Annotated in this window: 32 protein-coding genes and 2 pseudogenes; 12 read left to right on the top strand and 22 right to left on the bottom strand. The window is 65.4% G+C overall.

Annotated elements, in window-relative coordinates; all coding sequences use genetic code 11:
* On the bottom strand, nucleotides 1-2,476 hold a 2,476-nt coding region (glnE, locus tag JZZ72_RS21580), incomplete at its 3' end, for a bifunctional [glutamate--ammonia ligase]-adenylyl-L-tyrosine phosphorylase/[glutamate--ammonia-ligase] adenylyltransferase (RefSeq protein WP_210015120.1).
* A gap of 383 nt (nucleotides 2,477-2,859) precedes the next feature.
* Between glnE and aceE the strand changes: the two genes are divergently transcribed.
* The 5 genes from aceE (at nucleotide 2,860) to JZZ72_RS21555 (ending at nucleotide 11,544) form a co-directional block, all read left to right on the top strand.
* Nucleotides 2,860-5,505: a pyruvate dehydrogenase (acetyl-transferring), homodimeric type gene (aceE, locus tag JZZ72_RS21575; RefSeq protein ID WP_043863655.1), complete on the top strand. Its 2,646-nt coding sequence runs from the start codon at nucleotides 2,860-2,862 to the stop codon at nucleotides 5,503-5,505.
* A gap of 13 nt (nucleotides 5,506-5,518) precedes the next feature.
* Nucleotides 5,519-7,156: a dihydrolipoyllysine-residue acetyltransferase gene (gene aceF / locus JZZ72_RS21570; RefSeq protein WP_058541811.1), complete on the top strand. Its 1,638-nt coding sequence runs from the start codon at nucleotides 5,519-5,521 to the stop codon at nucleotides 7,154-7,156.
* A 317-nt stretch (nucleotides 7,157-7,473) separates the two neighbouring features.
* A complete protein-coding gene (locus JZZ72_RS21565; RefSeq protein WP_043863653.1) occupies nucleotides 7,474-10,167 on the top strand; it encodes a sensor domain-containing phosphodiesterase in 2,694 nt (897 codons plus the stop codon).
* 69 nt (nucleotides 10,168-10,236) lie between these two features.
* Nucleotides 10,237-10,902, top strand: coding sequence for a peptide-methionine (S)-S-oxide reductase MsrA (gene msrA, locus JZZ72_RS21560; RefSeq protein WP_043863652.1), 666 nt, complete (start codon nucleotides 10,237-10,239; stop codon nucleotides 10,900-10,902).
* Nucleotides 10,903-10,911: 9 nt separating this feature from the next.
* Nucleotides 10,912-11,544 (top strand): glutathione S-transferase, encoded by a 633-nt coding sequence (locus JZZ72_RS21555; RefSeq protein ID WP_210015119.1) that lies wholly within the window; start codon nucleotides 10,912-10,914, stop codon nucleotides 11,542-11,544.
* Nucleotides 11,545-11,723: 179 nt separating this feature from the next.
* Here the strand turns inward: JZZ72_RS21555 and creD are convergent, their stop codons facing one another.
* The 4 genes from creD to rloA2 form a co-directional block, all read right to left on the bottom strand.
* The gene (gene creD / locus JZZ72_RS21550; RefSeq protein ID WP_043863650.1) at nucleotides 11,724-13,058 is read right to left on the bottom strand and encodes a cell envelope integrity protein CreD; all 1,335 of its coding nucleotides are present in this window, start codon (nucleotides 13,056-13,058) and stop codon (nucleotides 11,724-11,726) included.
* A 94-nt stretch (nucleotides 13,059-13,152) separates the two neighbouring features.
* Nucleotides 13,153-14,586 (bottom strand): two-component system sensor histidine kinase CreC, encoded by a 1,434-nt coding sequence (gene creC / locus JZZ72_RS21545; RefSeq protein WP_043863649.1) that lies wholly within the window; start codon nucleotides 14,584-14,586, stop codon nucleotides 13,153-13,155.
* On the bottom strand, nucleotides 14,586-15,266 hold the full coding sequence (creB, locus tag JZZ72_RS21540; protein WP_043863648.1) for a two-component system response regulator CreB: 681 nt from the start codon (nucleotides 15,264-15,266) through the stop codon (nucleotides 14,586-14,588). Before creB ends, creC begins: the two co-directional genes overlap by 1 nt.
* 141 nt (nucleotides 15,267-15,407) lie before the next feature.
* Nucleotides 15,408-15,908, bottom strand: coding sequence for a retropepsin-like aspartic peptidase RloA2 (gene rloA2 / locus JZZ72_RS21535; RefSeq protein WP_043863647.1), 501 nt, complete (start codon nucleotides 15,906-15,908; stop codon nucleotides 15,408-15,410).
* Between the two features lie 180 nt (nucleotides 15,909-16,088).
* Between rloA2 and JZZ72_RS21530 the strand changes: the two genes are divergently transcribed.
* Nucleotides 16,089-16,979 (top strand): acyltransferase, encoded by an 891-nt coding sequence (locus JZZ72_RS21530; protein WP_043863646.1) that lies wholly within the window; start codon nucleotides 16,089-16,091, stop codon nucleotides 16,977-16,979.
* On the opposite strand, the gene JZZ72_RS21525 is transcribed toward JZZ72_RS21530, so the two are convergent.
* From JZZ72_RS21525 to glyA, 12 genes are all read right to left on the bottom strand, one after another.
* On the bottom strand, nucleotides 16,976-18,133 hold the full coding sequence (locus tag JZZ72_RS21525; protein ID WP_043863645.1) for a glutathionylspermidine synthase family protein: 1,158 nt from the start codon (nucleotides 18,131-18,133) through the stop codon (nucleotides 16,976-16,978). The genes JZZ72_RS21530 and JZZ72_RS21525 overlap by 4 nt on opposite strands.
* Before the next feature lie 9 nt (nucleotides 18,134-18,142).
* Nucleotides 18,143-18,838, bottom strand: coding sequence for a DUF1190 domain-containing protein (locus JZZ72_RS21520; RefSeq protein ID WP_210015118.1), 696 nt, complete (start codon nucleotides 18,836-18,838; stop codon nucleotides 18,143-18,145).
* Nucleotides 18,839-18,853: 15 nt separating this feature from the next.
* Nucleotides 18,854-19,282: a DUF350 domain-containing protein gene (locus JZZ72_RS21515; protein WP_043863643.1), complete on the bottom strand. Its 429-nt coding sequence runs from the start codon at nucleotides 19,280-19,282 to the stop codon at nucleotides 18,854-18,856.
* Between the two features lie 71 nt (nucleotides 19,283-19,353).
* Nucleotides 19,354-19,920, bottom strand: a complete 567-nt coding sequence (locus tag JZZ72_RS21510) for a DUF2780 domain-containing protein (protein ID WP_043863642.1) — start codon at nucleotides 19,918-19,920, stop codon at nucleotides 19,354-19,356.
* Nucleotides 19,921-20,093: 173 nt separating this feature from the next.
* Nucleotides 20,094-22,448 (bottom strand): glucose/quinate/shikimate family membrane-bound PQQ-dependent dehydrogenase, encoded by a 2,355-nt coding sequence (locus tag JZZ72_RS21505; RefSeq protein ID WP_210015117.1) that lies wholly within the window; start codon nucleotides 22,446-22,448, stop codon nucleotides 20,094-20,096.
* A 195-nt stretch (nucleotides 22,449-22,643) separates the two neighbouring features.
* Nucleotides 22,644-23,843, bottom strand: a complete 1,200-nt coding sequence (gene fdhA / locus JZZ72_RS21500) for a formaldehyde dehydrogenase, glutathione-independent (RefSeq protein ID WP_043863640.1) — start codon at nucleotides 23,841-23,843, stop codon at nucleotides 22,644-22,646.
* Between the two features lie 124 nt (nucleotides 23,844-23,967).
* Nucleotides 23,968-24,825, bottom strand: a complete 858-nt coding sequence (gene purU / locus JZZ72_RS21495; RefSeq protein ID WP_043863639.1) for a formyltetrahydrofolate deformylase — start codon at nucleotides 24,823-24,825, stop codon at nucleotides 23,968-23,970.
* The gene (locus JZZ72_RS21490) at nucleotides 24,822-25,454 is read right to left on the bottom strand and encodes a sarcosine oxidase subunit gamma (protein WP_043863638.1); all 633 of its coding nucleotides are present in this window, start codon (nucleotides 25,452-25,454) and stop codon (nucleotides 24,822-24,824) included. The genes purU and JZZ72_RS21490 overlap by 4 nt, the downstream gene beginning before the upstream one ends.
* 130 nt (nucleotides 25,455-25,584) lie before the next feature.
* On the bottom strand, nucleotides 25,585-28,602 hold the full coding sequence (locus tag JZZ72_RS21485) for a sarcosine oxidase subunit alpha (RefSeq protein WP_058541807.1): 3,018 nt from the start codon (nucleotides 28,600-28,602) through the stop codon (nucleotides 25,585-25,587).
* Entirely contained in the window at nucleotides 28,599-28,928 is a 330-nt protein-coding gene (locus JZZ72_RS21480) for a sarcosine oxidase subunit delta (protein ID WP_058541806.1), read from the bottom strand. The genes JZZ72_RS21485 and JZZ72_RS21480 overlap by 4 nt, the downstream gene beginning before the upstream one ends.
* Before the next feature lie 13 nt (nucleotides 28,929-28,941).
* Entirely contained in the window at nucleotides 28,942-30,192 is a 1,251-nt protein-coding gene (locus tag JZZ72_RS21475) for a sarcosine oxidase subunit beta family protein (RefSeq protein WP_043863635.1), read from the bottom strand.
* 15 nt (nucleotides 30,193-30,207) lie between these two features.
* The gene (gene glyA, locus JZZ72_RS21470; protein WP_054916001.1) at nucleotides 30,208-31,461 is read right to left on the bottom strand and encodes a serine hydroxymethyltransferase; all 1,254 of its coding nucleotides are present in this window, start codon (nucleotides 31,459-31,461) and stop codon (nucleotides 30,208-30,210) included.
* 177 nt (nucleotides 31,462-31,638) lie between these two features.
* On the opposite strand from glyA, the gene JZZ72_RS21465 reads away from it, so the two are divergent.
* Nucleotides 31,639-32,682, top strand: a complete 1,044-nt coding sequence (locus JZZ72_RS21465) for a threonine aldolase family protein (RefSeq protein ID WP_043863633.1) — start codon at nucleotides 31,639-31,641, stop codon at nucleotides 32,680-32,682.
* A gap of 84 nt (nucleotides 32,683-32,766) precedes the next feature.
* Here JZZ72_RS21465 and JZZ72_RS28345 read toward each other — a convergent pair whose 3' ends face one another.
* The 4 genes and pseudogenes from JZZ72_RS28345 to JZZ72_RS21450 form a co-directional block, all read right to left on the bottom strand.
* A complete protein-coding gene (locus JZZ72_RS28345) occupies nucleotides 32,767-33,471 on the bottom strand; it encodes a methyl-accepting chemotaxis protein (RefSeq protein ID WP_408004350.1) in 705 nt (234 codons plus the stop codon).
* A 156-nt stretch (nucleotides 33,472-33,627) separates the two neighbouring features.
* Nucleotides 33,628-34,659, bottom strand: a pseudogene (locus JZZ72_RS28340) (HAMP domain-containing protein); the annotation flags it as partial.
* Nucleotides 34,660-34,863: 204 nt separating this feature from the next.
* Entirely contained in the window at nucleotides 34,864-35,166 is a 303-nt protein-coding gene (locus JZZ72_RS21455) for a cell division protein ZapA (protein ID WP_043863631.1), read from the bottom strand.
* Nucleotides 35,163-35,393: a hypothetical protein gene (locus tag JZZ72_RS21450; protein WP_043863630.1), complete on the bottom strand. Its 231-nt coding sequence runs from the start codon at nucleotides 35,391-35,393 to the stop codon at nucleotides 35,163-35,165. The genes JZZ72_RS21455 and JZZ72_RS21450 overlap by 4 nt, the downstream gene beginning before the upstream one ends.
* Nucleotides 35,394-35,632: 239 nt before the next feature.
* Between JZZ72_RS21450 and JZZ72_RS28335 the strand changes: the two are divergent.
* From JZZ72_RS28335 to JZZ72_RS21435, 4 genes and pseudogenes are all read left to right on the top strand, one after another.
* Nucleotides 35,633-36,442 (top strand): annotated as a pseudogene (locus JZZ72_RS28335) (MCP four helix bundle domain-containing protein); the annotation flags it as partial.
* On the top strand, nucleotides 36,425-37,297 hold the full coding sequence (locus tag JZZ72_RS28330) for a methyl-accepting chemotaxis protein (RefSeq protein ID WP_404940729.1): 873 nt from the start codon (nucleotides 36,425-36,427) through the stop codon (nucleotides 37,295-37,297). The pseudogene JZZ72_RS28335 and the gene JZZ72_RS28330, both read left to right, overlap by 18 nt.
* Nucleotides 37,298-37,678: 381 nt before the next feature.
* Complete coding sequence (locus tag JZZ72_RS21440; RefSeq protein ID WP_236066311.1) at nucleotides 37,679-39,100, top strand: purine-cytosine permease family protein; 1,422 nt, start codon at nucleotides 37,679-37,681, stop codon at nucleotides 39,098-39,100.
* Nucleotides 39,097-39,942 carry a nitrilase-related carbon-nitrogen hydrolase gene (locus JZZ72_RS21435; RefSeq protein ID WP_078480831.1) on the top strand — a complete coding sequence of 282 codons (846 nt, stop codon included), beginning with the start codon at nucleotides 39,097-39,099 and terminating at the stop codon, nucleotides 39,940-39,942. Before JZZ72_RS21440 ends, JZZ72_RS21435 begins: the two co-directional genes overlap by 4 nt.
* On the opposite strand, the gene gbcB is transcribed toward JZZ72_RS21435, so the two are convergent.
* Nucleotides 39,939-41,039: a hybrid-cluster NAD(P)-dependent oxidoreductase gene (gene gbcB, locus JZZ72_RS21430; RefSeq protein WP_210015114.1), complete on the bottom strand. Its 1,101-nt coding sequence runs from the start codon at nucleotides 41,037-41,039 to the stop codon at nucleotides 39,939-39,941. The genes JZZ72_RS21435 and gbcB overlap by 4 nt on opposite strands.
* Before the next feature lie 282 nt (nucleotides 41,040-41,321).
* On the opposite strand from gbcB, the gene gbcA reads away from it, so the two are divergent.
* A complete protein-coding gene (gene gbcA / locus JZZ72_RS21425; protein WP_210015113.1) occupies nucleotides 41,322-42,614 on the top strand; it encodes an aromatic ring-hydroxylating oxygenase subunit alpha in 1,293 nt (430 codons plus the stop codon).
* Nucleotides 42,615-42,760: the final 146 nt, after the last annotated feature.

Raw genomic sequence — 42,760 nt, 5'->3', positions numbered from 1 at the left:
GCTGGTGGGCCGCCCCCACCTGCGGGCAGCCCACCAGCACCCGCGCACGCACCAGTGCCTGGTGTTCCCAGGTCCAGGCCTCGTTGCGCTGGTAGCGCTCGAAGGCGCCCAGCGAACTCACCAGCAAACCCGAAGCGCCGGACGGGCGCAGGCGCATGTCCACGTCATACAGCTGGCCGGAGTTGGTCTGGGTGGTCAGCAGGTGAATGATGCGCTGACCCAGGCGGGTGAAGAACTGCGCACTGTCGATGGGCTTGGCGCCATCGGTCTCGGCCTGGGGGTCACCGTCGTGGATGAACACCAGGTCCAGGTCCGAGCCGTGGCCCAGCTCGATGCCGCCGACCTTGCCGTAGCCGACGATGATGAAGCCGGGGTCGCACAGGCTGCCATCGCTGCGCCTTGGCTGGCCATGACGCGCCACGGTCTGGCGCCAGGCCAGGGCCAGCACCTGGTTGAGAATGGCTTCGGCCAGCCAGGTCAGGTAGTCGCTGACCTTCATCAGCGGCAGGTTGCCGGCGATTTCCGAGGCGGCCACGCGCAGGCTGTGGGCCAGCTTGAAGTGACGCAGCGCTTCCATCTGCTGTTCAAGGTCATCCTCGGGGATGCGCGTGAGACGCTCGCGCAGCTCGGCGGCCAGCTCCGGTGCTTGGGGCGGGCTGAACAGGCGGCCTTCGTTGAGCAGTTCATCGAGCAGCAGCGGGAAGCGCGTGATCTGCTCGGCGATCCACGGGCTGGCGGCGCACAGGGTCAGCAGGCGGCGCAACGCACCGGGGTTTTCGGTCAGCAGCACCAGGTAGGCCGAGCGCCGCGCCACGGCCTCCACCAGCGGTAGCACGCGTTCGAGCACCAGGTCCGGGTCGGCATGCTCCACCGCCTGCGCCAGCAGGCGCGGTATAAAGGCATCGAGGCGTTCGCGGCCCAGGCGCTGCATGGCACGCAACTGCGGGCTGGCGCGCAGGCTGGCCAGTTGCTTGAGCGCCCTGGCCGCATCGGCGAAGCCGGCGTCGGTCAACTGACGGCAGGCGGCCTCTTCGTCCTGGGCTTCTTCCCACAGCGGCAGCCACTCGCCACCGACCACCACTTCGCCCTCTTCGCCTTCCTCTTCATCGGGGTCGGCGATCACCTGGCGGAAGTGCCAGTCGATGCGCCCGCGCCAGTGCATCAGTTGCGCGTGGAAGCTCGCCCAGTCGGCAAAACCGAGCATGAAGGCGATACGTGCGCGGTCCAGTTCGTCGTCGGGCAGCATCTGGGTCTGGCGGTCGGCGATGGCCTGGATGGCGTGTTCGGTATAACGCAGGAACTCATAGCCCTCGCGCAGCTCGCTCACCACCGCCGGCGGCAGGTAGCCCTGGCCTTCGAGCGTCGCCAGCACCTTGAGCAACGGTCGCTGCTGCAGGCTCAGGTCGCGCCCGCCGTGGATCAGCTGGAACGCCTGGGCGATGAACTCCACCTCGCGGATGCCACCGGCGCCCAGCTTGATGTTCTCGGCCATGCCCTTGCGCCGCACCTCCTGCTGGATCAGCTGCTTCATGGTGCGCAGCGCCTCGATCGCCGAGAAGTCCAGGTAGCGCCGGTACACGAACGGGCGCAGCAGGTCCTGCAGCTGCGCGCCGGCCTGCTGGTCGCCGGCCACTACGCGGGCCTTGATCATGGCGTAGCGTTCCCAGTCGCGGCCCTGGTCCTGGTAGTACTGCTCCAGTGCATTGAAGCTGAGCACCAGCGCGCCGGACGAGCCGTAGGGGCGCAGGCGCATGTCGACGCGGAACACGAAGCCGTCGACGGTGATCGGGTCCAGTGCCTTGATCAGGCGCTGGCCCAGACGGGTGAAGAACTCCTGGTTGTCCAGCGGGCGCTTCACGCCCACGGTTTCGCCGCCCTCGGGGTAGGCGAAGATCAGGTCGATGTCCGACGACAGGTTCAGTTCCACCGCCCCCAGCTTGCCCATGCCCAGCACCACCATCTGCTGGGGCAGGCCGCTGCGATTGCCGGTAGGGGTACCGAACTGCGCGCACAGGCGCGGGTACAGCCATTGATACGCCTGGTCGATGGCGGCATCGGCCAGGTCGGACAGGTCGCGGCAGGTCTGCACCAGGTCGGCCTGGCGGGTCAGGTCGCGCCAGATGATGCGCACCTGCTGGCGGGTGCGCTGGCGGCGCAGGTTGCGCGCCAGTTCGTCTTCGCTGCCGGCGGCCTGCGCCGCACCGGCCACCTGGGCACACAACTCGCCGGCGGCGAAGGCGCGGTCGAGCTCGCCGCTGGCGGCCAGGGCCAGCAGCATCGCCGGGTCGCGCACGCTCTGTTCAAGCACGAAATCGCTGGCCGCCGCCACGCGGGCGAACTCGGTCCAGCGCTGCTCGTTCCAGTCGTCCAGGCTCAACCCGTCGACGGCCGCGACGGCGTTGCGCAAAGAGGTGGCATTACGGCTGACCAGCGGTTGCAGGGCAGCGGGCAGTTCGGCCAGCAGGGGCAGGCTCATGGTCTATCCTTGATCGGCGTGAAAGGGTTGGTGGCACTTGGGCAAGGGAACTCGGCGTACGGTTCGACTGTCGTACAAAGGTCATAAATAGCTGAAAAACGTAATTCTTTGATAGAAATCATCGCAAACAACCGCATGCCGACCAGTTTTTAACCACCGGTATCGTTTTATCCCACAACCCGAACAGGGGCCACGAGCCTTATCCGTGTAGTTTTACTACTGCTTTTTTACTGTCAACGCATGTAATGAGGATCGATTTGTAGTAAAACTACACGCCGCCGGTACAACGCCCGGTAATCCAAGAATTTCATGTCGTCTGCCCAAAAGGCCAGTCGCAAACTCAGGCAACCGATTCTGGAAGCCTTTCCGCCCTGGAGCAAGCCATGCAAGACCTCGATCCCGTCGAAACCCAGGAATGGCTGGACGCCCTGGAGTCGGTTCTCGACAAAGAAGGCGAAGACCGCGCTCACTATCTGATGACCCGTATGGGCGAGCTGGCCACCCGTAGTGGCTCCCAGCTGCCGTATGCCATCACCACGCCATACCGCAACACGATTCCCGTCACCCACGAAGCACGCATGCCTGGCGACCTGTTCATGGAACGCCGCATTCGCTCGTTGGTCCGCTGGAACGCGCTGGCCATGGTAATGCGCACCAACCTGAAAGACTCGGACCTGGGCGGCCACATCTCCAGCTTCGCCTCCAGCGCCACGCTGTACGACATCGGCTTCAACTACTTCTTCCAGGCCCCGACCGACGAGCACGGCGGCGACCTGATCTACTTCCAGGGCCATGCCTCGCCGGGCGTCTACGCCCGTGCCTTCATGGAAGGCCGCATCAGCGAAGACCAGATGAACAACTTCCGTCAGGAAGTCGATGGTCAAGGCCTGTCGTCCTACCCGCACCCGTGGCTGATGCCTGACTTCTGGCAGTTCCCGACCGTGTCGATGGGTCTGGGCCCGATCCAGGCGATCTACCAGGCACGTTTCATGAAGTACATGGAAAGCCGCGGCTACATCCCTGCCGGCAAGCAGAAGATCTGGTGCTTCATGGGCGACGGCGAGTGCGACGAGCCGGAATCCCTGGGCGCGATCTCCCTGGCAGGCCGCGAGAAGCTGGACAACCTGATCTTCGTCATCAACTGCAACCTGCAGCGCCTCGACGGCCCGGTTCGCGGCAACGGCAAGATCATCCAGGAACTCGAAGGCGTGTTCCGTGGTGGTGGCTGGAACGTCAACAAGGTGGTCTGGGGCCGTTTCTGGGACCCACTGCTGGCCAAGGACGTCGACGGCATCCTGCAGCGGCGCATGGACGAAGTCATCGACGGCGAGTACCAGAACTACAAGGCCAAGGACGGCGCGTTCGTCCGTGAGCACTTCTTCAACACCCCGGAACTCAAGGCCATGGTCGCCGACCTGTCCGACGACGAGATCTGGAAGCTCAACCGTGGTGGCCACGACCCGTACAAGGTCTATGCAGCCTACCATCAGGCGGTCAACCACAAGGACCAGCCTACGGTCATCCTGGCCAAGACCATCAAGGGTTACGGCACCGGTGCTGGCGAAGCCAAGAACACCGCGCACAACACCAAGAAGGTCGACGTCGACAGCCTGCGTCACTTCCGCGATCGTTTCGACATCCCGGTCAAGGACGAAGACCTGGAGAACCTGCCGTTCTTCAAGCCTGAAGAAGGCAGCGCCGAAGCCCGTTACCTGAGCGAGCGCCGTTCTGCCCTGGGCGGTTTCGTGCCACAGCGCCGGGCCAAGAGCTTCAGCATCCCGACCCCGCCACTGGAAACCCTCAAGGCGATCCTGGACGGCTCGGGCGACCGTGAAATCTCCACCACCATGGCCTTCGTGCGCATCCTCGCGCAGCTGGTCAAGGACAAGGAAATCGGCCAGCGCATCGTCCCGATCATCCCGGACGAAGCGCGTACCTTCGGTATGGAAGGCATGTTCCGCCAGCTGGGCATCTACTCGTCCGTCGGTCAGCTCTACGAGCCCGTCGACAAGGACCAGGTGATGTTCTACCGCGAGGACAAGAAGGGCCAGATCCTCGAGGAAGGCATCAACGAAGCCGGCGCCATGTCGTCGTTCATCGCCGCCGGTACCTCGTACTCGAACCACAACCAGCCGATGCTGCCGTTCTACATCTTCTACTCGATGTTCGGTTTCCAGCGTATCGGCGACCTGGCATGGGCCGCTGGCGACAGCCGCACCCGTGGCTTCCTGATCGGCGGTACTGCCGGGCGTACCACCCTCAACGGTGAAGGCCTGCAGCACGAAGACGGTCACAGCCACATGCTGGCCGCGACCATCCCGAACTGCCGCACCTATGATCCGACCTACGGCTACGAGCTGGCGGTGATCATCCAGGACGGCATGAAGAAGATGACCGAAGAGCAACAGGACGTCTTCTACTACATCACCGTGATGAACGAGTCCTACCAGCAGCCTGCCATTCCGGCCGGTGTCGAGGAAGGCATCATCAAGGGCATGTACCTGCTCGAGGAAGATACCAAGGACGCAGCGCACCACGTCCAGCTGATGGGCTCCGGCACCATCCTGCGCGAAGTGCGTGAAGCGGCGAAGATCCTGCGTGAAGAGTTCAACGTCGGTGCCGACGTGTGGAGCGTCACCAGCTTCAACGAACTGCGTCGCGACGGCCTGGCCGTGGAGCGCAGCAACCGCCTGCACCCTGGCCAGAAGCCCAAGCAGACCTACATCGAGGAGTGCCTGGGCGGCCGCAAGGGCCCGGTCATCGCCTCTACCGACTACATGAAGCTGTTCGCCGAGCAGATTCGTCAGTGGGTACCGAGCAAGGAATTCAAGGTCCTGGGTACCGATGGCTTCGGTCGCAGCGACAGCCGCAAGAAGCTGCGTCACTTCTTCGAAGTCGACCGTCACTTCGTGGTGCTGGCTGCCCTGGAAGCCCTGGCTGACCGTGGCGAGATCGAACCGAAGGTCGTGGCCGATGCCATCACCAAGTTCGGCATCGACCCGGACAAGCGCAACCCACTGGACTGCTGAGGAGTATTTTTAAGTGAGCGAACTCATTCGCGTACCTGACATCGGCAGCGGTGAAGGTGAAATCATCGAGCTGTTCGTCAAAGTCGGCGACCGTATCGAAGCCGACCAGAGCCTGCTGACCCTGGAGTCGGACAAGGCCTCCATGGAGATCCCGGCCCCCAAGGCCGGTGTGATCAAGGCCCTGAAGGTCAAGCTGGGCGACCGCCTGAAAGAAGGCGACGAACTGCTGGAACTGGAAGTCGAGGGCGCCGCTGCGGCGCCCGAGGCACCGGCTGACGCTGCGCCTGCCGCCGAACAAAAGCCTGCTGCCGCCCCGGCTGCAGAGGCTGCCCCGGCACCGGCCGCTGCACCTGCGGCTGCCACTGTGCAGGACATCCACGTGCCGGACATCGGCTCGTCGGGCAAGGCCAAGATCATCGAGCTGCTGGTCAAGGTCGGCGACAGCGTCGAAGCCGACCAGTCGCTGATTACCCTGGAGTCCGACAAGGCCTCGATGGAAATCCCGTCGCCGGCTGCCGGCGTGGTGGAAAGCATCGGCGTCAAGCTCGAAGACGAAGTCGGCACTGGCGACTTCATCCTCAAGCTCAAGGTCCAGGGCGCCGCCGCGCCAGCAGCGCCTGCCGCTGCTGCACCGGCTGCCAAGGCTGAAGCGGCCCCGGCTGCTGCGCCTGCCGCCGCACCGGCTGCCAAGGCCGAAGCCGCACCGGCCCCGGCCGCTGCGCCAGCGCCAAGCGGTGCCAAGGTTCACGCCGGCCCTGCCGTGCGTCAGCTGGCCCGCGAGTTCGGCGTCGAGCTGAGCGCCGTGGCTGCCAGCGGCCCGCACGGCCGCGTGCTCAAGGAAGACGTGCAGGTGTACGTCAAGGCCATGATGCAGAAGGCCAAGGAAGCACCGGCTGCCGGCGCGACCGGTGGTGCGGGCATCCCGCCGATTCCGGCCGTCGACTTCAGCCGCTTCGGTGAAACCGAAGAAGTGCCGATGACCCGCCTGATGCAGGCTGGCGCCACCAACCTGCACCGCAGCTGGCTGAACGTGCCGCACGTGACCCAGTTCGACAGCGCCGACATCACCGAGCTGGAAGCCTTCCGCGTTGCGCAGAAGGCCGTGGCCGAGAAAGCCGGCGTCAAGCTGACCGTGCTGCCCTTGCTGCTCAAGGCCTGTGCGCACCTGCTCAAGGAACTGCCGGACTTCAACGCGTCGCTGGCCCCTAGCGGCAAGGCGATCATTCGCAAGAAGTACGTCAACGTCGGTTTCGCCGTGGATACGCCAGACGGCCTGCTGGTCCCCGTGATCAAGAACGTCGACCAGAAGAGCCTGCTGCAGCTGGCTGCAGAAGCGGCGGCCCTGGCTGAAAAGGCCCGCACCAAGAAGCTTTCTGCCGACGACATGCAGGGCGCCTGCTTCACCATCTCCAGCCTCGGTCACATTGGCGGCACCGGCTTCACGCCGATCGTCAACGCGCCGGAAGTGGCGATACTGGGTGTGTCCAAGGCCACCATCCAGCCGGTGTGGGATGGCAAGGCGTTCCAGCCCAAGCTGATGCTGCCGCTGTCGCTGTCGTACGATCACCGCGTGATCAACGGTGCCGCTGCCGCGCGCTTCACCAAGCGCCTGGGCGAGCTGCTGACCGACATCCGCACCATGCTGCTGTAACTGCTGCCCGCCGTGCTCCCCTGCCGGGGAGCACGGACACTGTTTTCGAGCTGCCACGCTCGTACCTCAACCCCGCCATCTGGCGGGGCTTTTTTTGCCTGCGATTCATGCCATGCCGCTCAACGTCCCACCTTGAGCGGCACCGCCAGACGCAATCCGTCGCGGCATTACTGAAGAATTTGTACCTGTCAGCCGATACAGATCAAGCCAGGCCACTCTATTGCTTGTCAGCCTCAAGCACATGATGCAACCTTGCTCAAACGCGTAGCAGCACTTCGCCCAGCCCGCGCCAACAGCCTTCTTGAAGCGAGCTTCCCATGAAAAGCCAACCTGATGCCGCCAGCCGTACGGTGGCCGAGGTAGTGACGCAGTTGCCGGTGCCTTCGCGGCTCGGCATGCTGCGTTTCGAGCGGCTGAATGAGGCCAGCTGGGCCATGCTGTTCCTCGACCCGGGCTGCGAGCGTCAGTTCGGCCAGGCGGCCGTCGACCTGTGTGCGCTGATCGGCTCGCCCTATGCCAGCCTGATGGAGCCCGAGGCACGCTACAAGCTGCACGACACCATCGAGCTGCAACTGGCGCAGCGTCCGTACTACCTGGTGCGTTATACCCTGCACACCAGCCTGGGCCCGCTCAATATGCTGGAGCTGGGCGAAGCCTACCGGCAGCACAACCGCCAGTTGCTGCGCGGCTATCTGCTGGTGCTCGATGCCCAGCCCAACGACACACCCGACCTTTCGGCGGCAGAACTCGAAACCCGCAACAACCGCCTGCAGATCGCCCTGCAGCTCAACCAGCAGGCGCAGCAGGAACAGCTCGAGCACCTGGAGCGTGTACGCGCCCAGCAGGACCTGATCCTGCGCCTGGCGCGCCAGCGCTACAGCGCCGACAACTCGCTGCAGGAAGCCGCCGAGCTGATCACCCGCAGTGCCTGCGAAATCTACAGCATCGACTGCGCCAGCATCTGGTACCTGGAAGGCCAGCAACTGGAACCGATCTCGGCGTTCTACCGCGCCACCCAGGAGTACCGCCTGCCCGAGGCGATCGATGCCGGGCGATTTCCCGACTACCTCGAGGCGCTGCACACCAGCCGCGCCATCGATGCGCACAACGCGGCGCGCGACCCACGCACCCGCGAAATCTCCGAGAGCCTGCGCCAGCGCGGTATCCACGCCATGCTCGATGCCAGCATCCGCATCGACGGCCAGGTGGTCGGCGTGCTCTGCCTGGAACACAGCGGCTCGACCCGGGCCTGGCAATCGGATGAAATCGCTTTTGCCGGCGAGCTGGCCGACCAGTTCGCCCAGGTCATCAACAACCACAACCGGCGCACCGCCACCAGCGCCCTGCACCTGTTCCAGCGCGCGGTGGAACAAAGCGCCAACGCCTTTCTGCTGGTCAACCGCGATGGCGTGGTGGAATACGTCAACCCCAGCTTCACCGAGATCACCCAGTACACACCCGAAGAGGTGCATGGCCACCGCCTGTCCGAGCTCACCGCACTGGAGAACCTCAGCGAGCTGCTGTTCGACTCGCCGTCGAGCCTGGCCATGGGCAACAGCTGGCAGGGCGAATTCAAGAGCCGGCGCAAGAACCTCGAGCCCTACTGGGGGCAACTGTCGATCTCCAAGGTGTATGGCGACAACCGCGAGTTGACCCACTACATCGGCATCTACGAAGACATCACCCAGAGCAAGCTGGCCCAGCAGCGCATCGAGCGCCTGGCCTACACCGACAACCTCACCAGCCTGGGCAACCGCCCGGCGTTCATCCGCAGCCTCGACGAGCGCTTCGAGCGCGACAGCGACAGCCCCATCTGCCTGCTGCTGGTGGACATCGACAACTTCAAGCGCATCAACGACAGCCTCGGGCATCAGACCGGCGACAAGCTGCTGATCAGCCTGGCCCGGCGCCTGCGCAACAGCCTGAGCCCCGGTGGCAGCCTGGCGCGCTTTGCCAGCAACGAGTTCGCCGTGCTGCTGGAGGACAGCAGCCTGGATGCCGGCCAGCAGGTGGCCCAGCAGTTGCTCAACACCCTCGACAAGCCGATGTTCGTCGACAACCAGCTGATCAGCGTGACCGGCTCGGTGGGCCTGGCGTGTGCGCCGCTGCACGGGCGCGACCCGCAGACCCTGATGAAGAACGCCGGCCTGGCCCTGCACAAGGCCAAGGCCAACGGCAAGCACCAGGTGCAGGTGTTCACCGAGGCGCTCAACGCCGAGGCCAGCTACAAGCTGTTCGTGGAAAACAACCTGCGCCGCGCCCTGACCCAGAACGAACTGGACGTGTTCTACCAGCCCAAGCTGTGCCTGCGCAGCGGTCGCCTGCTCGGCCTGGAGGCCCTGCTACGCTGGAACCACCCGGAGCGGGGCATGATCCGCCCCGACCAGTTCATCAGCGTGGCCGAGGAAACCGGGCTGATCATCCCCATCGGCAAGTGGATCGCGCGCCAGGCCTGCCGCATGAGCCAGCTGCTGAGCACCGAGGGCATGGGCAACCTGCAGGTGGCGATCAACCTGTCGCCCAAGCAGTTCTCCGACCCGGAGCTGGTCAGCTCGATCGCCAACATCCTCAAGGAAGAAGCCCTGCCGCCACACCTGCTGGAACTGGAACTGACCGAGGGCCTGCTGCTCGAAGCCACCGAGGATACCCACCGCCAGCTCGACGAGCTCAAGCAACTGGGCCTGACCCTGGCCATGGACGACTTCGGCACCGGCTACTCCTCGCTCAGCTACCTGAAGAAATTCCCGATCGACATCATCAAGATCGACCGCAGCTTCATCCACGAGATCCCGGACAACCAGGACGATATGGAAATCACCTCGGCAGTGGTGGCCATGGCTCACAACCTCAAGCTCAAGGTGGTGGCAGAAGGCATCGAGACCGCCGAACAGCTGGCGTTCCTGCGCCGCCACCGCTGCGACGTCGGCCAGGGCTACCTGTTCGACCGGCCGATCCCCGGCAGCGAGCTGATCGAAAAACTCAAGCGCTATCCGCGTGGCCCAATCGCCTGACAGCGGCGAAACACTCGGGCACACTACGGGTCTACCCCCTACACATCCTGCCTTGAAGAGGAACCGCCCATGGTCCTGCGCTCGGAGATTCTGGTGAACAAAAACGTACTGCCTGCCGCCGAACAGGCGCTGCCGGGTCGCGAGACCCCGATGACGCTGCCCGAGAAGCATTTCGTGTTCGAAGACACCCCGCTGCTGGGCCCGTTCTTCGAAGACGTCGATTTCGCGATCTTCGGCCTGGGCTGCTTCTGGGGCGCCGAGCGGCGCTTCTGGCAGCGTGAAGGTGTGGTCAGCACCGTGGTCGGCTACGCCGGCGGTTTCACCCCCAACCCCACCTACGAAGAAGTCTGCTCGGGCCTGACCGGCCACACCGAAGTGGTGCTGGTGGTGTTCGACAAGGCCAAGGTCAGCTACCAGGACCTGCTGACCATGTTCTGGGAGCTGCACAACCCCACCCAGGGCATGCGCCAGGGCAACGACGTCGGCACCCAGTACCGTTCGGCCATCTACTGCACCAGCCCCGAACAGCTGGAACTGGCCGAGGCCAGCAGGCAGGCTTACCAGGCCGAGCTGAACAAGGCCGGTTTCGGCCAGATCACCACCGAGATCGCCCAGGCACCGACCGTGTACTTCGCCGAGGCCTATCACCAGCAGTACCTGGCCAAGAACCCGAATGGCTACTGCGGCATCGGCGGCACTGGCGTGTGCCTGCCACCCAGCCTGCAAGGCAACTGAGGCCACGCCATGAGCACACCGAGCATGACCCTGTTCCATGCCGCCGCCTCGCCGTTCGTGCGCAAGGTTCGCGTGCTGCTGCACGAAACCGGGCAGGCCGAGCGGGTAGCCCTGCATCCCGTCGACCTGAGCCCGATCAAGACCGATGCCGAGCTGAACCTGGGCAACCCGGCGGGCAAGATCCCGGCGTTGCGCCTGGAGGACGGCACGGTGCTGCATGACAGCCGCGTGATCGTCGAGTTTCTCGACCATCAGCATGTGGGCAACCCGCTGATCCCTCGCGAGGGCCCGGCGCGCTGGCGGCGCCTGACCCTGGCGTCGCTGGCCGATGCGATCATGGACGCGGCGGTGGTGGCGCGCTACGAGACCTTCCTGCGCCCTGAAGAGAAGCGCTGGGCGCCGTGGGTCGACGCCCAGCAGGACAAGATCCGGCGCGCGCTGGCGCACCTGGAAGACGAGCACCTGGCCGAACTGGCCTCGGTGTTCGACGTGGCGGCAATCGGGGTGGCCTGCGCGCTGGGCTACATCGACCTGCGCCTGCCGGACCTTGGCTGGCGCGAGCGCCAGCCGAACCTGGCAGCCTGGTATGCCGAGGTGAGTCAGCGCGAATCGATGCTAAAGACCGCCCCTTCTGTGGCCTGATCGGGCCTCATCACGGGTCAAGCTCACCCCCACAGATCTGCTGCTGCCCTTGAGGCTTGTACCGGACCTGTGGGAGCGGGCTTGACCCGCGAAGAAGTCGACGCTGATCTCGGCAGCCCAGATCAACCTGATTTCCCCCACCATCACAGCCCCCAGCGTGCGTTCCTCTCTCAACCCGCTCATTTCAAGATCCCCTGCCCAACCTGATACCAGTCCAGGCGGCGCGTCAGCACCATGAACACCCCAAGCAGGCCGAACAGCAGCAACGAGCCCATCAGCAGCGCGTAGTCCTCGGCGCCCAGCAGCCCGTAGAGCATCGCGTACAGCACCAGCAAGCCCGCCGCAAACCCCAGCCCGCGCGCCAGGCTGCGCAGCACGTGGCACAGGTAGAAGCCGATCAGCAGCACGCAGCCGCCTGCCGACAGCGCATATGCCAACCCGAACCCCAGATGCTCCGACAACGACAGCAACAGCAGGTAGAAGAACGCCAGGGCCACACCCACCAGCGCGTACTGGATCGGGTGCACGCTGAGGTTCTTGAGAATCTCGAACAGGAAGAACCCGGCAAAGGTCAGCGCAATGAACAGCAGCGCATACTTGATCGCCCGCTCGCTCTTGAGGTACTGGTCCACCGGGTCGACGAAGCTCACGCCGAAACTGCGCCCGTGAAAGTCGTCGCAGGCGTTGTTGACCACGCACTGGGTCAGCGCATCCTCCAGGTTGGTGGAGAAGAACGAGGTCTGCCAGCGCGCGCTGAAGCCGTGGGCGTCAATCTCGCGGCTGATGGGCAGGTAGTTGCCGATGAAGCTTGGATGCGGCCAGTTCGCCGCCATGTTCACCGTGGTGCTGCGCCCTACCGGCAGCACATGCAGGCGCCCGGTGCCCTGCAGGCTCAGGTCGAAGGCGTAGTCCAGGCGGGTCTCGGCGCGGCCGTCGAGGTCTGGCAGCGTCACGTGCACACCGCCGCCCAGCCAGCCCAGCCCCGTGCCCGCGGCGAAGGCCAGCGACTGGCCATTCACGTTCAGTTCCAGGCTCTTCTCGATACCGCGGATATCGCTGATGCCCACGGCCAGAAACGCCGGGTCGAAGCGGTAATCGTCGAAGTCTTCGGTGATGCCCCACTGCGCTGGCACCTTGAATTGCCCGCTGATGCGGTTGTCGGCGTGGAACAGGCGCGCCTGGTAGATGCCCCGCGAACGCAGCTCGGTGTCGACCTTGGCGTCGACCTCCAGGGTTTCGGGCAGAAAGTACAGATGCCCGGCCACCGTGCTGGTCTGCTGCTGGGTGCTGCCATCCACGGTTTTCCAGGTGCGCTGGATCTTGCGGTACGGCACCACCAGCAGCGGCCCGCTGATCTGCTGGCTGTAGCTGGAGCTCTGGGCGATGTCCTCGACCACACTGTCGCGCTGCTGCTGGCGGTCCTGGATCAGGCCGCCGATCATCAGCAGGGGTATCAGCAGCAACACGATCAGAAAGGCGATGGCGCCCAGTTTGATGCTCAGGGTTCGGTTCATGGGCAATGGCTCCGGTTTCGATGGAGCCAGTCTGCCCGCCGTGCATGGAGCGGGTTGGGCGCTTGTGTGGAGTTATGTGGAGAGTGCGTGGAGCTCAGCCCAGCCGCTCGTTGGGCAGCCAAAGGCGCACCCGCACGCCGTCCTCGACGTTGGCCACCTCCAGCGAGCCGCCATGCAGCTGCATCACTTCCTCGACGAAGTTCAGCCCAAGGCCTGTGCTCTTGCGCCCCGTGCCCGGGCGCGGCAGCGAGTAGAAGCGCTCGCTGAGCCGGCCCAGGGCATAGTCAGGTATCGCCGCCCCCTGGTTGTACAGGCTCAGCGCCAGCCGTGGGCCCCGTGTCTCCAGGTCGACCACCAGCAGGCCGCCCGGCGGGGTGAAGTCCAGGGCGTTCTCCAGCAGGTTGCCGATGGCCTGGCGCAGCAGAAACGGCTCGCACAGCAGCCGCACGCTGGCCGGTACCCGCTGGCGCACCTGCAGGCCGGCGCTTTCGATGCGCGCGCTCTGGGCCAGCAGCACCTCGTCCACCAGCGCCGCCAGTGGCACCTGCTGCTGGTCTTCCAGGCCCTGGCGCTGCTCGACCTGGGCCAGGTCCAGCAGCCGCTCGATCAACTGCTGCATGCGCGCGCTCTCGCTTTCGATATTGCTGGCAAAGCGTTGGCGCTGCTCGTCGCTCATCGGCCCCTGCAGCAGCTCGCTGGCCCCGCGAATCGCCGCCAGCGGGCTTTTCAGCTCGTGGGTCAGGGTATGCACGTAGCGCTCCACATACGCCCTGCCCTCCAGCTGCGTGCGCATGCGCTCCACCGCACCGGCCAGTTGCGCCAGCTCGCCGCCGCGGTAATGCGGCAAGGCCACGCGTTCACCCTCGCTGACCGCCTGTGCATAGCGCGTCAGCCGACGTAGCGAGCGCGCCAGCCACCACGACAGCCCGGCGCCCACCAGCAGGCCCAGCACGATCAGGCCAAGCCCCAGGTTGAACAGGCGCCGCTCGGAGCGATCGATGTACGGCTGCAACGACTTGTTCGGCTTGGCCACGGTGACCACGCCGATGATCTTGCCGGCATCGATGATCGGCGCCGCCACGTGCATCACCGACGATTCCGGGTCGTCCGGATCGCTGCGGGTGGAGCGGGCGCCATACTCGCCGCGCAGGGTCAGGTACACGTCGTTCCAGCGCGAGTAGTCCTGGCCCAGTGCTTCGCCGCTGGAGTCGAGCAACACCTTGCCGTTGGCGTCGGTGACGTAGATGCGGTGGTTGACCTCGTTCTTGGCCAGGCCCCAGATATCGGCCCTGGGCTGGCGCTTGCCGTAAGCCTTGAGCAGCTCGGGCAGCCGGCCCTGGCCGAGGGTGCCGGCCTTGACCTCGTCGCGCAGAATCTCGGCCAGCAGGTTGGCGGTGTCCACCAGGGTTTCCTCGGTGGACTGGCGCACACCCGGGCGCACCTGTTCACGCACGGTGTTGAGGATGAAGTAGCCGGTCAGCCCGACGAACAGGAAGTACACCAGGAAGATGCGGATGCCCAGGCGCATCAGCTGTGCCCGGGGCTGTAGCTGTAGCCCAGGCCGCGGTGGGTCTGGATAGGTTCGGCGTCGGCCTGCACGGTGCGCAGCTTGGCGCGCAGGCTCTTGATGTGGCTGTCGACGTTGCGCTCGTAGCCGGCCTCGGCCGGCACGCCGGTGGCATCCAGCAGTTGCTCGCGGCTGAACACCCGTTCGGGTTGTTCGAGCAGGCATTGCAGCAGGCGAAATTCGTGCCGGGTGAGGGTGAGCGATTGACCGCGATAGCTGATCTGCAGGCGCTGGGAGTCGATGCTGAAGGGCGTCTCGGGGGCCTCGGGTTCGCTGCGCGGGGTCATGCGCTTGAGGATGGCGCGTACCCGCGCCGCCACTTCACGCGGGCTGAAGGGTTTGACCACATAGTCGTCGGCACCGATCTCCAGGCCCACCACGCGGTCGATCTCCCCATCGCGGGCGCTGAGGAACATCACCGGCACCTCGCTGAAGCGGCGCAGCTGGCGGCAGGTTTCGAAGCCGTTGATATCCGGCAGGCCGATATCGAGAATGATCAGGTCAGCCGGGCGCTGACGCTGCTGTTCCAGCGCGGCGCTGCCCAGGGTCACCCATTCGGTGCTGTGACCGTCGCCTTGCAGGGCAAAGATTAGGGTGTCGGCGATGGCCGCTTCGTCTTCGACAATCAGTATGTGGGGCATGGGCGGTGCAGGCCTGGCAGGTTTGGGTGCACTTGTAGGGGATTATCCCTCGACTGACAAGGCCCTGTCGCGGGTCAAGCCCGCTCCCACGGGAGAACGACGGCCCTTGTGGGAGCGGGCTTGAGCCGCGATGGATTCAACTCAGCATTCAGGCTTGCCCGCCGTAAACCGGCGCGCCGGGTTCACCGCCGCGCCGAACTCGCGCAGCGCCTTGGCCCCGATCAGCAGCGGGTAGTTGAAGCTGCTGCGGTCGGTCAGGTTGACCTCCACCGTGCGCTTGACGTCGCCCAGGCACAACTCCAGCTCCACCACCGGACGCTTGGCCGGGTCGGGTGCTTCGCCGTCCTCGTCTTCATCGGCGCGGCTCTTGATCTTGCTGATGCGCGCCACCTTGTGTTCATACACCTTGCCGTCGGCATCCTTGGTCGCCAGGCGGAACCGCACCCAGTCCTCACCATCGCGCTTGAAGCGCTCGATGTCCTTGGCCGACAGCGACGCGGTCAGCGCGCCGGTGTCCATCTTGGCCTTGAACGTCTGGTCGAGGTCCGCCACGCCAATGTATTCATAACGGCCATACAGGGTCGGCTCGGCGGCCATCACCGGCAAGGCCAGCAGGGAAAGCAGTGCAAGTACGGATTTCACCGGGTCAGCTTCCTTGAGAAAAGTCTGTGTTTAGACTGCCGCAGCAGCATAGGTTCGTCGCCACAGGGTATTCAACACAATGTGAAACATTTGTCCGCGCCGTGGGCTGCCCAGAATTTGGCCTGAACCGAATCCCTGCTTATCATGGCCGACCGCCTAACCGAAAATCAGAGTTTTCTTATGCGCCGCCTGCTTACCGGCAGTCTTGTGACCCTGCTGCTCTTGCTCAACACCCTGGTGCTGATCGGCCCGTTGCTGGTCTTCGCCCTGCTCAAGCTGGTACTGCCCGGCCGCTACCGCGACTACGCCTCGTGGGCGGTGATGTGGATCGCCGAGACCTGGGCCGAGATCGACAAGCTGATCTTCGCCCTGTGCATCCCCACCCGCTGGGACGTGCGCGGCGCCGCCGACCTGCGCCTGGACACCTCCTACCTGATGGTCAGCAACCACCAGAGCTGGGTGGATATTCCCGCGCTGATCCAGGTGTTCAACCGGCGCATTCCGTTCTTCAAGTTCTTCCTGAAAAAGGAACTGATCTGGGTGCCGTTCCTGGGCCTGGCCTGGTGGGCGCTGGACTACCCGTTCATGAAGCGCTACAGCAAGGCCTTCCTCGAACGCCACCCGCACCTAAAGGGCCAGGACCTGGAGATCACCAAGGCCGCCTGCGAGCTGTTCAAGCGCCAGCCGGTGACCGTGGTCAACTACCTCGAAGGCACCCGCTTCACCCCGGCCAAGCGCGATGCCCAGGGCTCGCCGTTCCGCCACCTGCTCAAGCCCAAGGCCGGCGGCGTGGCGTTCGTGCTCGCCGCGCTGGGCGAACAGCTCGACGCCCTGCTCGACGTGACCCTGGTGTACCCCGGCGACACCGCGCCGGGGTTCTGGGACCTGGTCAGCGGTGCAGTGCCGCGGGTGATCGTGGACATCCAGGTACGCGCACTGGACCCGGCCCTGTGGCGCGGCGACTACGAGAACGACCCGCAATTCCGGCGCAGCGTACAGGACTGGGTCAACCAGCTGTGGCACGACAAGGACGCGCGCATCGAGCAACTGCGCCAGGAGCTGCGCCGCTAGCCGATGATCGCGTGGGGCACGAAGCGGCTGCTGTCCTTGGTGATCAGCGAGTTGTCCTCGCGAATGCCGATGCCTGCCGGCTGATCGCCAACCACCCAGCTGCCGATCACCGTGTGGCTGCCGGCAAACCGTGGCAAGGCATGAAACTGCTGGATCACGTGGGGGCCACTGCCATACGGCCCCTCCTCCTTCACCCGCTGCCCGTCAGGGGTATGAATCTCCACATTCGCCCCCTCCCGCGAGAAGAACGGCTTGCGCACCCACCCCGGCGCCAGCGGCCGTTCGGGCGTGGCGTCGATGAATGCGGGCAGCAGGTTCGGGTGCCCTTCGTGCTGCTCCCACAGCAGCGCCAGCATGCCCTTGTTCGACAGCAGCGCCTTCCAGGGCGGCTCGACGAACAGCGTGCCGCTGCCGGCAATCGCCGGGCCGTAGCGGTCGTGGAACATGTCTTCCCACGGGTAGAGCTTGAACAGGCTGGGGATCGGCGCCCCACTGCGGTCGATGAAACGCCCGGCCGGGTTCAGGCCGATGTCTTCCACATCGATCAGGCGTGTATCGAGCCCGGCAGCGGTGGCAATGTCGCACAGGTACTGCACCGTGCCACGATCCTCCAGCGAGTCCCTGACCGAGGCAAAGTAGAACGGCGTGGCAAAGGTGTTGGCGCCGAACACCTGGCCGAGTTTCTCTTCAAGGCTGTTGAACTGGTCGGCATCGGCCGGCAGTACACCGCGCTGCATCTGCTGCTCAAGCCACAGGTACTGGAAGAAGCCGGCCTCGTACAGCGAGGTGGGTGTGTCGTAGTTGGCTTCCAGCAGCTTGGCCGGGCCATGGCCGTCGTAGCTCAGGTCCATGCGCCCGTAGAAATGCGGGTGCCCGTCGCGCCATGAGCGGCGGATCAGGTCGCGGTAGTCACGCGGGATGGCCAAGCGGTCGAGCAGCTCTTCGCTGTCCACTGCCCGCGCCACCAGGTCCATGCACAGCTCGTGCAACTGGCGGGTGGGTTCTTCGAGGTCGTCCTCGATCTGGCGCAGGGTGAACTGGTAGCACGCCGACTCGTCCCAGTACGGCTCGTCGCCGAAGGTGTGGAACCTGAAGCCGTAGTGTTCGGCGGTGGCTTTCCAGTCCGCGCGCGGGGTGCAGGCAATACGTTTCATCGCCCGCCCTCAGGAACCGAAACCGAAGCCGCCACGGCCTGGTACATGGGCCGCGAAGCCGGGGTGGCTGCCCACCGTCCAGGGCCGTGCCGAGGCCATGAAGCGCGCCGGCAGCACCGACGCATGGGCATCGGCACCAGCCCCGCCGTTGAAACGGCTGGACGGCGTGTGGTCCTCGACCAGCCCGGCATACTGGTTGCCGCTGTTGACCTGGTCGGTCAGCGAGCTGGCCCTGAACCCTTCGCGCCCTTCACGCTCGTGGTAGATCGCCTCCGACAGGTAGCGCGGCTCGACATTGACGTAGTCGTAGCGGCCACCGCCGCCGCCATACGCGGCCGACGAGGTGGTGCTGGAGGTCTGGTTCAGCCCGTCGTCATACACCTGGCGCTCGGTGGTCAGGGCGAAGCCTTGCATGCGCGGCATGTGAAAGCTCGCGCCCTGACCTGGCTCGCACTGCTCGAAGCTGGCCAGGCAGTCTTCCAGGCGGGTGAAGCGTGGGGCGTTGGCATCGTGGTGCTGGCGGGCGACGTTCCAGGCGTTGTCGCACACCGAACGGCTTACCCCGGCCAGGGCGCAGCTGTCGACGTCCTGGTAACGCTTGACCTCGCTGACCACGCGGGTGGCGCTGCGATCACTGTCACAGGCGGCCAGCGCCAGCGGCAGGCTGCCCAGGGCAATCAGCCGAATGCTCGTGCTGCGTTTCATGGCTGTGCTCCGCTGTCAGGCCGCTGGGGTCATGCACGCGGCATTGAGCATGCCGATGCCGATGGCCACGGCGGCCAGCAAGATGGCGGCCGCGTTTTCCTGACGGCGGATACGCTCGTCCATGCCCTTGACCACCACGCTGACCACCACGAACGCGAGCAACTGCACGGCGCCGGCGATCACCGACCACAGCAGGAAGTCGAGCAGCGAGATCGAATGGGAGATGGCCCCGGACACGGGGATGGCGAAACCCAGCAGCGCACCGCCCAGGGCGATGGCGGCAGCGCTGTTGCCTTCGCGGATCAGGGCAAATTCGTTGTAGGGGGTCAGGCGGGTATAGATGAACGCATAGAGTGCGAACAGCACGGCGGCGCCGGCCATGTAGAACAGAAAACCCAGCACGGCATCGGCCGGCAGGGACATCTTCAGGGCATCCATGAACATCGGGGTCGCACTTCCTTGCTTGAACGGGGCGGGACGTATACCACACCGCCCCGCCTCGGCAAACCGCCGGCTTACACCGAAGGCACGGCGGCCGGGGTGCCCCAGATGCCGCCCAGGCTCTGCAGCAGCGAACCGGCCACGCCCTGCTGGCCCAGGTACTGCAGGATCAGCGGGGCGAACTGGGCGATCATGCCGGTGTTCATGCCCAGGGCGCCGAAGGCGTTGTTCAGGTCGTCGGTGTCCTTGACGTTGCCCAGTGCGTTGCTCAGGGCCGAGGAATTGCCGCTCTTGCCGAGCAGCTCGCCCAGGCCGCTGAGGCCGCCCAGGGCATTGTCGCCGGACAGCAGGTCAAGGCCGGGCACGGCCTTGCTCAGTTGCGAGTAGTCGCTGCTGCTGAGCTGATGCCTGGCCAGGCCCAGCAGCGCGCCGGTGCCGCCGATGGCCTGTTCGGGGGTGATATCGAGTTGGTCGCCCAGGGTATTGAGCAGGTTGGCCGAGGGGGCCGGGGCTTGAACGGCAGCGTCCTGCTGTTTGTTGCCTTGCATGGCAGATACGGCGTTGGCGGCATCGTTGAGATTGAAGGCCAGGGCCGAGGTGGTGGCGAGTGCCAGCAGGGAGAGCAGTGCGAAACGTTTCATGGGGCGGACCTCGTAGGAAAGCGAGGTTTCGACCCGTATCTGCGGCGAATGTTCCGCCGTCATCGCCTGTAGGAGCCGGCCTTGCCGGCGAAAGCAGCACCGCGATATCCAGGGGTACGCGGTGGCCGCTTTCGCCAGCAAGGCTGGCTCCTGCAACAGAATGGCAACCCGCCCTAGGGCAAGGCGTACGCAATCACGTAATCACCCCGATCCGGCGACTGACGCGCACCGCCAGCACTGATCAGGATGTATTGCTTGCCGGTCTTGGGCGACACGTAGGTCATCGGCCCCGACTGGCTGCCCACCGGCAGACGCGCCTTCCAGATCTCGTTGCCGTTGCCCGAGTCGAACGCACGCAGGTAGAAGTCCTGGGTGCCGGCAAAGAACAGCAGGCCCGACTGGGTCGACAGCGAAGCGCCCAGGGTCGGCATGCCGATCGGGATCGGCAGGTGCATGCGGATGCCCAGCGGCCCGGTGTCCTGCACGGTACCGACCGGCACCTGCCACATCAGTTTTCTGGTCTTCAGGTCGATGGCCGACATGGTGCCGAACGGCGGCCTCTGGCACGGAATACCGGCCGCGGACAGGAAGCGCTGGCGCATCGCGCCATACGGCGTACCGTCCTGCGGCACCACACCCATCTCGATGCCGCTGGCACCTTTGGGAATGTCTGCACGCGGGATCATGTAGTTGGCCAGGCCCAGACGCATGTCGTTGACGAACATGTAGTTGCTGGTCGGGTCGACCGACACGCTACCCCAGTTCATGCCACCCAGCGACCCGGGGAACTGCAACGCCGGGTCCAGCCCTGGCGGGGTGTACACACCCTCGTGGCGCATGCCCTTGAACGAGATGCGGCACAGCAGTTGGTCGAACGGGGTCGCGCCCCACATGTCCGACTCTTTCAGGGTCTGGTTGCCGATCGACGGCATCTCTACCGAGAACGGCTGGGTCGGCGAATAACGCTCGCCCGGCACGTTGCCCTGGGGCACCGGCTTCTCTTCAACCTTGGCAATCGGCACGCCGGTTTCACGGTTGATCACGAAGATCTCGCCCTGCTTGGTCACCTGGGCCAGCGCCGGTTGCACGCCACCCTTGTCATCCGGGATGTCGTACAGCAGCGGCTGGGCCGGCAGGTCGAAGTCCCACAGGTCGTGGTGGGTGGTCTGGAAGTGCCAGCGCACCTGGCCGTTCTTCACGTCCAGCGCCACGATCGAGGAGCTGTACTTGTCGTCCAGTTCGGTACGGGTACCGGCGAAGAAGTCCGGGGTGGCGTTGCCGGTCGGCAGGTACACCAGGCCCAGCTTGGCGTCATAGGACATCGCCGACCACACGTTGGGCGTGCCACGGGTGTAGGTCTGGCCTTCGGGCGGACGCTTGGTGATGTTCGGGTTGCCCGGGTCCCAGGCCCAGGCCAGCTCGCCGGTACGCACGTCATAGGCACGCACCACGCCCGGCGGTTCGCCGGTGGAGAAGTTGTCGGCCACGCGGCCACCGACGATCACCACATCGCCGGCCACCAGCGGGGTGGAGGTCTGCTGGTAATAGCCCGGCTTGATCTCGCCCATGTCGACGCTCAGATCGACCACGCCGTTATCGCCAAAGTCGGCACATGCTTCGCCGTTTTCAGCGTTGATCGCGATCAGGCGGGCATCGCCGGTGGGCAGGAACAGGCGCTTGGCGCAGGCCTGCGGGCCGGAGTCGGCGGCCAGCGGGGTTTCGGAGTAGCCCAGGCCACGGCAACGCTGCCAGTTCGGCGCGCTGCCCTTGGGGTCGAACATCCAGCGCTGCTTGCCGGTGTCCACGTCCAGGGCGAAGACCTTGCCGTAGGCGGTGCAGGAATACAGGGTGTCGCCGATCTGCAGCGGCGTGTTCTGGTCTTCGGCACCGGCGCCGGTGCTTTGTGGCACGTCACCGGTATGGAAGGTCCAGGCCACCTGCAGCTTGTCGACGTTGCCCTTGTTGATCTGGTCCAGCGCGGCAAAGCGGTTGCCGGCGGTGGTGTTGCCCCAGTGCGCCCAGTCCTTCTGCTCGGTGCCCGGCTTGACCGGCTGCACCGCAGGCTCGCTGCTGGCGGTGACCACGTGGGTGGGCACGAACATGTAGCCCAGGGTGGCGACCACGCCAACGGCCAGCACACCGGCCACCGCGAACGCGCCACGCCCGGCCGCACGACCGTCGGCGCGTTGCAGGCTCGGGAACACCAGCGCGATGACCAGGCCGATCACGGCAAAGGTCAGTACCCGCGAGACCAGCGGCCAGAAGTCCAGGCCGGCATCCCACACCGCCCAGATCGCGGTGAGTACCAGGGCCACCGCGTACAGCCAGGCGCCCAACGGCTTGCGCCGCGCGATCAGCACACCGCTGACCAGCATCGCCAGGCCCATCAGAAGGAAGTACCAGCTACCACCGAGGCTGCTCAGGTACGCACCGCCCCCTGCCAGCACCAGGCCGATCAGGGCGATCAGGATGCCCAGACCTCCCAGCAGCCACTTTGCGGTGCCCGGAGCACCTGCCTGTTCGTTCATGTGATTACCGTCCTAAACGTAGTGAAAAACCACCGTCAACAGTTGGCCGACCCAATCCCGAGCATAGTCGGCGCATTTAGGTAGCTTGCTTGTTAACCAGTTAGTACGTTTAAGGGTAACAAAAAATTGCGGGCTACTGCGACAATTTGTCTGTCAGCCCGGCTTCAGGGGCCTGAAACCGGGTAGACATTGGTCTTACGCTGCGCTGAACAGCGTGTGCGGGTCGATCACGAATTTCTTCGGCACGCCGGCATCGAACTCGCCGTAGCCCTCGGGCGCCTGATCCAGGCTGATGACCTGCACGCCGACCACCTCGGCGATGTTGATGCGGTCCCACATGATGGCCTGCATCAGGGCGCGGTTGTACTTCATCACCGGGGTCTGCCCGGTGTGGAAGCTGTGGGACTTGGCCCAGCCCAGGCCGAAACGGATGCTCAGGCTGCCCATCTTGGCTGCGGCATCCACCGCGCCCGGGTCTTCGGTCACGTACAGGCCGGGGATGCCGATCTTGCCGGCGACCCGCACCACCCCCATCAGCGAGTTGAGCACCGTGGCCGGCGCCTCGTGCTGGGCCCCGGCATGCCCGTGGCCACGGGCCTCGAAGCCCACCGCATCGACCGCGCAGTCCACCTCCGGCTCGCCCAGCAGGTTGGCGATCTGTTCGTGCAGCGGGGTGTCCTGGGACAGGTCGGCGACCTCGAAGCCCTGGGCCTTGGCATGGGCCAGACGTACCGGGTTCACATCACCGATGATCACCACCGCCGCGCCCAGCAGCCGCGCCGAGGCGGCAGCGGCCAGGCCGACCGGGCCGGCACCGGCCACGTACACCGTGCTGCCGGGGCCGACACCTGCGGTGACCGCACCGTGGTAGCCGGTGGGCAGGATGTCGGAGAGGCAGGTCAGGTCGCGGATCTTCTCCATGGCCTTGTCGCGGTCGGGCAGCTTGAGCAGGTTGAAGTCGGCGTAGGGCACCAGCACATATTCGGCCTGCCCGCCGGTCCAGTCGCCCATGTCGACATAGCCGTAGGCGCCGCCGGCGCGGGCCGGGTTGACGCTCAGGCACACGCCGGTGTGTTGTTCCTTGCACGAGCGGCAGCGCCCGCAGGCCACGTTGAACGGCACCGAGACCAGGTCGCCCAGTTGCAGGTTCTCGACGTCACGGCCTTTCTCGATGACCTCGCCGGTGATTTCGTGCCCCAGCACCAGGCCGGTCTGGGCGGTGGTACGACCGCGCACCATGTGCTGGTCGGAGCCGCAGATATTGGTGGAGACCACCCGCAGGATCACGCCGTGTTCGATCTTGCGCCCACGTGGGTCCTGCATTTTGGGATAGGGGATTGTTTGCACCTCGACCTTGCCTGCGCCCAGGTACACCACACCACGATTGCCAGACATGCTTTCACCTCGCTCGATTGTTGTTATGTCGCGCTGAATGTTCTGTCCGTCTTTCGGGCCTCATCGCGGGTCAAGCCCGCTCCCACAGTCCCTGTGGGAGCGGGCTTGACCCGCGATGCGCCCGCTACAGCACCACCGTGCGATTGGCGTTCAAAAACACCCGCCGCTCGATGTGATACCCCACCGCCCGCGCCAACGTCAGGCATTCGATATCGCGCCCGCGGGCAATCAGGTCTTCAGGGTAGTGGCTGTGATCCACGGCTTCCACGCCCTGGGCAATGATCGGGCCCTCGTCCAGGTCGTTGTTGATGTAATGCGCCGTGGCCCCCACCAGCTTCACGCCCTTGTTGTAGGCCTGGTGATACGGCTTGGCGCCCTTGAACCCCGGCAGCAGCGAGTGATGGATGTTGATCGCCCAGCCATCCAGGCGTCGGCACAGCTCCGGCGACAGCACCTGCATGTAGCGCGCGAGGATCACCAGCTCGGCGCCGGACGCCTCGATCACCTGCAGCACCTTGCGCTCCTGCGCCGGCTTGTCCTGCGGGTCGAGGGCAAAGTGGTAATAGGGGATGCGGTGCCAGTGCGCCAGCGGCTCCAGGTCCGGGTGGTTGGAAATCACCGCCACCACGTCCATCGCCAGCTGGCCGATGCGCTGGCGGTACAGCAGGTCGTTGAGGCAATGATCGGCCTTGGACACCATGATCACCACCTTGGGCCGGTGCCTGGGCGCAGTCAGCTCGAAGGTCATGCCGAACGCTTCGCCACGGGCGGCCAGGCCTGCGCGAAAGGCCTGCTCGTCGAATGCCTCGGGCTGGCGAAACTCCACCCGTATGAAGAACCGCGCCGACAGCCGGTCATCGAACGAATGATGCTCGGTGACGTAGCACTGCTGCTCGTACAAGTAGCGCGTCACCGCGTCCACCGTACCCAGCAGGCTGGGGCAGTCGGCGGTAAGGATCCAGGTGTCCGGCGCACGGCTCATGAGGCGATGCTCAGGCCATGTTCGGCGCAGGCATCCTGCAGCCACAGCCACCAGTAGTCGCTGAAGCTGCGCCGGATCAGCAGCTCCCAGGTGTCCTCGCCGGTGCGCCGGATCACCAGCTGGGACTTGGCGAACACCGTGCCCACCGCCTTGCCCACCGGGAAGTTGTTGGGGTGCACGTCGTAGCTGGTGGACTTCATCAGCACCTCGCGCACCCTGGGCCCGCTCAGTTCGAGCAGGGTCTGTCCGCCGCTGACGTTGACCACCTGGATGTGTTGCCCGTCGAGGGCTTCGCGCAGCTTCTGCTCGGCGGCCAGCTCCTCGCCACCGGGCACGATCAGCAGCCACTCGTCGGGGCCCATCCACTGCAGCGAGGTCTCGCCGCTGGCGACCACGGTGAGTGCGACCGGCAGTTCCAGGCCCAACGCCTGTTGCACGCCGCTGACGAAAGCCGGGTCGTGGGCGTTGCCGCGCAGGGTCAGGTGGCCGAGGAACTTCTTCTCGCGCAGGGTCACGCCGGGGTTCTTGCGGCCCTTGCCGACCAGGCTGGGCAGGTCGGCGTGATGCAGGGGTGATTCGGCCCTGGCGTCAGTCTCGGGGCGTTGCGGGTAGACGTTGATTGCGCTCATTACATACCTGCCTTGAATTCAGTAGTGCTGTGATCTCTTTGTAGGAGCCGGCCTTGCCGGCGAAGCCCGCGACCCGGTTGCAACCCGGTGCGCGGTGGTCGCTTCGCCAGCAAGGCTGCTCCTGCAACCATCAGATGTTCTGCCGCTCACCCTTCGGATCAAAGAACACCGAGGCGCAGATCTCGGCCTCGATCACGCTGCCATCGGCCTGCGGCGAAAACACCCGCTCGCCCATGCGTTTGAGCCCGCCCTTGACCACCCCCATGGCAAACGAATAGCCCAGCGAGTTGCTCGCGTAGCTCGAGGTCACGTGCCCCACCATATCCATCGGAATCGGCTGTTTGGGGTCCAGCACCAGCTGCGCGCCCTCGGGCAACCACTGGCTCGGGTCCACCGGCTTGAGCCCCACCAGCTGCTTGCGGTTCTCGCGCACGCAGTCTTCCCGGTTCATGCCGCGCCAGCCGATCCACGAGAACGGCTTGGTGCGCCCCACGCACCAACCCATGTTCAGGTCGTCCGGGGTCATCGAGCCGTCGGTGTCCTGGCCGACAATGATGAAACCCTTCTCGGCGCGCAGCACGTGCATGGTCTCGGTGCCATAGGGGGTGAGGTTGTACGGCTTGCCGGCGGCGACGATCTGCTCCAGCACGCCCATCGCGTAATTGGCCTGCACGTTCACTTCATACGACAGCTCGCCGGTGAACGAGATGCGGAACACCCGCGCCGGCACCCCGCCCACCAGGCCCTCCTTCCAGCTCATGAACGGGAAGGCGTCCCTGTCCAGGTCGATGTCAGTCACTTCAGCCAGCAGCTTGCGGCTGTTGGGCCCCGACAGGGTCAGCGTGGCCCAGTGGTCGGTGACGGAGGTGAAGTACACCTTCAGCTCTGGCCATTCGGTCTGCTGGTAGATCTCCAGCCATTGCAGCACCCGCGCCGCGCCGCCGGTGGTGGTGGTCATCAGGAAGTGGTTGTCGCCCAGGCACGCGGTCACGCCATCGTCGAAAACCATGCCGTCTTCCTTGCACATCAGGCCGTAGCGCGCCTTGCCCACGTCGAGCTTGGTCCAGGCGTTGGTGTAGATGCGGTTGAGGAACTCACGGGCGTCCGGGCCCTGAATGTCGATCTTGCCCAGGGTCGAGGCATCCAGCAGGCCGACGCTGTCGCGCACCGCCTTGCATTCACGGGCCACCGCCGCCTGCAGGTCTTCGCCGCCGCGGGGGAAATACCACGGGCGCTTCCACTGGCCGACGTCCTCGAACTCGGCGCCGTTCTTCACATGCCAGGCATGCAGCGCGGTGAAGCGCACCGGCTCGAACAGGTGGCCGCAATGGCGCCCGGCCACCGCGCCGAAGGTCACCGGCGTGTAGTTGGGGCGAAACATGGTGGTGCCCATCTGCGCAATGCCGATGCCCAGCGAGCGTGCGGCGATCGCCAGCCCGTTGATGTTGCCCAGCTTGCCCTGGTCGGTGCCGAACCCCAGCGCGGTGTAGCGCTTGACGTGCTCCACCGACTCGAAGCCTTCGCGGGTGGCCAGTTCGATGGCGGCCGCAGTCACATCGTTCTGCTGGTCGACGAACTGCTTGGGTGCCCGCGCGGTGTTGCGGTCATGGGGCACCTGGAACAGCGCAACGGTAGGCTCCTCCGGACGCACCAGCACCTTGGGCAGAACGCCCTCCACTGCCTTGAAACCGGCCTCGGTGGCCGCACGCACGCCGCCTTCGAACCCGTCGGCCAGCGCATCGCCCAGGGCGAACACGCCATTGACGCCACCCACGCACACGCGCTTCTGCGGCGCGTCGCCGGGCACGAAGCCGAGAATGTCGTCGCGCCACAGCGGCTTGCCGCCCAGGTGCGAAGCCAGGTGCACCACCGGGCTGTAGCCGCCCGATGTCGCCACCAGGTCGCAGTCCAGCCATTCGCCGGGGCTGGTGACCTGGTGTGCGGCCACGTCGATGGCCGCCACCCGCGCTGCCGTCACATGCTTGCTGCCGCGCGCCTCGATCACCGCGCTGGAGGTGAGGATGCGAATGCCCTTGGCACGTGCCTCCTCCACCAGCGAGCCACGCGGGTTGTGCCGCGCATCGGCGACCGCGACCACCTTGAGCCCGGCGTCGTGCCAGTCCAGCGCCACGCGATAGGCGTGATCGTTGTTGGTCGACAGCACCAGCTTGCGCCCCGGCGCCACGCCATAACGGCGCACGTAGGTAGATACCGCGCCGGCGAGCATGTTGCCCGGCACATCGTTGTTGCCGTACACCAGCGGCCGCTCGTGGGCACCGGTGGCCAGCACCACACGCCCGGCGCGCACACGGTGCATGCGCTGGCGCACCTGGCCGATGGGTGCGCGGTCGCCCAGGTGATCGGTGAGGCGCTGGTGGATCGTGAGGAAGTTGTGGTCGTGGTAGCCGTTGACCGTGGCCCGCGCCAGCAAGGTGACCTCGGGCATGCCCTGCAGCTCGTCGATCACCTTGGCCACCCACTCGGCGGCGGGCTGGCCGTCGAGGGTTTCGCGGGTATCGAGCAGGCTGCCGCCGAACTCCTCCTGCTCGTCGGCCAGGATCACTCGCGCCCCGCTGCGCCCGGCTGCCAGTGCCGCAGCCAGCCCGGCGGGGCCTGCGCCCACCACCAGCACATCGCAGTGGTGGTTCATGTAGTCGTAGCTGTCCGGGTCGTTTTCCAGCGGCGAACGGCCCAGGCCCGCGGCCTTGCGGATGTACTTCTCGTAGGTCATCCAGAACGACTGCGGGTACATGAACGTCTTGTAGTAGAACCCCGGCGGCATCAGCTTGCCGCCGACCTTGCCGAGGATGCCCATCACGTCGGTGTTCACGCTGGGCCAGCCGTTGGTGCTGGTGGCCACCAGGCCGGCGTACAGCGCCTGCTGGGTAGCGCGCACGTTGGGTACCTGGGTGGCCTCGCTGGCACCGATCTGCAGGATCGCGTTGGGCTCTTCGCTGCCGGCGGCGATGATGCCGCGTGGGCGCGAGTACTTGAAGCTGCGCCCCACGATGTCGACGCCATTGGCCAGCAGCGCGGCGGCCAGGGTGTCGCCCTGGTAGCCCTGGTAGCGCTGGCCGTTGAAGGTGAAGTCGAGGACCTGGCTGCGGTCGATACGACCGCCGTTGGGCAGACGATAGCGCTGGCTCATACCTTTTCTCCCTGGCCGGTGACAGCCAGCTGCGGGACGTTTTCCTGGGCGCGCGCCTGGGGCCTGGCACCAATCGGATAGGTTTCGAGAATCTCGTAGGTCACGGTGTCGCGGGTGGCGTTGAAGTACTGGCGGCAGCCCGCGGCATGGATCCACAGCTCGTGGTGCAGGCCGCGCGGGTTGTCACGAAAGAACAGGTAGTCGCCCCACTGCTCGTCGGTGCAGGCACTCGGGTCCAGCGGGCGCGGAATGTGGGCCTGGCCGGCGGCATGGAATTCTTCCTCGGAGCGCAGTTCGCCGCAGTGGGGACAGAAGATGTGCAACATGGAGTGTCTCCTGTTAGTGGGCGACAGCGGCAGCGCCGTGCTCGTCGATCAGGGCGCCGTTATGGAAACGGTCGATGGAAAACGGCTTGGCCAGTGCATGCATCTCGCCGGTGGCCAGGCTTGCGGCGAACACGTGGCCCGAGCCCGGCGTGGCCTTGAAACCGCCAGTGCCCCAGCCGCAGTTGAAGAACATGTTAGCCACCGGGGTCTTGGAGATGATCGGGCAGGCGTCCGGGGTGGTGTCGACGATGCCGCCCCACTGGCGGTTCATGCGCACCCGCGACAGGATCGGGAACATCTCGACGATGGCCTGCAGGGTATGTTCGATCACCGGGTACGAACCGCGCTGGCCGTAACCCACCCAGCCGTCGATGCCGGCGCCGATCACCAGGTCGCCCTTGTCCGACTGGCTGATGTAGCCGTGCACCGCGTTGGACATGATCACGCTGTCGATGATCGGCTTGAGCGGCTCGGACACCAGTGCCTGCAGCGGGTGCGACTCGATGGGCAGGCGAAAGCCGGCCAGCCTGGCCATGTGCCCGGAGTTGCCGGCGGTGACCACGCCTACGCGCCGCGCACCGATGAAGCCCTTGTTGGTCTCGACGCCGACCACCGCGCCGTTTTCCTTGCGAAAGCCGATCACCTCGGTCTGCTGGATCAGGTCCACGCCCAGGGCATCGGCGGCACGCGCATAGCCCCAGGCCACGGCATCGTGACGCGCCACGCCGCCGCGCCGCTGCACGGTGGCGCCGAGAACCGGATAACGGGTGTTCCTGGAGCAGTCCAGGTGCGGAATCTCGTCGGCCACCTGCTTGCTGTTCAGCAGTTCGCCGTCCACGCCGTTGAGCCGGTTGGCGCTGACCCGGCGCTCGGAGTCGCGCATGTCCTGCAGGGTGTGGCACAGGTTGTAGACCCCGCGCTGGGAGAACATGACGTTGTAGTTGATGTCCTGGGACAACCCCTCCCAGAGCTTCATCGCGTGCTCATAGAGGTGCGCCGACTCGTCCCACAGGTAGTTGGAGCGCACGATGGTGGTGTTGCGCGCGGTGTTGCCGCCGCCCAGCCAGCCCTTCTCGACCACCGCCACATTGGTGATGCCGTGCACCTTGGCCAGGTAGTAGGCGGTGGCCAGGCCGTGCCCGCCGCCGCCGACGATGACCACGTCGTAGACCTTCTTCGGGGTGGGCGTGCGCCACATGCGCTGCCAGTTCTCGTGGTGGCTGAGCGAGTGCTTGAAAAGGCCGAAGCCCGAATAGCGTTGCATGGTCTGTTACTCCACTCAGCGGTAAACCGGAAAATCCGCACACAGTGCCGACACGCTCCTGGCCACGTCGGCCTCGACATCGGCATCGCCCAGGTGGTCGAGGATGTCGCAGATCCAGCCGGCCAGCTCCGTGCACTGGGCCACCTTGAAGCCACGGCTGGTGACGGCCGGGGTGCCGATGCGCAGGCCCGAGGTGACGAACGGCGACTGCGGGTCGTTGGGCACGGCGTTCTTGTTGACGGTGATGTGGGCGCGCCCCAGGGCGGCATCGGCGTCCTTGCCGGTCAGGCCCTGGCGGATCAGGCTGACCAGGAACAGGTGGTTGTCGGTGCCACCGGACACCACGTCGAAACCACGCTCGATGAATACCGCAGCCATCGCCCGGGCGTTGTCGATCACCTGTTGCTGGTAAGCCTTGAAGCCGGGCTCCAGGGCCTCCTTGAAGCACACCGCCTTGGCCGCGATCACATGCATCAGCGGGCCGCCCTGCCCGCCGGGGAACACCGCGGCGTTGAGTTTCTTTTCCAGCGCTTCGTTGGCCCTGGCCAGGATCAGCCCGCCACGCGGGCCACGCAGGGTCTTGTGGGTGGTGGTGGTGACCACGTCGGCATAGGGCAGCGGGTTGGGATACAGGCCCGCCGCGACCAGCCCGGCGACGTGGGCCATGTCGACGAACAGGTAGGCGCCGACCTTGTCGGCGATCTGGCGAAAGCGTGGGAAATCGAGGGTTTTGCTGTAGGCCGAAAACCCGGCAATGATCATCTTCGGCTGGTGCTCGACGGCCAGGCGCTCGACCTCGTCGTAGTCGATCAGGCCGGTGCGGGTATCGATGCCGTATTGCACGGCGTTGTACAGCTTGCCGCTGAAACTGACCTTGGCACCGTGGGTGAGGTGGCCGCCGTGGGCCAGGCTCATGCCCAGCACGGTGTCGCCGGCCTGCAGCAGGGCCAGGTACACCGCGGCGTTGGCCTGGCTGCCGGAGTGCGGCTGGACGTTGGCATAGTCGGCGCCGAACAGCTGCCTGGCACGATCGATGGCCAGTTGCTCGACCTTGTCCACGTGCTCGCAGCCGCCGTAGTAGCGCTTGCCCGGGTAGCCTTCGGCGTACTTGTTGGTCAGGCCGCTGCCCTGGGCCTGCATCACGCGCTTGCTGGTGTAGTTTTCCGAGGCGATCAGTTCGATGTGGTCTTCCTGGCGCTGTTCCTCGGCGTTGATCGCCGCCAGCAGTGCATCGTCGTAACCCTGGATCTGGTCGTGCTTGGTGAACATCGCATCTCTCCCGGCAGTGGCATGGACAGCGCCCTTTGGCTGCGATGGTAGGGCTGGCGCGGGCCGTCCAGATGCCTGCGCACGCCACGCAAAGGTGCGTTTACGACATGGCCCTTGTAGTCGGCGATTTGATAGTTGGTTTAGAGTGCTTGCCTGCGTCGACCACAGGACAGTGCAATGACAGAACAAAGCCAGCAATTTGCCAGCGACAACTATTCCGGCATCTGCCCCGAAGCCTGGGCGGCGATGGACAAGGCCAACCAGGGCCACGAACGCGCCTACGGCGACGACCAGTGGACCGCCAAGGCCTCCGACCACTTTCGCAAACTGTTCGAGACCGACTGCGAGGTGTTCTTCGCCTTCAACGGCACCGCCGCCAACTCCCTGGCCCTGTCGTCCCTGTGCCAGAGCTACCACAGCGTGATCTGCTCCGAGACCGCCCACGTCGAGACCGACGAATGCGGCGCGCCGGAGTTCTTCTCCAACGGCTCCAAGCTGCTCACCGCCCGCAGCGAAAACGGCAAGCTTACGCCGGAGTCCATCCGCGAAGTGGCGCTCAAGCGCCAGGACATCCACTACCCCAAGCCACGCGTGGTAACCATCACCCAGGCCACCGAAGTGGGCAGCGTGTATCGGCCCGAAGAGCTCAAGGCGATCAGCGCCACCTGCAAGGAGCTGGGCCTGAACCTGCACATGGACGGCGCGCGCTTCAGCAATGCCTGCGCGTTCCTGGGCTGCTCGCCGGCCGAACTGACCTGGAAGGCCGGCATCGACGTGCTGTGCTTTGGCGGCACCAAGAACGGCATGGCGGTGGGCGAGGCGATCCTGTTCTTCAACCGCAAGCTGGCCGAAGACTTCGACTACCGCTGCAAGCAGGCCGGGCAGCTGGCGTCGAAGATGCGCTTTCTGTCGGCGCCGTGGGTGGGGTTGCTCGAAGACGGTGCGTGGCTGCGCCATGCGCAGCACGCCAACCACTGCGCGCAGTTGCTCAGCGGGCTGGTGGCGGACATCCCGGCGGTGCAGTTGATGTTCCCGGTAGAAGCCAACGGGGTGTTTCTGCAGATGCCGGAGCCGGCACTGGAAGCGCTGCGCGCCAAGGGCTGGCGGTTCTACACCTTCATCGGCAGCGGCGGCGCACGGTTCATGTGCTCGTGGGACACCGACGAGGCACGGGTGCGCGAGCTGGCGGCGGATATTCGTGCGGTAACGCTGGGTCGCTGATGGCCCCTTCGCCGGCAAGGCCGGCTCCTACAGACACCGCCAACCTGTAGGAGCCGGCCTTGCCGGCGAAGCAATCACTCTGATCTAGAGCCTGAACCCACCCATCTGCCGCGCCAGGTCATCAGCCAGCCCGCGCAACGCCTGGCAATCCACCCGACACGCCTCCACCTGCGCCACCGTCTGGCGCGCCAGGTCGGAAATCCCCTGCACGTTGCGGTTGATCTCCTCGGTCACCGCCGACTGCTCCTCGGTGGCCGTGGCCACCTGCAGGTTCATGTCGGTGATGTGTTCCACCTGCCCGGTAATGGTGGTCAACGACGCTCCGGTCTGCTGGCTCGACGCCACGCCGGTGCCGGTCGCCGCCTGCCCCGCCTGCATCGACGCCACCGCGCTGCCCGCCCCCTGCTTGAGGCGCTGGATCATCTGCTGCACCTCGTCGGTGGACACCTGGGTTCGCTGGGCCAGGGTACGTACCTCGTCGGCCACCACAGCGAAGCCACGGCCCATCTCCCCGGCCCGCGCCGCCTCGATCGCCGCGTTCAACGCCAGCAGGTTGGTCTGCTCGGAAATGCTGCGGATCACCGCCAGCACCTCGTCGATGGACGCCACCTCCTGCGCCAGTTGGCCAACCGCACTGGCCGCCGCGCCGATCTCGCCCGACATGCCTTCGATGTGCGCAATCGAGCGCTGCACCACCTCGCGCGCCTGCAACGCTTCGGTGCGCGCGGTCTGCGAGGCGTGCGCGGCCTGGCCGGCATTCTGCGCGATGTCCTGCACGGTGAGGCCCATCTGGTGCACGGCAGTGGCCACCATCTCGGTCATCTCCTGCTGGCGATGGGAGCGCCCGGCGGTGTCCTCCACCACCGCGCTCACCTGCCCCACGGCGCTGCGCAGGTGCTCGGTGGTGCGCAGCACCTCGCCGATCAGGTCGCGCTGGCTGTCCAGAAAACGGTTGAAACCCCGGGCCAGGTCGCCCAGTTCATCGGCCCGCGACTCGTCCAGGCGCTGGGTCAGGTCGCCACCGCCCTGGGCAATCGCGGTCAGCGCACCGGTCACCCGGCGCAGCGGGCGCACGATGCCGCGCGCCAGCCATACCACCAGCAGCAGCGACAGCAACGCCACCGCCGCGCCGATCAGGCTGGTGAGCCACACGGCCTGGTTCACCTGGGCGTAGATCTGCGCCTCGGGCACCTCGGCCACCAGCGTCCAGTTCAGGTCGCGCAGCGGCAGGCTCAGGGCCAGGTAGGTCTCGCCATCGCGCTCGAAGCGGCTCTGCTGCAGGCCCTCGTGCGGGGTCAACGCACGCTGGGCGGCGCCTTCGCCGATCTGCTCGGCCAACTGGCGCTTGCCGCTGAACTCGGACTGCGGGTGCACCTGGATCAGTCCATCGCCGCGCACCAGGAACACCCGGCCGCGCTCACCGAAACTGAAGTCGTGGATCAGTTGGGACAACTCGGTCATGCGCAGGCCCAGCCCGGCAATGCCCACCAGCTGGCCGGCTTTTTCCACCCGAAAGTCGATGAACAGCGCCAGGTCGCCACTGCTGATGTCCGTGTCGATATTGAGCAGGCGCGGCTTGCCACTGTCGATGAACCCGAAGAACCACGAGTCCTTCGGGTTGTCGCGGCTCAAGGTGCGGTCCAGACCGCCCTGGTTGTAGTAGTGATTGCTGCGCGTGGCGGCGAACAGCGCGGTGAACGCCTGGTTGTGCACACGCACCGACTCCAGATACTCGACGAACGCACCGGCCTGTTCGGGGGGCTCCCCCGCTGCCAGCCAGTCGCGCAACAGGGTGTTGTTGGCAATGTCGGCCGCCGCCGTCAGAGGCCGGCCCAACATACGCTCGATATCGTTGCGCATGGCCTCGATACTCGCCGGCAGCGCCGTCTCCACCAGGTAGCGCTCGGTCAGTCGATTGACCGCCACGGTGTAGATACCAACCACGATCAGAATGCTCGCCACCAGGGCCGCGCCCATGCTTGCGATCAATTGCCACTGGATACTGCGCCGCCAGAACTGCATGAATTTCCCCTGAGTTAAACCAGCCGTGTACCGCAAACACCAGGCCAATTGTATACAACAGAAAATACAATGCTAGCAGTCAGCCACACTCGGGCCGCTCACTGCCCCCAGGGGTCAGTGAGCCAGCACAGTAAAGAGGGAATGCACGCGAGGGGGAAATCAGCTGTTGCCGATTGTCCGGGCAATGACGTCGACCGTGGCGCTGACTTGCTCTTGATAACGGTCGAGGGCTTCCTGATGTGCCTGTTGCAGTTCGATCTGCTGCGAGCACAGGTTCAGGGCGGCCAGCACCAGCAACTTGTCGCCGATCAGCGACGGGTACTTGCGCTTGGTATCGGCCAGGGAGGCCTTGAGCATCTGCACCGCCTGCGCCAGGGTCTGCTCCTGACCTTCAGGGGCCTTGATCGAATAGTCATTGCCCATTATCGACACGACATTGATCGACTGCGCGGTGGTCTTCATGCGGTAACGGCGCCGCCACCGGCACGTTCAACCAGCGCCTGGATACGCGCGGCGGTTGCACCTTGCTTCTCTTCCTGCTCCATCAGGCTCAGTTGCAGGCTTTCGTTCTCGTCCTTGGCCTGGGCCAGTTCGTCGCTCAGCTGCGCGTTGCGCTCGGCCAGGTCGAGGTTCTTCTGCACCAGGTCGTTGACCAGTTGCTCCAGTTGACTCAGGGATGTTTCCAGCATGATTGCGTTCTCACGGTTTTTCAGGGGGCGCACACGATAAAGAAATCTCACCGCACTCGCCAGGGATATCGGGGCCAGAGCCTCGACCGGGTGCAGATTGACCCGTCGATCGGCAACCGGTTCCAGCGCTTGGTCGGATGCCGGGGTAAAAAAAATGACCGGTGGTTCACATTTAGTTACATGCCCCCTCAAGTCTGCCCTGCTTTGACCGATAGGCAATAAGAGTTGCCCCACGACGCATGGACCGCGCGCATTCCTATTCCCTGCCGGATAAAACCATGTCATTACGTAACATGAACATCGCCCCGCGCGCACTTCTGGGCTTTTCGCTGATCGGCGCCCTGATGCTTGCATTGGGCATCTTTGCCCTCAACCAGATGGGGCAGATACGCAAGGCCGGCGAAGCCATCGAACAGATCAGCGTGCCCAGCATCACCAACCTCGACCAGCTCACCCAACTCACCCTGCGCCTGCGCACGTTGTCCTACCGCCTGCTGCTCAACCGCGAAGCCGCCACCCTGCAGGACACCGTGCAACTGCTGGCCAAGCGCAATGCCCAGATCGACGAAGCGCGCCGGGCCTACGAGCCACTGATCGAAGGCGACGAGGAACGGGGCGCGTACAACCAGTACGTGCAGCTGCTCAACCAGTACCGCCAGCTCGAAAACCGCATGGTAAGCCTGTCGCAGGCCGGTGATGTGGAAGCACTGCGCAGCCTGATCAACCACGACCTGCTCGACAACTCCGAGCAGATCAGCGCAGTCACCGATCGCCTGGTCAAGATCAACACCGATCAGACCCGTGTGACCAACCAGACCGCCGCCACGCAATACGACACGGCCTTCACCCTGGTGATCGTGCTGCTGGTGGCCGCCACCGCACTGACCCTGCTGTGCGCGCTGCTGCTCACCCGCAGCATCGTCAAGCCGATCGACGAAGCGCTGCAGGCGGCCGAGCTGATCGCCGATGGCAACCTGACCAAACCGATCAACACCACCGGTACCGACGAAGCGGCGCGCCTGCTGCACGCCATGGGCAAGATGCAGCACAAGCTGCGCGACACCCTGCAGCAGATTGCCGGCTCCGCCACCCAGCTGGCCTCGGCGGCCGAAGAGCTGAATGCAGTCACCGACGAAAGCGCACGCGGCCTGCAGCAGCAGAACAACGAGATCCAGCAGGCCGCCACTGCCGTCACCGAGATGACCAGCGCGGTGGAAGAAGTGGCACGCAACGCGGTGAGCACGTCCGAGGCGTCCAAGCAGGCCACCCGCTCGGCCGGCGACGGTCGCGACCTGGTCATGGAGACCGTCAGCGCCATCGAGCGCATGAGTGCCGACGTGCAGGGTACTGCCGAGCTGATCGGCAACCTGGCCGGCGAGTCGCGTGACATCGGCAAGGTGCTCGATGTGATCCGCGGCCTGGCCGACCAGACCAACCTGCTGGCCCTCAACGCCGCCATCGAGGCAGCGCGTGCCGGTGAAGCCGGGCGCGGCTTCGCCGTGGTCGCCGACGAAGTGCGCGCCCTGGCCCACCGGACCCAGCAGTCGACCAGCGAAATCGAGCGCATGATCGGCAGCATCCAGGGCGGTACCGAACAGGCGGTGAACTCGATGCGCCACAGCACCGAACGCGCCGAGTCGACCCTGAGCATCGCCCGCGGCGCCGGCCTGTCGCTGGAGACCATCACCACCGCGGTGGCCGAAATCAACGAACGCAACCTGGTGATCGCCAGCGCCGCCGAAGAGCAGGCCCAGGTGGCCCGCGAAGTGGACCGCAACCTGGTGAACATCAACGACCTGTCGGTGCAGTCGGCCACCGGGGCGCACCAGACCAGCGCCGCGAGTGCCGAACTGTCTCGCCTGGCGGTGGGCCTGAACGGCCTGGTCGCACGCTTCAGCGTGTAGGTCGCCACCGGGCCCCGGCGCAGTGCGCGCCGGGCGCCCGGTTTTTTTCGATCGGCCCCGCTCGCCGTCGAAAACACTATCTCGTCAGACTTATCTAAAGTTGCTCACAAACTATTCCTAATATTAAGTAGGAATATTCACTGCACTTTAACTTCAGCATCAAAAACCTCACGCCGCACGATAACTTTTCGCAATAACCTCCCCGCATTGCAGACTGGCATAAATACCAGTTTACAAATCAGAATGGCTCTACATCGGACATTACAGACACTTTCAGGCAAGTACCTGCGCGCTCGCTGAAAGTGTGTCGTTGTTCCGTTAGTTGCAGCTTCATCTAACCTCATCAGCATTGAAACTTTCGCCCGAATGCCTGGGAACGCCATGAACAATGCGGCACCTGCACCTGAAACGTCAGGCCTGAAGATAGAAACCCGTACCATCCACCCGGTGCCCCTTGACGAGCGTCACGGCAAGGCCTGGCACCTGGGCCCCTTCTGGTTCACCGGCAACTTCGTACTCACCACCATGGTCACCGGCTTCGTCGGGCCCGCCCTGGGTCTGGCCGCCTGGCAGGCGGTGCTGGCGATCCTGCTCGGGGTGGCCCTGGGCACCCTGTGCATGGCCCTGCATGCCAACCAGGGCCCGCGCCTTGGCCTGCCACAGATGATCCAGTCCCGTGCCCAGTTCGGCCTGCGGGGCGCCGTGCTGCCGTTCATGGCGGTGGTGTGCGTGTACATCGGCTTCAACGTGTTCAACGTGATCCTGGCCACCGATGCGCTGACCACTGTGCTGCCGGGCAGCGATGCCTTCTGGTACGCGATGCTGATCGCGGTGGCCGTGGTGATCGCCGTGGTCGGGCACGACCTGCTGCACACCGTGCAGCGCTGGCTCACCTACCTGCTGATCGGCGTGTTCGGCCTGCTCACCCTGGCAGCGCTGCTGTTGCTGGAGGCCGACACCGTTCAGCGCCAGCTGCAGTTTTCCTGGTCGGGCTTTCTCATCCAGCTGTCGGCCGCCGCCGGCTACCAGATCAGCTACTCGGTGTATGTCTCGGACTACTCGCGCTACCTGCCGCCCAGCACCTCGGCGCGCAAGGTGGTGCTATGGACCTATCTGGGCGCCGCAGGCTCTGCGGTGTGGCTGATGTCGCTGGGCGCACTGGTAGCCTCGGCAGTGGTGGCGCCCGAAGCCATCAGCAGCCTGCAACACCTGGGCAACCGCTTCCTGCCCGGCTTCGGCACTTTCGCGATCCTGATGGCGGTGCCGGCGCTGGTGGGCATCATGGCCGTCAACTGCTACGGCGCGCTGCTGACCGGCATCAGCGCGATCACCGCGTTTCGCCCGCTGGCGCCGGGGCTGGCCGGGCGTGCCCTGGGCCTGGGCGGCATTGGCGCGGTGGTGTACCTCACCGCCATCGCGTTGCCCAACAGCTACCTCGACAGCTTCAACCTGTTCCTGCAACTGATGCTGTATGTGCTGGTGCCCTGGAGCGCAATCAATCTCACCGACTACTACCTGTTGCGCAAAGGCAACTACGTGATCCCGGCCATGTTCGACCCGGCGGGCGAATACGGCCAGTGGGCCTGGGCCGGCATCCTGGCCTACCTGGGGGGGCTGCTGGCGATGCTGCCCTTCGTGTCGCTGGCCGGCGTGCAAGGGCCGGTGGCGGTGGCGTTGTCCGGCGCCGACCTGGCCTTCGTTCCCGGCTTCATCGTTTCGGCCCTGCTGTACTGGCTCCTGATGCGCCACCTGCGCGGCACCCCGCCGCCCCCGGTCGCCGAGCGCAAGGCGCCGCAGCCATGACCCCATCCCCGCAAACCGTGCGTGTCGGGTGCTACCAGCTGGCGCCGACCATTGCCAATCCAAGCTACAACCTCGACCGTACCCGGGTGGCCATCGCCGAGGCCGCCGAGCGCGGCGCGCAACTGCTGGTACTGCCCGAGCTGGCGCAGAGCGGCTATGCGTTCTACGACCGCGAAGAGGCCCACGCGCTGTCCGAGCCCCGTGACGGGCCGACCCTCGAGGCCTGGGCCCGGCAGGCCGCCAAGTACCAGATCATCGTGGTGGGCGGCTTCTGCGAGCGCCTGCCCGACGGCCAGGTGGCCAACAGCTCGGTGCTGATCGAGCCCGACGGCCGACGCACCTTCTACCGCAAGGCCCACCTGTGGGACCGCGAAACGCAGATCTTCACCCCCGGCAGCGAGCCGCCGCCGGTGGTGGACACCCACCTGGGGCGCATCGGCATGATGATCTGCTACGACCTGGAGTTTCCCGAATGGGTGCGCCTGGCGGCGCTGCGCGGTGCCCAGCTGCTGTGCGCACCGGTGAACTGGCCGGACACCTCCCGGCCCGGCTTCCAGCGCCCGGCCGAGGTCATCCGGGTTCAGGCCAGCGCCTCGGTGAACCGGCTGTTCGTCATTGCCTGCGACCGCTGTGGCGAGGAGCGCGGGGTTGGCTGGGTGGGCGGTTCGACCCTCACCGATGCCGACGGCTATGTGCTCAAGGGCGGCAAGCGTGTCGGCAAGAAGCAGCTGCTGCTGGCCGACATCAGGCTGGGCCAGGCACTGGACAAGCAGATCAGCGACCACAACCACGTGCTGGCCGACCGGCGCCCTGCGCTGTACCACGAGCTGCTGCGCGACTAGAACTCGATGCGCACGTCACCGCGCGGCACGCTGCAGCACGACAGGATATAGCCTTCGGCCTCGTCGTCCTCGGTGATGCCGCCGTTGTGCTCCATGTCCACCTCGCCACCCAGCTTGAGCACCTTGCAGGTGCCGCAGATACCCATGCCACAGGCCTTGGGGATCATCAGCCCGAGCTTGGCGGCTGCCGCATGCACCGTCTCGCCCGGCGACACGCGGATGCTCTTGCCGCTGGCGGTGAACTCCACCTGGTGCTGGTCGGCCACGTCCACTTCGGCGGCCTCGGCGGCCTGCTCGGCGTTCTCTACCGCATCGGCCTTGGCCTCGGGCGGCGTGGCGCCGAACGACTCCTCATGGTAGCGCTGCATGTCATAGCCGCTGGCTTCGAGCATGCGCTTGACCGCGTTCATGTAGGGCGTAGGCCCGCAGCAGAAGATCTCGCGTTCCAGGTAATCGGGCGCGATCAGCTCCATCAGCTTCTGGTTCAGGTAGCCGCGATAACCGGCCCATGCCTCGCCCAGGCCATGCTTCTCGCAGATGATGTGCAGGCTGAAGTTGTCGATCCGCGAGGCCATGTGCTCCAGCTCGCGGTGGTAGATGATGTCCTTGGGCGAACGCGCGCTGTGCACGAACACCATGTCGACATTGGCATTGGTGTCATAGAACCAGCGCGCCATGGACATCACCGGGGTGATGCCCACCCCGCCGCTCAGGTACAGCACCCTGGGGCTGGGGAAGTCCATCGCGTTGAACAACCCCACCGGCCCGTGCACGGCCAGCTCCTGGCCTTCATGCAGGGTGTCGTGCAGCCAGTTGGAAACCTTGCCGCCGGGTACGCGCTTGATGGTCACCGAAAAGCTGTAGGGCACCGAGGGCGAGCTGGAGATGGTGTACGAGCGCATGATCGGCTGACCGTCGATTTCCAGCTCCAGGGTCACGAACTGCCCGGGCTTGAAGAAGAACAGGATCGGCTGGTCGGCCATGAAGCAGAAGGTGCGCACATCCCAGGTTTCCTGAATGACCTTGACGCAGCGCACGGTATGCCGGCCGTTGGCCCAGGTCTGAGTGGTCACCGGGTTGAGGAAGTTGTTCGACATGCTCGTCTCCGCGGCCGATCGGGGCCTGTTATGGCGACGATGATGCGCAAGGTGCAGGCGGCGCACATTCCTGTTCGCGACATCGGCGTACTTATCGCGACCAGCCCCCGCCCACAAGGGCTCGCGCGTCGGGAACGGATCTGGCCATGTCGCCCATGGGCATGGTTGCCGGCGCGGGCGAACGCACACTCCATCGCACATCAACCTGCTGTCTGAGCCCTGCGTCGCCACACGAACGATTAGCCACTTTCGCGGCCCGCACGGGCCATGAGGACCTGAACGATGGACGTCACCGCAACCTTGAGCCTGGGCGACCCACTGGACGCTGCACGCAAGGCCACCGCCGACATGCTGCAGACCCGCGAGCGCACCTTCTCGCTGCCGCAACCCTTCTACACCGATGAGCGGCTGTTCCAGATCGACATGCAGGAGATTTTCCACAAGGAATGGCTGATTGCAGGCATGACCTGCGAGATCCCGGCCAAGGGCAACTACCTGACCCTGCAGATCGGCAAGAACCCGATCATCGTGATCCGCGGTGCCGAGGGCAAGGTGCATGCCTTCCACAACGTGTGCCGCCACCGTGGCTCGCGCCTGTGTACCAGCGACAAGGGCAAGGTGGCCAAGCTGGTGTGCCACTACCACCAGTGGACCTACGAGCTGGACGGGCGGCTGCTGTTCGCCGGCACCGAGATGGGCGACGACTTCGACATGCAGCAGTACGGTCTCAAGCCGGTGAACGTAAAGACCGCCGGTGGCTACATCTTCGTCAGCCTGGCCGACAACCCGCCGGCGATCGATGACTTCCTCGCCACCCTGGCCCATTACATGGAGCCCTACGACATGGAGAACACCAAGGTGGCGGTGCAGACCACCCTGATGGAAAAGGCCAACTGGAAGCTGGTGCTGGAGAACAATCGCGAGTGCTACCACTGCAACGCCTCGCACCCGGAGCTGCTCAAGACCCTGCTCGAATGGGACGACGTCACCGACCCGCGCGCCGACCAGGCGTTCAAGGATCACGTGGCGGCCAGCGCTGCGGCGTGGGACGCGCAGAAGATCCCCTATGCGCATGCCAGCTTCGGCCTGCGCAACCGTATCGTGCGCATGCCCCTGCTCAAGGGCACGCTGTCGATGACCCTGGACGGCAAGCTGGGCTGCCAGAAACTGATGGGGCGCATCCAAAACCCCGACCTGGGCTCGATGCGCATCCTGCACCTGCCGCATTCGTGGAACCACTGCATGGGTGATCACATCATCGTGTTCACGGTATGGCCGATCAGTGCCCAGGAGAGCATGGTCACCACCAAGTGGCTGGTGCACAAGGATGCGGTTGAGGGCGTGGACTACGACCCGGCACGCATGCGCCAGGTGTGGGACGCAACCAACGACCAGGACCGGCGCCTGGCCGAAGAGAACCAGCGCGGCATCAACTCGACGGCGTATCAGCCGGGGCCGTATTCGAAAACCTACGAGTTTGGCGTGGTGAATTTCGTGGACTGGTACAGCGAGCGGATGCTGAGCAACCTGGGCGCGGCGCCGGCGCCGTATCTCAAAGGTGTGGCGGCGCAGTAATACTGGGGCCGCTTTGCGGCCCATCGCGGGTCAAGCCCGCTCCCACAAGGGCCGCGTAGATCTTGTGGGAGCGGGCTTGACCCGCGATGAGGCCGGTGCCAGCTGTACAAATTTTGACCAACCCCCGCAAACCCCAGCCCCTACTG

The sequence above is a fragment of the Pseudomonas palmensis genome (genome assembly GCF_017848315.1).
In the GTDB taxonomy this organism is placed as follows: domain Bacteria; phylum Pseudomonadota; class Gammaproteobacteria; order Pseudomonadales; family Pseudomonadaceae; genus Aquipseudomonas; species Aquipseudomonas palmensis.
The sequence above is the reverse complement of the archived record's forward strand: the minus strand, read 5'-3'. Positions and strand labels throughout refer to the sequence as shown.

Bases quoted from the DNA above. Each gene is read 5' to 3' on its own strand.
- fdhA (WP_043863640.1), bottom strand. From the start codon at position 23,843: ATGTCTGGCAATCGTGGTGTGGTGTACCTGGGCGCAGGCAAGGTCGAG.
- JZZ72_RS21520 (WP_210015118.1), bottom strand. From the start codon at position 18,838: ATGAAACGCAGCACGAGCATTCGGCTGATTGCCCTGGGCAGCCTGCCG.
- creC (WP_043863649.1), bottom strand. From the start codon at position 14,586: ATGCGCCTGGGCATCCGCATCTTCCTGGTGTACTTCCTGTTCGTCGGG.
- gbcA (WP_210015113.1), top strand. From the start codon at position 41,322: ATGGACGTCACCGCAACCTTGAGCCTGGGCGACCCACTGGACGCTGCA.
- JZZ72_RS21480 (WP_058541806.1), bottom strand. From the start codon at position 28,928: ATGTTGCACATCTTCTGTCCCCACTGCGGCGAACTGCGCTCCGAGGAA.
- creB (WP_043863648.1), bottom strand. From the start codon at position 15,266: ATGCCCCACATACTGATTGTCGAAGACGAAGCGGCCATCGCCGACACC.
- JZZ72_RS21510 (WP_043863642.1), bottom strand. From the start codon at position 19,920: ATGAAACGTTTCGCACTGCTCTCCCTGCTGGCACTCGCCACCACCTCG.
- JZZ72_RS21555 (WP_210015119.1), top strand. From the start codon at position 10,912: ATGAGCACACCGAGCATGACCCTGTTCCATGCCGCCGCCTCGCCGTTC.
- gbcB (WP_210015114.1), bottom strand. From the start codon at position 41,039: ATGTCGAACAACTTCCTCAACCCGGTGACCACTCAGACCTGGGCCAAC.
- JZZ72_RS21475 (WP_043863635.1), bottom strand. From the start codon at position 30,192: ATGCAACGCTATTCGGGCTTCGGCCTTTTCAAGCACTCGCTCAGCCAC.
- purU (WP_043863639.1), bottom strand. From the start codon at position 24,825: ATGAGCCGTGCGCCGGACACCTGGATCCTTACCGCCGACTGCCCCAGC.
- glyA (WP_054916001.1), bottom strand. From the start codon at position 31,461: ATGTTCACCAAGCACGACCAGATCCAGGGTTACGACGATGCACTGCTG.
- JZZ72_RS21530 (WP_043863646.1), top strand. From the start codon at position 16,089: ATGCGCCGCCTGCTTACCGGCAGTCTTGTGACCCTGCTGCTCTTGCTC.
- JZZ72_RS21465 (WP_043863633.1), top strand. From the start codon at position 31,639: ATGACAGAACAAAGCCAGCAATTTGCCAGCGACAACTATTCCGGCATC.
- JZZ72_RS21435 (WP_078480831.1), top strand. From the start codon at position 39,097: ATGACCCCATCCCCGCAAACCGTGCGTGTCGGGTGCTACCAGCTGGCG.
- JZZ72_RS21455 (WP_043863631.1), bottom strand. From the start codon at position 35,166: ATGAAGACCACCGCGCAGTCGATCAATGTCGTGTCGATAATGGGCAAT.
- JZZ72_RS21440 (WP_236066311.1), top strand. From the start codon at position 37,679: ATGAACAATGCGGCACCTGCACCTGAAACGTCAGGCCTGAAGATAGAA.
- JZZ72_RS28330 (WP_404940729.1), top strand. From the start codon at position 36,425: ATGGGCAAGATGCAGCACAAGCTGCGCGACACCCTGCAGCAGATTGCC.
- JZZ72_RS21515 (WP_043863643.1), bottom strand. From the start codon at position 19,282: ATGTTCATGGATGCCCTGAAGATGTCCCTGCCGGCCGATGCCGTGCTG.
- msrA (WP_043863652.1), top strand. From the start codon at position 10,237: ATGGTCCTGCGCTCGGAGATTCTGGTGAACAAAAACGTACTGCCTGCC.
- JZZ72_RS21525 (WP_043863645.1), bottom strand. From the start codon at position 18,133: ATGAAACGTATTGCCTGCACCCCGCGCGCGGACTGGAAAGCCACCGCC.
- JZZ72_RS28345 (WP_408004350.1), bottom strand. From the start codon at position 33,471: ATGGGCCTCACCGTGCAGGACATCGCGCAGAATGCCGGCCAGGCCGCG.
- JZZ72_RS21450 (WP_043863630.1), bottom strand. From the start codon at position 35,393: ATGCTGGAAACATCCCTGAGTCAACTGGAGCAACTGGTCAACGACCTG.
- JZZ72_RS21565 (WP_043863653.1), top strand. From the start codon at position 7,474: ATGAAAAGCCAACCTGATGCCGCCAGCCGTACGGTGGCCGAGGTAGTG.
- aceE (WP_043863655.1), top strand. From the start codon at position 2,860: ATGCAAGACCTCGATCCCGTCGAAACCCAGGAATGGCTGGACGCCCTG.
- JZZ72_RS21485 (WP_058541807.1), bottom strand. From the start codon at position 28,602: ATGAGCCAGCGCTATCGTCTGCCCAACGGCGGTCGTATCGACCGCAGC.
- JZZ72_RS21490 (WP_043863638.1), bottom strand. From the start codon at position 25,454: ATGAGCGCAATCAACGTCTACCCGCAACGCCCCGAGACTGACGCCAGG.
- creD (WP_043863650.1), bottom strand. From the start codon at position 13,058: ATGAACCGAACCCTGAGCATCAAACTGGGCGCCATCGCCTTTCTGATC.
- JZZ72_RS21505 (WP_210015117.1), bottom strand. From the start codon at position 22,448: ATGAACGAACAGGCAGGTGCTCCGGGCACCGCAAAGTGGCTGCTGGGA.